This is a genomic window from Streptomyces sp. NPDC031274 (genome assembly GCF_055570235.1).
The window spans coordinates 533,097-589,687 of the sequence record NZ_JBVIHP010000003.1 but is presented as its reverse complement, the minus strand read 5'-3'; the positions used below and the strand labels follow the sequence as shown (position 1 = coordinate 589,687).

General features: G+C 70.5%; 53 protein-coding genes and 1 pseudogene (2 of these 54 cut by a window edge). 32 read left to right on the top strand and 22 right to left on the bottom strand.

Annotated elements, in window-relative coordinates; genetic code table 11:
- On the top strand, positions 1-680 hold the 3' portion of the coding sequence (locus ACZ5CR_RS08155; RefSeq protein WP_468854849.1) for an LLM class F420-dependent oxidoreductase. The gene continues 331 nt to the left of window position 1, outside the view; 680 of the gene's 1,011 nt are visible here — the last part of the coding sequence; its start codon lies beyond the left edge, outside the window; it ends in the stop codon at positions 678-680.
- 187 nt (positions 681-867) lie between these two features.
- On the opposite strand, the gene ACZ5CR_RS08150 is transcribed toward ACZ5CR_RS08155, so the two are convergent.
- Positions 868-1,431, bottom strand: a complete 564-nt coding sequence (locus ACZ5CR_RS08150; RefSeq protein ID WP_468854756.1) for a hypothetical protein — start codon at positions 1,429-1,431, stop codon at positions 868-870.
- A 114-nt stretch (positions 1,432-1,545) separates the two neighbouring features.
- Between ACZ5CR_RS08150 and ACZ5CR_RS08145 the strand changes: the two genes are divergently transcribed.
- Positions 1,546-1,836: a hypothetical protein gene (locus ACZ5CR_RS08145; RefSeq protein ID WP_451203177.1), complete on the top strand. Its 291-nt coding sequence runs from the start codon at positions 1,546-1,548 to the stop codon at positions 1,834-1,836.
- A 369-nt stretch (positions 1,837-2,205) separates the two neighbouring features.
- Here the strand turns inward: ACZ5CR_RS08145 and ACZ5CR_RS08140 are convergent, their stop codons facing one another.
- The 3 genes from ACZ5CR_RS08140 to ACZ5CR_RS08130 are packed head-to-tail and all read right to left on the bottom strand — an operon-like array spanning position 2,206 to position 5,509.
- Positions 2,206-3,297, bottom strand: a complete 1,092-nt coding sequence (locus ACZ5CR_RS08140; protein WP_468854753.1) for a prenyltransferase — start codon at positions 3,295-3,297, stop codon at positions 2,206-2,208.
- On the bottom strand, positions 3,294-4,142 hold the full coding sequence (locus ACZ5CR_RS08135) for a class I SAM-dependent methyltransferase (RefSeq protein ID WP_468854750.1): 849 nt from the start codon (positions 4,140-4,142) through the stop codon (positions 3,294-3,296). Before ACZ5CR_RS08135 ends, ACZ5CR_RS08140 begins: the two co-directional genes overlap by 4 nt.
- On the bottom strand, positions 4,142-5,509 hold the full coding sequence (locus ACZ5CR_RS08130; protein ID WP_468854748.1) for a glycosyltransferase family 4 protein: 1,368 nt from the start codon (positions 5,507-5,509) through the stop codon (positions 4,142-4,144). Before ACZ5CR_RS08130 ends, ACZ5CR_RS08135 begins: the two co-directional genes overlap by 1 nt.
- Before the next feature lie 221 nt (positions 5,510-5,730).
- Here ACZ5CR_RS08130 and ACZ5CR_RS08125 point away from each other — a divergent pair, with 221 nt between their 5' ends.
- A complete protein-coding gene (locus tag ACZ5CR_RS08125) occupies positions 5,731-6,375 on the top strand; it encodes a TetR family transcriptional regulator (protein WP_468854745.1) in 645 nt (214 codons plus the stop codon).
- A gap of 243 nt (positions 6,376-6,618) precedes the next feature.
- The gene (locus ACZ5CR_RS08120) at positions 6,619-7,227 is read left to right on the top strand and encodes a response regulator transcription factor (RefSeq protein ID WP_468854743.1); all 609 of its coding nucleotides are present in this window, start codon (positions 6,619-6,621) and stop codon (positions 7,225-7,227) included.
- Positions 7,228-7,551: 324 nt separating this feature from the next.
- Here the strand turns inward: ACZ5CR_RS08120 and ACZ5CR_RS08115 are convergent.
- The 6 genes and pseudogenes from ACZ5CR_RS08115 to ACZ5CR_RS08090 form a co-directional block, all read right to left on the bottom strand.
- A pseudogene (locus ACZ5CR_RS08115) lies at positions 7,552-8,352 on the bottom strand (ATP-binding cassette domain-containing protein); the annotation flags it as partial.
- Positions 8,353-9,041: 689 nt separating this feature from the next.
- The gene (locus ACZ5CR_RS08110) at positions 9,042-10,760 is read right to left on the bottom strand and encodes an ABC transporter ATP-binding protein (protein ID WP_468854847.1); all 1,719 of its coding nucleotides are present in this window, start codon (positions 10,758-10,760) and stop codon (positions 9,042-9,044) included.
- Between the two features lie 166 nt (positions 10,761-10,926).
- Positions 10,927-11,052: a SapB/AmfS family lanthipeptide gene (locus ACZ5CR_RS08105; protein WP_383271570.1), complete on the bottom strand. Its 126-nt coding sequence runs from the start codon at positions 11,050-11,052 to the stop codon at positions 10,927-10,929.
- Between the two features lie 47 nt (positions 11,053-11,099).
- Positions 11,100-13,745 carry a class III lanthionine synthetase LanKC gene (gene lanKC, locus ACZ5CR_RS08100; RefSeq protein WP_468854742.1) on the bottom strand — a complete coding sequence of 882 codons (2,646 nt, stop codon included), beginning with the start codon at positions 13,743-13,745 and terminating at the stop codon, positions 11,100-11,102.
- Positions 13,746-14,019: 274 nt separating this feature from the next.
- Positions 14,020-14,253: a ferredoxin gene (locus ACZ5CR_RS08095; RefSeq protein WP_468854740.1), complete on the bottom strand. Its 234-nt coding sequence runs from the start codon at positions 14,251-14,253 to the stop codon at positions 14,020-14,022.
- Positions 14,253-15,719 carry an aldehyde dehydrogenase gene (locus ACZ5CR_RS08090; RefSeq protein ID WP_468854738.1) on the bottom strand — a complete coding sequence of 489 codons (1,467 nt, stop codon included), beginning with the start codon at positions 15,717-15,719 and terminating at the stop codon, positions 14,253-14,255. The genes ACZ5CR_RS08095 and ACZ5CR_RS08090 overlap by 1 nt, the downstream gene beginning before the upstream one ends.
- A 184-nt stretch (positions 15,720-15,903) precedes the next feature.
- Here ACZ5CR_RS08090 and ACZ5CR_RS08085 point away from each other — a divergent pair, with 184 nt between their 5' ends.
- The 7 genes from ACZ5CR_RS08085 (at position 15,904) to ACZ5CR_RS08055 (ending at position 23,844) form a co-directional block, all read left to right on the top strand.
- Positions 15,904-16,953 (top strand): MBL fold metallo-hydrolase, encoded by a 1,050-nt coding sequence (locus ACZ5CR_RS08085; protein WP_468854736.1) that lies wholly within the window; start codon positions 15,904-15,906, stop codon positions 16,951-16,953.
- A gap of 383 nt (positions 16,954-17,336) precedes the next feature.
- Complete coding sequence (locus ACZ5CR_RS08080; protein ID WP_468854734.1) at positions 17,337-18,557, top strand: prenyltransferase/squalene oxidase repeat-containing protein; 1,221 nt, start codon at positions 17,337-17,339, stop codon at positions 18,555-18,557.
- Positions 18,554-19,255 (top strand): SCO2322 family protein, encoded by a 702-nt coding sequence (locus ACZ5CR_RS08075; RefSeq protein WP_468854731.1) that lies wholly within the window; start codon positions 18,554-18,556, stop codon positions 19,253-19,255. The genes ACZ5CR_RS08080 and ACZ5CR_RS08075 overlap by 4 nt, the downstream gene beginning before the upstream one ends.
- A gap of 8 nt (positions 19,256-19,263) precedes the next feature.
- The gene (locus ACZ5CR_RS08070; protein ID WP_468854728.1) at positions 19,264-20,433 is read left to right on the top strand and encodes an energy-coupling factor transporter transmembrane component T; all 1,170 of its coding nucleotides are present in this window, start codon (positions 19,264-19,266) and stop codon (positions 20,431-20,433) included.
- Positions 20,430-22,199 (top strand): ABC transporter ATP-binding protein, encoded by a 1,770-nt coding sequence (locus ACZ5CR_RS08065; RefSeq protein WP_468854725.1) that lies wholly within the window; start codon positions 20,430-20,432, stop codon positions 22,197-22,199. Before ACZ5CR_RS08070 ends, ACZ5CR_RS08065 begins: the two co-directional genes overlap by 4 nt.
- Complete coding sequence (locus ACZ5CR_RS08060; protein WP_468854722.1) at positions 22,196-23,044, top strand: ECF transporter S component; 849 nt, start codon at positions 22,196-22,198, stop codon at positions 23,042-23,044. Before ACZ5CR_RS08065 ends, ACZ5CR_RS08060 begins: the two co-directional genes overlap by 4 nt.
- A gap of 344 nt (positions 23,045-23,388) precedes the next feature.
- On the top strand, positions 23,389-23,844 hold the full coding sequence (locus ACZ5CR_RS08055) for a lytic transglycosylase domain-containing protein (RefSeq protein WP_468854720.1): 456 nt from the start codon (positions 23,389-23,391) through the stop codon (positions 23,842-23,844).
- 154 nt (positions 23,845-23,998) lie between these two features.
- Here the strand turns inward: ACZ5CR_RS08055 and ACZ5CR_RS08050 are convergent, their stop codons facing one another.
- Positions 23,999-25,168: a steroid 3-ketoacyl-CoA thiolase gene (locus tag ACZ5CR_RS08050; RefSeq protein ID WP_468854717.1), complete on the bottom strand. Its 1,170-nt coding sequence runs from the start codon at positions 25,166-25,168 to the stop codon at positions 23,999-24,001.
- A 250-nt stretch (positions 25,169-25,418) separates the two neighbouring features.
- On the opposite strand from ACZ5CR_RS08050, the gene ACZ5CR_RS08045 reads away from it, so the two are divergent.
- Both ACZ5CR_RS08045 and ACZ5CR_RS08040 read left to right on the top strand, forming a co-directional pair.
- Complete coding sequence (locus ACZ5CR_RS08045) at positions 25,419-26,663, top strand: cytochrome P450 (protein WP_468854716.1); 1,245 nt, start codon at positions 25,419-25,421, stop codon at positions 26,661-26,663.
- A 215-nt stretch (positions 26,664-26,878) separates the two neighbouring features.
- A complete protein-coding gene (locus ACZ5CR_RS08040; RefSeq protein ID WP_468854714.1) occupies positions 26,879-28,501 on the top strand; it encodes a glycosyltransferase family 87 protein in 1,623 nt (540 codons plus the stop codon).
- Here the strand turns inward: ACZ5CR_RS08040 and ACZ5CR_RS08035 are convergent.
- Positions 28,455-30,533 (bottom strand): bifunctional glycosyltransferase 87/phosphatase PAP2 family protein, encoded by a 2,079-nt coding sequence (locus ACZ5CR_RS08035; protein ID WP_468854712.1) that lies wholly within the window; start codon positions 30,531-30,533, stop codon positions 28,455-28,457. The genes ACZ5CR_RS08040 and ACZ5CR_RS08035 overlap by 47 nt on opposite strands.
- A 516-nt stretch (positions 30,534-31,049) precedes the next feature.
- Here ACZ5CR_RS08035 and proP point away from each other — a divergent pair.
- Positions 31,050-32,486 carry a glycine betaine/L-proline transporter ProP gene (proP, locus tag ACZ5CR_RS08030; protein WP_468854710.1) on the top strand — a complete coding sequence of 479 codons (1,437 nt, stop codon included), beginning with the start codon at positions 31,050-31,052 and terminating at the stop codon, positions 32,484-32,486.
- Positions 32,487-32,654: 168 nt separating this feature from the next.
- On the opposite strand, the gene ACZ5CR_RS08025 is transcribed toward proP, so the two are convergent.
- Positions 32,655-33,773: a serpin family protein gene (locus ACZ5CR_RS08025; RefSeq protein ID WP_468854707.1), complete on the bottom strand. Its 1,119-nt coding sequence runs from the start codon at positions 33,771-33,773 to the stop codon at positions 32,655-32,657.
- 147 nt (positions 33,774-33,920) lie between these two features.
- Between ACZ5CR_RS08025 and ACZ5CR_RS08020 the strand changes: the two genes are divergently transcribed.
- Entirely contained in the window at positions 33,921-34,589 is a 669-nt protein-coding gene (locus ACZ5CR_RS08020; protein WP_468854705.1) for an O-methyltransferase, read from the top strand.
- A gap of 22 nt (positions 34,590-34,611) precedes the next feature.
- Here ACZ5CR_RS08020 and ACZ5CR_RS08015 read toward each other — a convergent pair whose 3' ends face one another.
- The gene (locus tag ACZ5CR_RS08015; protein ID WP_468854703.1) at positions 34,612-35,004 is read right to left on the bottom strand and encodes a hypothetical protein; all 393 of its coding nucleotides are present in this window, start codon (positions 35,002-35,004) and stop codon (positions 34,612-34,614) included.
- A gap of 187 nt (positions 35,005-35,191) precedes the next feature.
- Here ACZ5CR_RS08015 and ACZ5CR_RS08010 point away from each other — a divergent pair, with 187 nt between their 5' ends.
- On the top strand, positions 35,192-35,521 hold the full coding sequence (locus ACZ5CR_RS08010; protein WP_468854700.1) for an antibiotic biosynthesis monooxygenase family protein: 330 nt from the start codon (positions 35,192-35,194) through the stop codon (positions 35,519-35,521).
- A 134-nt stretch (positions 35,522-35,655) separates the two neighbouring features.
- Here ACZ5CR_RS08010 and ACZ5CR_RS08005 read toward each other — a convergent pair whose 3' ends face one another.
- Complete coding sequence (locus tag ACZ5CR_RS08005) at positions 35,656-35,907, bottom strand: hypothetical protein (RefSeq protein ID WP_468854698.1); 252 nt, start codon at positions 35,905-35,907, stop codon at positions 35,656-35,658.
- Positions 35,908-36,127: 220 nt separating this feature from the next.
- On the opposite strand from ACZ5CR_RS08005, the gene ACZ5CR_RS08000 reads away from it, so the two are divergent.
- Positions 36,128-36,661 carry a GNAT family N-acetyltransferase gene (locus ACZ5CR_RS08000; protein WP_468854696.1) on the top strand — a complete coding sequence of 178 codons (534 nt, stop codon included), beginning with the start codon at positions 36,128-36,130 and terminating at the stop codon, positions 36,659-36,661.
- A 201-nt stretch (positions 36,662-36,862) separates the two neighbouring features.
- On the top strand, positions 36,863-37,930 hold the full coding sequence (locus ACZ5CR_RS07995) for a peptidoglycan-binding domain-containing protein (RefSeq protein WP_468854695.1): 1,068 nt from the start codon (positions 36,863-36,865) through the stop codon (positions 37,928-37,930).
- A gap of 241 nt (positions 37,931-38,171) precedes the next feature.
- Here ACZ5CR_RS07995 and ACZ5CR_RS07990 read toward each other — a convergent pair whose 3' ends face one another.
- Together ACZ5CR_RS07990 and ACZ5CR_RS07985 are read right to left on the bottom strand one after the other, a co-directional pair.
- A complete protein-coding gene (locus tag ACZ5CR_RS07990) occupies positions 38,172-38,837 on the bottom strand; it encodes an HAD-IA family hydrolase (protein WP_468854693.1) in 666 nt (221 codons plus the stop codon).
- A 305-nt stretch (positions 38,838-39,142) separates the two neighbouring features.
- Complete coding sequence (locus ACZ5CR_RS07985; protein ID WP_468854691.1) at positions 39,143-39,721, bottom strand: TMEM165/GDT1 family protein; 579 nt, start codon at positions 39,719-39,721, stop codon at positions 39,143-39,145.
- 490 nt (positions 39,722-40,211) lie between these two features.
- Between ACZ5CR_RS07985 and ACZ5CR_RS07980 the strand changes: the two genes are divergently transcribed.
- The 4 genes from ACZ5CR_RS07980 to ACZ5CR_RS07965 all read left to right on the top strand — a co-directional run bounded on the left by ACZ5CR_RS07980 (position 40,212) and on the right by ACZ5CR_RS07965 (position 45,598).
- Entirely contained in the window at positions 40,212-40,859 is a 648-nt protein-coding gene (locus tag ACZ5CR_RS07980; protein ID WP_468854689.1) for an HNH endonuclease family protein, read from the top strand.
- 222 nt (positions 40,860-41,081) lie between these two features.
- Entirely contained in the window at positions 41,082-42,770 is a 1,689-nt protein-coding gene (locus ACZ5CR_RS07975) for an alkaline phosphatase D family protein (protein WP_468854686.1), read from the top strand.
- Positions 42,771-43,120: 350 nt separating this feature from the next.
- A complete protein-coding gene (locus tag ACZ5CR_RS07970; protein ID WP_468854684.1) occupies positions 43,121-45,088 on the top strand; it encodes an FAD/NAD(P)-binding protein in 1,968 nt (655 codons plus the stop codon).
- A 60-nt stretch (positions 45,089-45,148) separates the two neighbouring features.
- The gene (locus ACZ5CR_RS07965) at positions 45,149-45,598 is read left to right on the top strand and encodes a DoxX family protein (RefSeq protein ID WP_468854681.1); all 450 of its coding nucleotides are present in this window, start codon (positions 45,149-45,151) and stop codon (positions 45,596-45,598) included.
- A gap of 134 nt (positions 45,599-45,732) precedes the next feature.
- Here ACZ5CR_RS07965 and ACZ5CR_RS07960 read toward each other — a convergent pair whose 3' ends face one another.
- Positions 45,733-46,290: a superoxide dismutase family protein gene (locus ACZ5CR_RS07960; RefSeq protein ID WP_468854679.1), complete on the bottom strand. Its 558-nt coding sequence runs from the start codon at positions 46,288-46,290 to the stop codon at positions 45,733-45,735.
- Positions 46,291-46,526: 236 nt separating this feature from the next.
- Here ACZ5CR_RS07960 and ACZ5CR_RS07955 point away from each other — a divergent pair, with 236 nt between their 5' ends.
- Complete coding sequence (locus ACZ5CR_RS07955; RefSeq protein WP_468854677.1) at positions 46,527-47,156, top strand: DedA family protein; 630 nt, start codon at positions 46,527-46,529, stop codon at positions 47,154-47,156.
- Between the two features lie 167 nt (positions 47,157-47,323).
- Here the strand turns inward: ACZ5CR_RS07955 and ACZ5CR_RS07950 are convergent, their stop codons facing one another.
- Positions 47,324-47,581 carry a DUF2277 domain-containing protein gene (locus ACZ5CR_RS07950; RefSeq protein WP_468854675.1) on the bottom strand — a complete coding sequence of 86 codons (258 nt, stop codon included), beginning with the start codon at positions 47,579-47,581 and terminating at the stop codon, positions 47,324-47,326.
- 203 nt (positions 47,582-47,784) lie between these two features.
- Between ACZ5CR_RS07950 and ACZ5CR_RS07945 the strand changes: the two genes are divergently transcribed.
- The 5 genes from ACZ5CR_RS07945 to ACZ5CR_RS07925 all read left to right on the top strand — a co-directional run bounded on the left by ACZ5CR_RS07945 (position 47,785) and on the right by ACZ5CR_RS07925 (position 50,075).
- Positions 47,785-48,132 (top strand): hypothetical protein, encoded by a 348-nt coding sequence (locus ACZ5CR_RS07945; protein WP_468854673.1) that lies wholly within the window; start codon positions 47,785-47,787, stop codon positions 48,130-48,132.
- A 39-nt stretch (positions 48,133-48,171) separates the two neighbouring features.
- Positions 48,172-48,468: a hypothetical protein gene (locus ACZ5CR_RS07940; RefSeq protein WP_468854672.1), complete on the top strand. Its 297-nt coding sequence runs from the start codon at positions 48,172-48,174 to the stop codon at positions 48,466-48,468.
- A 228-nt stretch (positions 48,469-48,696) separates the two neighbouring features.
- The gene (locus ACZ5CR_RS07935) at positions 48,697-49,083 is read left to right on the top strand and encodes a hypothetical protein (protein WP_389914275.1); all 387 of its coding nucleotides are present in this window, start codon (positions 48,697-48,699) and stop codon (positions 49,081-49,083) included.
- A gap of 9 nt (positions 49,084-49,092) precedes the next feature.
- Entirely contained in the window at positions 49,093-49,695 is a 603-nt protein-coding gene (locus ACZ5CR_RS07930; protein WP_468854671.1) for a hypothetical protein, read from the top strand.
- Positions 49,692-50,075, top strand: coding sequence for a peptidase inhibitor family I36 protein (locus ACZ5CR_RS07925; RefSeq protein ID WP_468854668.1), 384 nt, complete (start codon positions 49,692-49,694; stop codon positions 50,073-50,075). The genes ACZ5CR_RS07930 and ACZ5CR_RS07925 overlap by 4 nt, the downstream gene beginning before the upstream one ends.
- Positions 50,076-50,202: 127 nt before the next feature.
- Here ACZ5CR_RS07925 and ACZ5CR_RS07920 read toward each other — a convergent pair whose 3' ends face one another.
- Positions 50,203-50,508: a hypothetical protein gene (locus ACZ5CR_RS07920; RefSeq protein WP_468854666.1), complete on the bottom strand. Its 306-nt coding sequence runs from the start codon at positions 50,506-50,508 to the stop codon at positions 50,203-50,205.
- Between the two features lie 267 nt (positions 50,509-50,775).
- Entirely contained in the window at positions 50,776-52,008 is a 1,233-nt protein-coding gene (locus ACZ5CR_RS07915; RefSeq protein ID WP_468854663.1) for a hypothetical protein, read from the bottom strand.
- Positions 52,009-52,349: 341 nt separating this feature from the next.
- Here ACZ5CR_RS07915 and ACZ5CR_RS07910 point away from each other — a divergent pair, with 341 nt between their 5' ends.
- The 3 genes from ACZ5CR_RS07910 (at position 52,350) to ACZ5CR_RS07900 (ending at position 55,781) form a co-directional block, all read left to right on the top strand.
- Positions 52,350-52,856 (top strand): response regulator, encoded by a 507-nt coding sequence (locus ACZ5CR_RS07910; protein ID WP_468854661.1) that lies wholly within the window; start codon positions 52,350-52,352, stop codon positions 52,854-52,856.
- A 2,004-nt stretch (positions 52,857-54,860) separates the two neighbouring features.
- On the top strand, positions 54,861-55,319 hold the full coding sequence (locus ACZ5CR_RS07905; protein ID WP_468854659.1) for a hypothetical protein: 459 nt from the start codon (positions 54,861-54,863) through the stop codon (positions 55,317-55,319).
- A 57-nt stretch (positions 55,320-55,376) separates the two neighbouring features.
- Positions 55,377-55,781, top strand: coding sequence for a hypothetical protein (locus ACZ5CR_RS07900; RefSeq protein ID WP_468854657.1), 405 nt, complete (start codon positions 55,377-55,379; stop codon positions 55,779-55,781).
- A gap of 10 nt (positions 55,782-55,791) precedes the next feature.
- Here ACZ5CR_RS07900 and ACZ5CR_RS07895 read toward each other — a convergent pair whose 3' ends face one another.
- Complete coding sequence (locus ACZ5CR_RS07895) at positions 55,792-56,058, bottom strand: hypothetical protein (RefSeq protein ID WP_468854654.1); 267 nt, start codon at positions 56,056-56,058, stop codon at positions 55,792-55,794.
- Between the two features lie 271 nt (positions 56,059-56,329).
- Between ACZ5CR_RS07895 and ACZ5CR_RS07890 the strand changes: the two genes are divergently transcribed.
- Positions 56,330-56,591 carry the start of a helix-turn-helix domain-containing protein gene (locus ACZ5CR_RS07890; RefSeq protein ID WP_468854653.1) on the top strand. Its footprint extends 950 nt past the window's final position, so only the first 262 of its 1,212 coding nucleotides appear in the window; it begins with the start codon at positions 56,330-56,332; its stop codon lies beyond the right edge, outside the window.

The following is a 56,591-nucleotide window of genomic DNA, read 5'->3' as shown; positions in this document are numbered from 1 at the left end:
AGTCGCCGCTGACGGCCACGCGGGAGTACGTGGATGTCATCCGGCAGGTGCTGCGACGGGAGGGGCCTGTCGCCCTCGACGGACGCTTCCACTCGCACCCCTACCAGGGGGAGGACGGAAGCGGTCTCGGCAAGCCCCTGAAGCCGATCACGCATCCGCTGCGGGCCGATCTGCCGGTGCTGCTCGGCGCGGAGGGCCCGAAGAACATCGCGCAGACGGCGCGGATCGCGGACGGGTGGCTGCCCCTCTACTGGTCGCCGATGCGGTCCGATGTGTACGAGGCGTCGCTCGTGGGCGTGCGGGAGGGTTTCCTGGTCGCGCCCATGGCGCGGGCGAAGGTCTGCGACGACGTTGCGGAGGGCTTGCTTCCGGTCAAGGCGATGCTGGGGTTCTATATCGGCGGAATGGGGCACTCCGCGCGAAACTTTCATGCGGATCTGATGGCGCGGATGGGGTTCGAGGAAGAGGCGCGGAGGATTCAGGAGCTGTTTCTGGCGGGGCGGCGGGAGGAGGCGGTCCTTGCCGTTCCTGATGCTTTCGCCGATGAGATCTCGCTGGTGGGGCCGCGGGAGCGTATCGCGGAGCGGTTGGAGTTGTGGCGCAAGGGGCCGGTGACGGATCTGCTGGTACTGGCGCCGGACCGCCATACGTTGCGGGTGCTCGCGGAGTTGAACAGCTAGGCAGGGGCGGACCCTGCGGGGCTTTCCCCAACCCCGCCCCTTCCCGAAACCACGGGGCTGCGCCCCCAGGACTCCCAGGGCCCCCGACAAGATGGCCCCAAACGCCGACCGGGCCGAAATGAGTTCCGGCCCCGCACAGCAGCCCTCGGCCCTCAGCCCTTCGCCCTTCGCCCTTCGCCCTTCGCCCTCAGCCCTTCGCCAAGTCCCCGGCCGACGGCACCTTGTCCTTGACCTCCGCCCCCGCGCCCTTGCCCGCGTCCTTCACCTTGTTGATGACGTCATCGAAGGAGTTCACGACCGAGTCCGTCGAATCGCCCTTGCGCAGCTTCGACGGAAGGTCCTTCAGCGCGTCGATGCCCGCCGTCAGCGGCGCCACCGCCTTGGCCAGCGTCGGGTCGCCCTTGGCGTTCTTCGACGCGGCCTTGAGGCGGTTGTAGGCAAGCGTCCCCGCGAGCCCGGCCTTGATCAGGGCGAACTTCCGCCCGTCGGCACCCTTCTTGAACTTCCCCGCGCGAAACGGCTTCACGATCCACTGGTACGTCGCCCCCGCGGCGATCCCCGCGTTCGCCACGAACCTCGTCTTCGCGAACTTCTGCTTCTGCGCGGAGCTGGTCGCGGACGGTGTGGACGACGCGTCCGCGGTGTCAGCGGCGTCGGCGTCGTCGTTGCACGCGGTCAGCCCAGCGAGCAGGGCTCCGCACAGCACAGGGGCGACGAGCGACCGGCGTACGGTCGCGGCGGACAGCAACACGGGGACCTCCGGGAGTGGACAGCTCTCCCGGCAGCCTCACCCCGGACGGGCGGACCCGCCACCCGGGCGAGCCCGTATGGGTTTCAACAAGCCCGAACCCGGTACTCGGCCCTCATGTCCACCAGACAAGCACGTGGCAGCACAGCAGCGAGGGTCATCGTCATCGTCGCGGACGTCATGGCCATCATCCTCGGCCTGTGGATCCTCATGTACCTGTTGGACGCGAACCGCGCCAACGACCTCGTCCAATTCATCCACGACGTGGCCCGCTGGCTGGCCGGCTGGTCGCATGACCTGTTCACGTTCGACGAGGCCTGGGCCCGAGTTGTCTGCGGCTACGGCCTGGCAGCCCTCGTGTACGTCTTCATCGGCCACGCCATCGCAGGACGGCTGCGCCGCTACTGAGCACCGCAGCCAACACACCCCGACCCCCGGCACACCAGTCGCATGACCCGGGGGTCCGGGGGCACCCCCCGGAAGAACACAGCACGTTCGACGAGGCCTGGGCCCAAGTCGTCTGCGGCTACGGCCTGGCAGCCCTCGTATACGTCTTCATCGGCCACGCCATCGCAGGACGACTGCGCCGCTACTGAGCACCGCAGCCAACACACCCCGACCCCCGGCACACCAGTCGCATGCCCCGGGGGTCCGGGGGCACCCCCCGGAAGAACACAGCACGTTCGACGAGGCCTGGGCCCGAGTCGTCTGCGGCTACGGCCTGGCAGCCCTCGTATACGTCTTCATCGGCCACGCCATCGCAGGACGACTGCGCCGCTACTGACCCCCCGCAGCCGCCCCACAGCACTCCGGCGCGAGGCCCACCGGCAGGCGTTCTCCCGAGAACACCGCGCAGGTGGCCTCGTCGCCGCCCAGTGCCGCCACCGCGAGCAGCAGGGAGCCCGCCGTCCACGTGGTCAGTTCCTCGGGCCAGATCGCCTTGTCGTCGTAGACGTAGCCCGTCCAGTAGAGGCCGGACTCCGCGTCTCGCAGGTGCTGGATCGACTGGAGGATCTCCAGGGCGCGGTCGGACTCACCCAACACCCATAGGGCGAGGGCGAGTTCGGCGCTCTCGCCGCCCGTCACCCAGTTGTTGGGGATGACGCAGCGCACGCCCAGGTCCGGCACCACGAAGCGGTCCCAGCCCTCCTCCATACGGGACTTGGCCCCCGCGCCCGTCAACGCTCCCCCGAGGACCGGGTAGTACCAGTCCATCGAGTAGCGGTCCTTGTCCAGGAAGCGCTCGGGGTGGCTGCGGATGGCGTGGGCCAGCGAGCCCGTCGCCAGTTCCCAGTCCGGCTGCGCCTCCTCGCGCTGCTCGGCGATCGCCAGGGCGCAGCGCAGCGCCTGGTGGATCGATGAACTGCCGGTCAGGAGCGCGTCGCTGACCGGCGTCCCGTCCGGCTCGCGCTTCCAGCCGATCTGGCCGCCCGGCTGCTGCAGCGCGAGCACGAACTCCACCGCCGCCACCACCGTGGGCCACAGGCGGTCCAGGAACGTGTCGTCGCCCGTCGAGAGGTAGTGGTGCCAGACGCCCACGGCGATGTACGCGCTGAAGTTCGTCTCGCGGCCCCGGTCCGTCACGTCGTGCGGGTCGCCGTCGGCGTACGCCGCGTACCAGGACCCGTCCGGGTTCTGGTGCCGCGCGAGCCAGTCGTAGGCGCGGCCCGCCGCCGCGTGCTCGCCCGCCGCGTCCAGGGCCATGGCGGCCTCGGTGTGGTCCCAGGGGTCCAGGTGGTGGCCGCGGAACCATGGGATCGCGCCGTCCTCGCGCTGGACGGCCAGGATCCCGCGGACCGTACGGGTGGCCTGATCAGCCGTCAGGACACCGGGCAGGACCAGGTGTTCCGTCCGCTCCGGGCTCGTCACGCGTCGGTCTTGACGTTGGTCTTGGCGTTGGCCTTGGCCTTGGCCCCCGTGGTTCTGACGTCGGCCTTCGCGTCGGTCTTGACGTCGAACTCCGCGTCAGTCTCGACGTCGGACTCCGCCTCGGCCTTCGGCAGGTGCGGTTTCGTCGCGTACGCCACGAAACTCTTGCCCACGACCGGGTTGAGCAACTGCTCCGCCACCTTCGTCGCCAGTGGCTTCTTCATGATGTCCCAGACCAGGAGCTTGTGGTACGCCCGCACCGGCAGCGCCTTGTCGTTGTCCACGCCGAACGCGCACTTCAGCCACCAGTACGGCGCGTGCAGGGCGTGCGCGTGGTGCGTGCCGTACGGCTTCAGGCCCGCCTCGCGCATCCTGCCGAGCAGTTCGTCCGCCTTGTAGATGCGGATGTGGCCGCCCTCGACCTCGTGGTACGCGTCGCTGAGCGCCCAGCAGATCTTCTCGGGGCCGTAGCGCGGGACCGTGACCGCGATACGGCCGCCCGGCTTCAGAACGCGGACCATCTCCGCGAGTACGCCCTTGTCGTCGGGGATGTGCTCCATCACCTCGGAGATGATCACGACGTCGAACGAGGCGTCGGGGAAGGGCAGGTTGAGCGCGTCGCCCTCCATCGCCGTGGCGGTGGCGCCCGCCGGTGCCTCGCCCGCCTCCTTCATCGCGGCGAACCACTTGGCGACCTCGCGGATCTCCTCGCCGTTCTGGTCGAGGGCCACCACCTGGGCCCCCCGCCGATAACACTCGAAGGCGTGCCGGCCCGCGCCGCAGCCCAGGTCAAGTACGCGATCGCCCGCGGCGAGCGGGAAGCGGGTGAAGTCGACGGTCAGCATCAGCGATGGCTCCCGGAGTACGTCGGGGTGGTGGCCGGGGGGCGGCCGGATTGCGGGGCCGCGTTTTTTCCGGCGATCGCCGCGCGGTACAGCTCTGCGGTGCCCTGGGCGGCGCGGGCCCAGGTGAATTTGGCGAGAACCCGCTCGCGTCCGGCCGCGCCGAGGCGGATCCGCAGCTCACGGTCGCCGAGCAGCCTGCTCAGGCCCGCCGCGAGCGCGCCGGGGTCGGCGGGCGGCACGGCCAGGCAGGTCTCGCCGTCGGGGCCCGCGACCTCCGGGATCGCGCCGCCGGTCGTCGCGAGCAGCGGCGTCCCCGTCGCCATCGCCTCGGCCGCGGGGAGCGAGAAGCCCTCGTAGAGCGAAGGGACACAGGCGACCTCGGCCGAGCGGACCAGGTCCACAAGATCCTCGTCGGTGATGCCCTTGACGAACTCGATGGCGTCCTTGAGGCCGTACTTCTCGATCGCCTGCGCCACCGGGCCGTCCTCGGCGCGCTTGCCCACGACGACGAGATGGGCGGCCGGATTCTCGGCGCGAACCTTGGCAAGCGCCTCGACGAGATGGATGAGGCCCTTGAGCGGGACGTCCGCGCTGGATGTCGTGACGATCCGGCCCGGCACCTCGGGGATCGAGGGGTCCGGCGAGAAGAGATCGGTGTCGGCGCCGATGTGCACGACGTCGATACGGTCGTCGCGCACGCCGAGGTGGTCGATGATCTCCTGGCGCGATGTGCCGGAGACGGTGAGCACGGAGGGCAGGCGGCGGGCCACCCGCTTCTGCATGCGCGTGAACGCGTACCAGCGGCGCACGGACATGCGGCGCCGCCAGTCGGGCGCCGCGTCCAGGTCGAGCCCGCGGTCCACGGTGATGGGGTGGTGGATCGTCGAGACGAGCGGGGCGCCGAGGTCGCCGAGCAGGCCGTAGCCGAGCGTCTGGTTGTCGTGCACGACGTCGAACTCACCCCGCCTGGCGCGCAGATGGCGGCGGGCCCGCAGGCTGAACGTCGCGGGCTCGGGGAAGCCGCCGGTCCACATCGTCGCCACTTCGAGCGCGTCGACCCAGTCGCGGTACTCGCCGCGCTTCGGCGTGCGGAAGGGGTCGGGCGAGCGGTAGAGGTCGAGGCTGGGCAGCTCGGTGAGCTTGAGGCCCGCCAGGCCCTCGTCCAGGACGGGGTAGGGCTGTGCGCCGATCACTTCGACGCTGTGGCCGAGGCGGGCCAGCTCGCGCGAGAGGTGACGTACGTAGACGCCTTGGCCCCCGCAGAACGGGTTGCCTTTGTACGTGAGGAGAGCGATGCGCAGCGGTCGGTCGCCATCGGCGCCCTGCGGCCCCGTCCGGGGGCCCGCCTCCATGGCCTCAGCGGTCACTCTCGGCCCCCTTCTCCCTGCGGTTGTCCGCGAGGTTACGCCGGGACGGTAATCTAGAACAAGTTTCAGACTTGATCGCTGAATGATCGCTGAACGAGCTTTGAATCTACCGGCAGGTAGCCGCGCTGTAAGGCCCGGATCAGGTGATTCGCGCCACGGCGGGCACCCTGCCATGCTGGCCGACCACCTGACCGGAACGGGACGACGGAACAACGGGACATATGTCATCGGAAGCCAAGGCAGCGGAAGTCGCAGCAGCTGATCCGGCGTCGCCACCCCTGACCGAACGGCAGGAGGCGCGCCGTCGCCGCATCCTGCACGCCAGCGCCCAACTCGCGAGCAGGGGCGGATTCGACGCGGTGCAGATGCGCGAGGTCGCCGAGTCGTCGAGCGTCGCCCTCGGCACGCTGTACCGCTACTTCCCCTCCAAGGTGCATCTCCTGGTCGCCACCATGCAGGACCAGTTGCAGCACATGCACACGACGATCCGTAAGCGCCCGCCCGCCGGTGAGACGCCCGCCGAGCGGTGCGCCGAGACCCTGATGCGGGCCTTCCGTGCCCTGCAGCGCGAGCCCCATCTGGCGGACGCCATGGTCAGGGCGCTGACCTTCGCCGACCGCTCGGTGAGCCCCGAGGTGGACACGGTCTCGCGGCTGACCACGGCGATCATCCTGGACGCGATGGGCCTGGCGGACGCGCCGACCCCCGAGCAGCTCTCGGCCGTCCGGGTCATCGAGCACACCTGGCACTCCGCGCTGATCACCTGGCTCTCGGGGCGGGCGTCGATCGCCCAGGTCAAGATCGACATCGAGATGGTGTGCCGTCTGATCGATCTGACGTCCCCCGAGGCCGATCGCACACCCTGACATCGCAAACCCTGACTCCGCAAAGCTTGACGTCACAGATCTTGACGTCACAGACCTTGATGTCACAAACCCCGGATGGTTGCACTGGGGGCGCACGCGCATCGGGCAACTGCGCCCCTGAGCCTCGTCTGGTCCCGCTTGGCCAGTTCTTCGTGTCCGTCAAGTGGTTGACGCCCGCTATGAATGGTCTACGTGCTGACTGAAGCTATCGGAACCAGAAGCGGGGAACTGGGGGATCAGAGCGTGATCCGGGTTCTTCTCGTGCATGACGCCTGTCTGCTGCGATCGGCGCTCGCGGAGCGCCTCGCCCGTGAGCCGGACCTGGAGGTGTTCCATGCACCATGGCGCAACGCCCGCGACCGTACCGGCGCGGTGCGGCCCGACGTCTGCGTGGTCGATCCCGACGGCGAAACGGCGTACGCCTCAGCCGAGTTCGGGGAGCAGTCCCATCCGGTGAGCGGCGGCCTCGGCAGCCCGCTCCTCGTCCTGGTGTCCGGGAACCGCCCGGGGCTGCTCCGCCGCTGCATGGAGGCAGGCGCCGTCGGCTACGTGGACAAGGCGAGCCCGCTCGACCGGCTGCTCGCCGGGATAAGACAGGTGGCGACCGGCCGAAGATTCGTCGACGAGTCGCTGGGGTTCGGATTCCTGAAAGCGGCTCAGATGCCGCTCACGCACCGGGAGTTGCTGGTTCTCTCACTCGCCGCCGGAGGCGCGCCCGTCGCCGAGATCGCGCACCGCCTGCACCTGACCAACGGAACGGTGCGCAACTACATGGCCGCCATCACCCGCAAGACCGGGGCGCGCAACAGGATCGACGCCATACGGATCTCGCGCGGGGAGGGCTGGGTGTGACGCCCCGTTCAGTGGACCCGGACCTGGACCCGGACCTGGACCAGGACCCGTAGGGCCCCAGTTGCCGGACAGTTCGCGGTAGAGCGAGGAGCTCTCGATGAGCTCGTCGTGGCCGCCGCACAGAGTGTGCGTCCCGTCCATCACCAGGATCCGGTCGGCGCGGCGGGCCGAGCTGATGCGGTGGGCGATCACCACGAGGGTGCCGCCGGGGCGCTCCGCGAACGCCCGCTCGGCGCGGGCCTCCGCCATCGGGTCGAGGTGGCAGGTGGCTTCGTCGAGCAGGACGAGGGGCGCGTACGAGACATAGGCGCGGGTCAGCGCGACGAGCTGCCGCTCGCCCGCGGAGAGCGTGGCCGGGTCGACGGGGGCGGCGAGCCCGCCCAGCCGCTCGATCACTCCGCCGAGCCCGACGGCCCGCGCGGCGCTCAGCAGCTCCGCGTCGCCGACGGCGTCCGCCCGCAGATACTCCAGGTTCTCCCGGACCGTCCCGCTGAAGACGTACGCCTCCTGCGGGATCAACACCCGCCGCGCGACGGCCTCTTGCCCCCGCACGGGCCGCCCCGCCACGCGGACGACACCGCCCCCTGGCTCAAGCAGCCCGGCCACGAGCCCGGCCAGCGTCGACTTCCCGATCCCGCTGGGGCCGACGACCGCCAGATGGCCGCCGTGCGGGACGGTGAGCGACAGGTCGCGTACGACGGGCTCGGCGAGGGGGCCGTAGGCGAAGGTGACGGAGGAGAGCTGGAGGGCGGGGGCCTCTTCAGGGGCGGGGGCTGCCGCTTCTGCGTTCTCGTCGCTCGGCGCGGGTGCCGCCGCCCCCGTCTCCTCCCCCGGAGTCCACGTCAGGCGGCGCAGGACGATCGCCAGGCGGGAGCCGCTCGTACCCAGGCCGTGGATCAGGTTGTGCAGGGCCGGGAGCAGCGCCTGGGAGACGTAGGCGATCGCCCCGACCAGGGCGCCCGGGGTCACTCCGTGGTTCAGGAGCCAGGGGGCCGTGACGAGGAGCAGGACGAGTGGCAGCTGGCCGCCGGTCGTCAGGGCCGCCGTGCGCAGGACTCCCCAGTGGGCGAGGGCGCGGGCCGCCGCGTACTCCGTGGCGACACCCCGGTCCAGGTCATCGGCCATGTCCTGCTCGGCGCCCGCGGCCGCGACATCCCGCAATCCCGGGGTGACCGACCCCAGTTGGCCCGCTATGCCCTCGTCCGCGACGAGGAACCTCTCCTGGCGCCTGGCCAGTGGACGCAGGCTCGCCGCGAACAGGGCGACACCGGCCAGCAGCGGCGGCGCCACCACAAGAAGGAGGAGCGGGGCAAGCGAAAACAGGCCGATCAGCGCGCCCGCCGCCGTGAAGACGAAGGAACGGGACACGAGGACCAGTCCGGCGAACGTGTCCCTGGCGATCTCCACCTGCTGGGTGAGCCGGGAGACGGAGGCGCCGTCGGCGTCCCGCAGCCCCCGCCCGACGACCTGCCTGACCAGGGTGTCCCGCAGCGGCTCGACCAGGTCGGCGACCGAGCGGTACACCCGCCCCGTGCCGTACGCGGCCACGACCACGCCGAGCCCGGCCCCGCCGAGCCACCCGAGACCCACCGCCTCACGCCCCGCGAGGAACCCGTCGTCCAGGGCGCGTGCGAGGGCGTACCCGGTGAGGAAGGTCTGCCCGGTCTCCAGGACGGACCAGAGCGCGAGCCGCAGCAGCACCGGCCACCTGCGCCACAGGAAGCGGACACCTCGGCGGTAGGGACCTTGCGGGGCCGCCGAGGACGACTCCACACGCCCCGCCCCCTCCGTCTCCTCCACCCGCTCCACCCGCCTCACGCTCCGAACACCTCCCGGTACTCGGGCCGCTCCCACAGTTCCGCATGCGTGCCCACCGCCCGGATCTGGCCTTCATGCAGCCAGGCCACGGCGTCCGCGCGGGCCGCCGTCGCCGCGCGGTGGGCGATGATCAGGCGGCTGCGGTGCGGGGTGTGGTGGAGCACGGCCTCGGCTATGTGGTGTTCCGTCACCGTGTCCAGGCTCGACATGGCGTCGTCCAGGATCAGCAGCCGCCCGCCTCGCGCGAACGCCCTTGCCAGGCCGAGGCGTTGAGCTTCGCCTCCGGAAAGGGGTGCCTCCGCGCAAGGCGTCGCGTAGCCGTCGGGGAGGCGGGTGATGAAGGGGTCGGCGTGGGCGGCGCGGGCCGCTTCGCGGACGCGGGGCGGCGTCGGGCGCGGGGCGCCGAAGCCGATCGTGTCCTCCAGGGTCGTACCGAGCAGCGCGGGCCGCTCGAAGGCGTAACCGACTTCGCGGCGCAGCTCCTCGCGGCTGAGCGAGCGCAGGGGGACGCCGTCGAGGCGTACGTCCCCTTCGTCGGGGTCGGCGAGCCGGCCCGCGACGGACGCCAGAAGCGACTTGCCGGAGCCGGAGCGCCCGACCACGGCGAGCGTGCCGCCCGCGGGAACCGTCAGGTCCACCCCGTCGAGCACGGCGCGCCCACCGCGCGTCACTCTCACGCCACGCACCTCCAACAGTCCATCCCCCAGCGGTAGTTCAGCTCGCCCGTAGGAGGTCTCGGGCTCCGCCAGCACCTCCCCCAGGCGCCTCGCCGCCGCCCGCGCCCGCACCAGTGCCCCCAGCTGCCCGACGAGCATGCCGATCCCGGTCGCGAGCACCGCGTACCGGGAGGCGGCGAGCAACTCACCCACGGTGATGCGGTCTTGGACGACCAGATGACCCGCGACCGCGACGACCGCGATCTGTAGGAGGGGCGCGACCGCGACGGCCTGCGCCTGGGAGCGGCCCTGGACCCGCCACATCCGATGCCCCTGGCGGGAGAGTTCAGGCAGCGCATCGAGGATGCGCCCGGCCTCTTTGTCCTCGGTGTGCGCGGCCGTGACGGTCCTGGCCCCGCCGATCGCCTCGCTGAGACGGCCCGCGATGTCGCCCTGGACCTGCTGGTAGCGCGCCACGCAGTCGGACGAGACACGCACGAACGCCCGCAGGAGCAGGACGAGTACGGGTGCCCCGACGACGAACACCACGGCGAGCCAGCCGTCGATCAGGACGAGGGCCACGACGGCGCCGACCGGCGCGACCAGGGCGGCGAGAAGCGCGGCGAGCGTGGCGGGCGCGACGCCCGCGTGTGCCGCGTTGTCGATGAGTCGGGCCACCAGGTCGCCGGGGGCGAAACGCGCGGTGGCGCGCGGCCCTACGGCCAGCACGTGGCGGCCTACTCGGCCGCGCAGCCAGGCCGTGGTGCGGGCGTTGGTGGTTCCGGTGAGGACGCCGTCGCAGGCGTCGAGAAGCGCGCTCGCACCGACGAGCACCGTGCACACGAGGATCCAGCGGGTGGCGTCGGCACCGACGTGACCGGCCGCGTGACCCGCGAGGACGGTGTCGAGGGCGCGGCCGATGGCGAACGGCAGGAGGAGACTCGCTCCGGCCCCTGCGACGCTGCACAGCACCAGGGCCACGCAGCGGGCGGCACTGTGGCGGGTGGCGGCCTTCAGCAGGCCCGCGTCGTGGTCGGGTCGAGGAGGCCGGGTGGTCATGGTCGCCATGCGGTACGGGTCCTCGTGTCCGTGGCGGTGCGGCCGGGGCGGAGCGCCCGAGGACGCTGTCCGCGAAGGGCCATGGCATCGGTGGAGCCGGGCGGCCCTCCGAGAAGAGGCGCCGCCCGGTCCCCCAGGAACCGTGCCGGTCAGGCACGGACCGGTGTCACAGACAGAGCAGGACGCTCGCGTCGCTCCAGCACAGGAGCAGGCTCACGTTGCTGCCGCCGCCACCGTGGCCGCCACCGGTCATCTCGTCGGACTCCATGCTCTGCAGGTCGAGAAGTGCCATGGGAGTTGCCTCTCTTTTGGGGACGTTGCTGTCCTCATCGGGTGGTGTCACGACCCCGCTGCGTGGCGGGACCGGCTCTGGGGCCGCCTCAGAGGCGGCAGGAAGGGGACGTGTGCTCCGCCGTCCCCCAGGGCGGCGGCGAGGGCGAGAAGACAGCCCGCCGTTCCGGTGTGCAGGTCCATGGACAGGCGCAGCATCTGGTGTCCGGGGAAGGCGAGTTGGCCGGCGTACGGCATCGTGAACCAGCCGAGTCCCTCGATCTGCGCGGCGACGTCCTCGGGCGTGATGCCGGGTGCGGTGCTGCGGTTGATGTGCAGCAACAGTCCGGCCCGCCCCTGGAACAGGCCCGGCTGCACGCAGAAGCGTGAGCGCGCGGTGGTCAGGACGCCCGGCCGCACCGCCTCGAACCCGGCGTCGTCCCGGTGCGCGAGGTAGTCGTCGACGACCATCCCGATGCCGACGCTGCCGTCGCCGAGGTACGGCATCGTGCGCCACCCCTCGTCCACCCCGATGCTGCCGTCGGGCCGCGCCACGCACCGTTCGAGGTCCGCGCGCAGGGCCCGCGCCGCCAGGTCGAGGAGCGCCGGGTCGCCGTTCCTCTCGTAGAGCCGGAGGAAGAGCAGCGCGGGACCGGTCGCCCCGTGCAGCAGCCCGGCCCGGGGCCGCCCCTTCTTCGGCGGGTCCTCGGCAGCGGTGAGGCGCTCGGCGATCAACTCGGCTGCCCTGAAGGCGTGTTGGGCCAGGCCTTCCTCGCCTGTGCTGTGCGCGAGGGCGTCGAGGGCGAGGCCGAGTCCGGCCAGGCCGCCGTTCAGGTCCGAGGGCAGCCGCTGCCAGTTCTCCTGGAGGATGAGCTCCATCAGATCGAGCGCGCGGGTGCGGTGACCGAGCCGTTCGAGTACGTGGGCGATGCCCGCGAGGCCGTCGTTCAGCCCGAGGGGCGTACCGGGCGGCGCGGATTCGGTGTGCTTCAGGAGCCAGCGCTCGCCCTCCTCGTAGCGTTCGCCGCCGCCCTCGGCGAGGGCGAGCAGCACTCCGGCCGCACCGTGTGCGAGGCCGAGCCCGCCGCTGTCGGTGAACGTCGCTATGTCGCCGGGGAAGAGCCGGTCGTCGCGCTCCGGGGTGGCCGAGGCGAGGATGGCCTTGACCATCGAGTCCCGGCTGGCGGGCCAGTCGGCCACCTCGACGAGCGGCGCGGAGAGGGATACGGATGCGGATGCCGTGGCCCCCACTACCGCCCCGCCACCGGTCCCGTCCTGTCCTCCCCGCTCGATCTCCGCCACCGCTCCGGCGAGGAACTCCGCCGGTACGTCGGGGAATTCGGCCGCGATCACTGTCGCGAGGTGCGCCGCCTTGCCCCGGTCGACGGCGAGCAGTGTGGTGATCGGCAGGAAGAGGGCGAGCCGCAGACAGGCGAGGGCGTAGAGGTCGACGTCCACGCCCTCGCGGTCGGCGGGCGCGATGAATCCGGGGTGGGCCACGATCTGCCTGCCGCCCTCACCCACACGCCCCGCCGCCTCGAAGTCGAGGAGGGAGACGGACTGTTCGTCGGGGGCGACCATGATGTTGAACATGTGGAGGTCGTTGAAGACGACACCCCGCCCGTGCACGGCCGCGACGGCTTCCTCGACGGCGCGGTGGATCCGCAGCGCCCAGGCCGTGTACGCGGCGATCGCGTCGGCGTCCGGTTCGCTGACCAACAGCGGATGGCGGTCCGCGAAGAAGGAGTTGAGGGTGCGGCCCTCCACGAAGTCCATGACGAGGAAGCGGTGGCCGCCGAGTTCGAACCAGTCCCGCACCTCGGGCGCGACACCGAGGCCCGCCAGCTTCCCCAGCGCGTCCCGTTCGCGCTCCAGGCGGGCCACGGCGTCGGCCCCGTCGGATGCCAGGCCCGCGTGCGGCCGGCCTTCCTTCAGGACGACCTTGCGGCCGTCCCTGGTGTCGGTGCCCACATAGACCCCGCCGCCGTTGGAGAAGTGCAGTGCCTTCTCCATGCGGTACGGCAGGTCGCCGACCGTCGTGTTGTTGCGCGCCGTCAGCTGGGATTCGAGGAACGGCGGGAGCGTGACCCACTCGGGGACCCGGAAGGCCGGGTCGCGCGAGTCGGGGACGAGGCGCCCCTGGTCGTCCTCGATCGCGGGGACGAGACCGCCGCGCTCGTCGGCGCACATGCGGCGGGTGAAGGCGCCGTACCTGACGTAAAGCGGGCCTTCCTGCCAGCGCAGGTCGGTGAGGATGTAGGGGCCTTCCTGCCCTGCGAGCAGTCGCCCCAACTCATCGAGTAGCGCGTGCAGTTGCTGCTCGTCGGCGGGGTAGATCGTGGCGAACTTGCCGCTGCCGTCGCGCCCCGCGTACTTGCTGTTGCGCAGGTGGAGCAGGCGCCGTCCCGCGATGAACTTGAAGGGGACGGAGCGCGGCACGCAGTGGTCCGTGACCACAGCGGCGATCCGGTCGGCGTTCTCCAGCGTGGCGGAGACGTGGATCTTCCAGCCCTGCTGGGGCGCGGGCCTCGCGTGCCCGTCCTCGTCGACGGGGACGAAGGTCAGCCAGTCGCCCTGGCGCGCCGACCGCCATCCCGGCGGGACCGGGCGCCCCGCCGTCTCGAAATCGGGGGCGCTGCCGCCCACGGGCAAACGGTCCGGAGTCTCGTAGAAGTGCCTGTCGGCCAGACAGTAGACCTCGTACCGCTTGTCCACGGCGTCCCCTCCCCATGTGGTCTGGCAGAGACATTTCCAGGCCGCAAAGGGGACGGACAGTCACGGATGTCATCGATCGGGCATGCGGAACGCATGGGTAAAGTCCTGTTCGCACCCGTTCGATCGAACAAGATACGTACAGGACGTATGCAACCCGGTGCGGGCGGCGTCGCGGAAGTGAAGTCCCGGCCAACACGGACCCGATCAGTCATCCGAGACCAGCTCTCCGGGATCAGCCCTCCGAGATCAGTCCTCCGGGATCAGTCCTCCGGGATCAGTCCTCCGGCGGGAAGACGACCTCCCCGCTGCCGGGCAACGTGATCGTGATCGCCTCGACCGGACACCCCTCGGCCGCTTCGAGCACCTTCTCGTTGGCGTCGGTCTCGGGGTCCGCGGGGTGCGACTGGCGGGCCGAGTCGAGCGCGAACCCGCCCGGCGCCGTGATCACGCACATCCCGGAGCCGATGCAGACGGAGCGGTCCACCTCGACGTGCCAGCGGTCACCCATCAGGCACCCGCCCCTTCATAGCCGGACGGGAGGTGGATCATCTTGTGCTCGAAGTACTCGCCGTACCCCTCGGGCCCGAACTCCCGCCCCAGGCCGGAGTTCTTGTAGCCGCCGAACGGTCCGAGCATGTCGAGACTGAAGGTGTTCACCGAGTACGTTCCGGTGCGCACCCGGCGCGCGATGTCGATGCCGCGCTCCACGTCCGCCGTCCACACGCTGCCGCTGAGCCCGTAGTCCGAGTCGTTGGCGATCTTCACGGCCTCGCTCTCGTCGCCGTACGGAAGAAGGCAGATGACCGGGCCGAAGATCTCCTCGCGGGCGACGCGCATCGAGTTGTCCACACCGCCGAGGAGTGTCGGCTCGACGTACCAGCCCTCGTCGAGCCCCGCCGGACGCCCGCCGCCCGTCAGGACCTTGGCGCCCTCCTCCTGGCCGATGCGGATGTAGTCGAGCGAGCGCTGCTGCTGGCGCTTGGCCACCAGCGGGCCGAGTTCGGTCGCCGGGTCGAGCGGGTCGCCGACCTTGAGCGCACCGGCCGCGGCGGCGAAGGCGTCCGCGAACTCGTCGTAGCGCGCGTGCGGCACGAGGATGCGGGTCTGGGCCACGCACGCCTGGCCGTTGATCATCCAAGCGAAGGGGACGATGCCGGCGACCGCCGCCGACGCGTCCGCGTCCGGCAGGATCACCGCGGCCGACTTGCCGCCCAACTCCAGGGTCACGCGGGTGAGATTGCGGGCGGCGACCTCCATGACGCGCTTGCCCGCGCCGACGGAACCGGTGAAGGACACCTTGTCGATGCCGGGGTGCCCGACGAGGTACTCGCTCACCTCGCGGTCCGCCGAGATGATCGAGAGCACGCCCTGCGGCAGCCCCGCCTCGGTGGCGATCTCCGCGAGTATGTAGGCGTCGAGCGGCGCTTCGGGCGAGGTCTTGAGGATCACCGGGCACCCGGCGAGCAGCGCCGGTGCGAGCTTGGCCGCCGCCGTGAACTGCGGGACGTTCCACGGGACGACGGCCGCCACCACACCGACCGGCTCGCGCCTCACGAGGATCTTGCCGAGCGCTCCGTCGCGCTCCTCCTCGTAGGTGAAGTTCCGCGCGACCGTGAGCGCCGAGTCCCAGACCATCATCGCGGCGAGGGCCTGCACCATGACGCTCGACGTGTACGGGGTGCCGTTCTCGGAGCTGATGACGCGGGCGATCTCCTCGTGCCGTACCGCGAACGCGTCCTTGATCCTGGCGATGACCTCGATCCGCTGGTCGAGCGTCATCCGGGGCCAGGGCCCGTCGTCGAACGCCTTGCGCGCGATGGCGACGGCCCGGTCCACATCGGCGGGCGCGGCGTGCGGCACCCGCGCGAAGACCCGGCCGGTGTGCGGCGAGATCACCTCGATGACGTCCTTGCCGAGGGGGTCCACCAACTCCCCGCCGATGAAGAGCTGTCCGTGTTCCACGAGATCGGTCATGGCTGACTGCCTCCTGCGGGATTCCGCCTGCGCGGCACGCGTTCTGACACTGTTTCAGAACTGATACCAGTTCTAGTTCCAGTAGTCCACGGAGGGCAAGGCTCAAGTAGCCTGAGTGGACGGTCGACTTGGGCGATCATTGGAACTAGTTCTAGTTACGGACGAGAGAAGAAGAGGGCGCCCGATGACGCAGGTGGCCGAACCGCAGGTGATCGAGCACGGCGGGGGCGTATGGAGCATCAAGGTCCCGATCCCCGACAACCCCCTGGGCTTCACCCTCGTCCATCTCCTTGACACCGACGGCGGCCCGGTCCTCATCGACACGGGCTGGGACGACCCCACGTCCTGGGACTCCCTCGCCACCGGCCTCGCCGCCTGCGGCACGTCCGTCGAGGCGGTGCACGGCGTCGTCATCACCCACCACCACCCCGACCACCACGGCCTCTCGGCCAAGGTCCGCGAGGCGTCGGGCGCGTGGATCGCGATGCACGAGGCGGACGCGTCGGTCGTACGCCGCACGCGCACGGGGCCGCCCGCGCGCTGGTTCGACTACATGGTGGAGAAGCTGACGGCCGCGGGCGCCCCCGCGGAGCATCTGACCCCGCTGCTCGCCGCCCGCGACGCGGGCCGCGCGCCCCGCCTGCCGGGCATGGCCGCCGCGCTCCCCGACCGGGACATCACACCGGGCGAGCTGCTCGAACTGCCGGGGCGCAGGCTCCGCGCGATCTGGACCCCGGGGCACACCCCCGGCCACGTCTGCCTGCACCTGGAGGAGGAGCACCCGGCGCAACTGCCCGGGCACGGACGTCTGTTCTCCGGCGACCATCTGCTCCCCGGCATCACTCCCCACATCGGCCTCTACGAAGACCCCGACGACGACACCGTCACCGACCCCCTCGGCGACTACATCGACTCCCTGGAGCGCATCGGCCGCCTGGGCCCCGCCGAGGTGCTGCCCGCGCATCAGTACGCGTTCACGGACGCTCCGGCCCGCGTGCGGGAGATCCTGGCCCACCACGAGGAGCGCCTGACGGACCTGCTCGCCCTCCTCGCCGAGCCCCTCACCCCCTGGCAGCTCGCCGAGCAGATGGAGTGGAACCGCCCCTGGGCCGAGATCCGCTACGGCTCACGGAACATCGCGGTCTCCGAGGCCGAGGCCCATGTGCGGCGCCTGGTGAAGCTGGGGCGCGCGGAGGCGGTGGGCCACGATCCGGTGCGGTACCGGGCGGTGTGACGTCCGGCGCCGGGGCGGACGACGTACGGCGCCAGGGGCGGACGACGTACGGCCGGATGGAGCGGGCGCCCCGGTCCGCTCCCCCTACGGGCCGGTAGAGTGGGCCCGTCGTCATCATGCCCGTACAGGGGGAAGCCGGTGGAAATCCGGCGCTGCCCCTTCCCCAAGCTCTCGACTTCGCTCGAGCAGGGGAGACCCCATTCCGTTATCCCGCACCCGCGCGGTGAGCCGGAATGCCTGGTACGGAGCATGACCGGCTCGCGTCGTCGGAACCGCCGACGACCGGCACCGTCGAGGTATACGGAGCCGGAGCCGCCCGGTGCCCGTGCCCGCTACGTGCCCGTGCTGCCCCGCTCCCCGCAGGGAGAGGCACCCGCCGCATCATGAACGTTCGCCGCAGCGCAGCGGTCCTGGCCGCCGTCGCCGTGTTCGGTTCGGCCGCCGCCCCGGCCGCCTTCGCGGACACCGCGTCCCCGTCGCCCTCCGCCGCGCTTCCCTCCGGTCTGTACGGCGACGCGGATCCCAAGTCCGACGGGGTCTTCCGGCAGTCGTACGCCCTGCTCGCCCAGGACGTGGTCGGCGTGAAGCCCGCCGCGAAGGCCGTCGACTGGCTCGCGGGACAGCAGTGCGCGAGCGGCGGTTTCACCTCGTACCGCGCCGACGCGAGCGAGCCGTGCGACTCCAAGACCATGGTCGACAGCAACATGACGGCGTCCGCCGTGCAGGCTCTCGCCGCGCTCGGCGGTCAGGACAAGGCCGTCAAGAAGAGCGTCGGCTGGCTGAAGTCGGTACAGAACGCGGACGGCGGCTGGGGCTACAGCCCCGGCATGGACTCCGACGCCAACTCCACCGGCCTCGTGATCGGCGCGCTCGCCGCCGCGGGCGAGAAGCCGCGGTCGGTGAAGTCGCAGGACGGCAAGTCCGCGTACGACGCGCTGCCCGCCCTCTCGATGAGCTGCGAGAAGGACGGCGGCGCCTTCGGCCTCGCGGACCTCAAATCGGGCAAGCTCGCGCCGAACGCGGACGCCACCGCGGCAGGCGTACTCGGCGCCCACGGCAAGGGCCTGGTCGTGGACGAGGCGAAGAAGGAGGCCGCCGCCCCGAAGTGCGCGAAGGCCGACACCGCCGAGCAGGCGGCGTCGAACGGCACGGCCTACCTCCTCAAGACGCTCGCCAAGGGCGACGACCACCTGATGTCCTCGCTGGCCGGCGCCAAGAACATGCCCGACGTGGGCAACACCGCGGACTCCGTGCTCGCGCTCGCCGCGGCGGGTCAGCCGGAGCAGGCCGAGAAGTCGGCCGAGTGGCTGGCGAAGAACTCCGCGGACTGGGCAAAGAAGTCCGGCCCCGCCGCCTACGCCCAGCTGATCCTCGCCGCCCACGCCGCCGGTCTCGACGCGCGTGACTTCGGCGGCGCTGACCTGGTCAAGCAGCTGAACGCGACCGGTCCCGCCCCGCAGGCGACCAAGAAGGACGCCGACGAGAAGAAGGACAGCGATGACGGCGGCGGCGTGAGCATCTGGTGGATCATCGGCGTCGGCATGGTCGCCGGTATCGGCATCGGTTTCCTGTACAGCGGCAACAAGAAGAAGCAGCAGCTGTGACGCGGGGTCGCGTGCGGTGGGGACACCTGGTGGTGGGGGCGTTCGTCGCCGCCCTGCTCGGCGTCCTGGCCGCCGCCCCCGCCCAGGCCGCCGGTTACCGCTACTGGTCCTTCTGGGACCGCGACGGCTCCACGTGGGCCTACGCGAGCCAGGGACCCAGCACCGCACGGCCCGACGACGGCGCCGTCCAGGGCTTCCGGTTCTCCGTGTCCGAGGACTCGCAGGACTCCGCGAAGCCGCGCGGCGCCGCCGCGGACTTCGCCGCCATCTGCGCCAAGACCCCCGCCGAGGACGGCCGCAAGCGGATCGCCCTGGTCATCGACTTCGGTACGCCGGGTGACGCCCCCGAAGGCGAGACCCCGCCGAAGCCGCGTACCGCCTGCGCCCGGATCGCGGACGACGCGACGAGCGCGGACGCCCTCGCCGCGGTCGCCAAACCACTGCGCTACGACAGCAACGCGCTCCTGTGCGCCATCGCCGACTACCCGAAGTCGGGCTGCGGAGAGCAGGTCGCGGGCAACGGGGAGTCCGAGAAGAAGCCGGAGCGGACGCCCGCCACGAGCGAGGACGCGAGCAAGAGGGAGAGCGAGAAGGAGAGCGACTCCGGTGGTCCCTCCGTCGGCCTGATCGCGGGTGTCGCCGCCATCGCCCTGCTCGGCGGGGCCGCCGTCTGGCAGGCACGCCGCCGACGCGGCTGACCCGCACCATGAACGATCACCCGAGCACCGCACCCGGTGCGCTGCGGCGGCGGCTCGCCCCCGAAGCGCACCGGAGCAACGCGCTGCACCCGGGCGCCTGGTGGGTGTGGGCGCTCGGGCTCGGCGTCGCGGCGTCCCGCACCACCAATCCCCTGCTGCTCGGTCTCCTCATCGGGGTCGCGGGCTACGTCGTCGCGGCACGCAGGACGTCGGCACCGTGGGCACGGTCGTACGGCGCCTTCGTGAAGCTGGGTCTCGTCGTGATCGCGATCCGGCTCGTCTTCGCCGTCGTCCTCGGCTCCCCCATCCCCGGTACGCACGTCATCGTGACGCTCCCCGAAGTGCCGCTGCCCGACTGGGCGAAGGGCGTGCGGATCGGGGGCAGGGTGACGGCCGAGGGGCTGCTCTTCGCGCTCTACGACGGGGTGCGCCTGGCGGGACTCCTCATCTGTGTCGGCGCCGCCAACGCCCTCGCAAGCCCGGCCCGGCTGCTCAAGTCGCTGCCGGGCGCGCTGTACGAGGTGGGGGTCGCCATCGTCGTCGCGATGACGTTCGCGCCGAATCTGATCATGGACGTGCAGCGCCTGCGGGCCGCGCGGCGCCTTCGCGGGCGTGCGGACAAGGGCATCCGGGGGCTGCTCCAGGTCGGTCTTCCGGTCCTTGAGGGCGCCCTTGAGCGGTCGGTCGCCCTGGCCGCCGCGATGGACGCGCGCGGCTTCGGGCGCAGCGCTCCGGTGCCCGCAGGGGTGCGCAGGGCCACGGCGGTACTGACGCTCGGCGGCCTGATGGGCGTCTGCGCGGGAACGTACGGCCTGCTCACGGCGGGCGGCACGGGCTACGGTCTGCCGGTCCTGGCCGTCGGGCTGCTCGCGGCCCTGGCCGGCCTGCGCCTGGGCGGCCGACGCTCCGTGCGCACCCGCTACCGCCCCGACCCCTGGGGCGTCCGCGCCTGGCTCGTCGCGGGATCGGGGATTGCGGTGGCGGGCCTGATGATCTGGGCCGCCTCGTACGACGCTGCCGCCCTGCACCCCGGAGTCGTCCCCCTGACGGCGCCGACGCTGCCGCTGTGGCCTGCGGCGGCCGTCCTTGTCGGCCTGCTGCCCGCCCTCGTGGCGCCGGTGCCCGCCGATTCCGCCGCCCCTGTTTCCACCCGCGTTCGCTCCAAGGAGTCCTCATGATCCGCTTCGAGGATGTCTCCGTGACGTACGAAGGGGTCGCCGAGCCCACCGTGCGCGGGGTCGATCTCGCCGTGCCCGAGGGCGAGTTGGTGCTCCTCGTCGGGCCTTCGGGGGTCGGCAAGTCGACGCTGCTCGGCACGGTGAGCGGGCTCGTGCCGCACTTCACCGGGGGCACCCTGCGGGGCCGTGTGACGGTGGCGGGGCGCGACACCCGTACCCACAAGCCGCGTGAACTCGCCGACGTCGTCGGCACGGTGGGCCAGGACCCGCTCTCGCACTTCGTGACGGACACCGTCGAGGACGAGCTCGCGTACGGCATGGAGTCGCTCGGACTCGCCCCCGACGTGATGCGCCGCCGGGTCGAGGAGACCCTCGACCTGCTCGGCCTCGCCGATCTGCGCGACCGCCCCATCGCCACGCTCTCCGGCGGTCAGCAGCAGCGCGTCGCCATCGGCTCGGTGCTCACTCCGCACCCCCAGGTCCTCGTGCTCGACGAACCGACGTCGGCCCTCGACCCGGCCGCCGCCGAGGAAGTACTCGCCGTACTGCAGCGCCTCGTCCACGACCTGGGCACGACGATCCTGATGGCCGAGCACCGCCTGGAGCGGGTCGTCCAGTACGCGGACCAGGTCCTGCTGCTCGCGGCGCCGGGCGAGGCGCCCGTGCTCGGGGACCCCGCCGAGCTGATGGCCCTCTCTCCCGTCTACCCGCCGGTGGTGGGCCTCGGCCGCCTCGCGGGCTGGTCCCCGCTGCCACTGACGGTGCGGGACGCACGGCGCAGGGCGGGCGCGCTGCGGGAGCGGCTGGCACTCGCGGGATCCGGGCCCCGTGAATACGAGGAGGCCGCGGTCGCACCTCCCGCGTCGCGGCGCCCGGTCCTGCGCAGGCGCACGAAGCCGGACACCCCGGAGCCGACCGCCGCCAGCATCACTGCCCTCGCCGTCCGCCGGGGCCGCGTGGAGGCCCTGCGCCGCGTGGACCTCACCGTCCGCGCGGGCGAGACCGTGGCCCTGATGGGCCGCAACGGCGCCGGGAAGTCCACGCTCCTCTCGACGCTGGTGGGCCTGCTCGAACCGGCGGCGGGCTCGGTCCGCGTGGGCGGCGCGGTCCCGCACCGCACGGGCCCGCGCGAGCTGATCCGCCACGTGGGTCTGGTCCCCCAGGAGCCGAGGGACCTCCTCTACGCGGACACGGTGGCCGCCGAGTGCGCCGCGGCCGACCATGACGCGGCGGCGCAGGCGGGCACCTGCCGCGCCCTGGTCACCGAGCTGCTCCCCGGCATCGCGGACGACACCCACCCCCGCGACCTCTCGGAGGGCCAGCGCCTCACCCTCGCCCTGGCGATCGTCCTGACCGCCCGCCCTCCTCTGCTCCTCCTCGACGAGCCGACCCGGGGCCTCGACTACGCGGCCAAGGCCCGCCTGGTCACGCTCCTGCGCGGCCTGGCCGCCGAAGGCCATGCGATCGTCCTGGCCACGCACGACGTGGAACTGGCGGCGGAGCTCGCCCACCGGGTGGCGATCCTCGCCGACGGCGAGATCGTCGCGGACGGCCCGACCCCGGAGATCGTGGTCTCGTCCCCGTCCTTCGCCCCGCAGACCACCAAGATCCTGGCCCCGCAGAAGTGGCTGACGGTCACGGAGGTACGGAAGGCGCTGCGTACGGAGGCCGGGGTGGAGGCCGGGGCAAGGCCCGGGACGGAGGCCGGGACAGAGACCGGTACAGAAACCGGGACGGAAACCGGAACGGAGGGCCGCACCCCGTGAGCCCCGCTCCCGTCACCGGCCAAGCCGCTCCCCGCCAGGCCCGCCCCATCCGCCTCGGCCCGCGCTCCATCGGCGCCCTCGTGCTCGTCAGCGCGGTCGGCGTCGTGGCCTTCGGGTGGCCGCTCATCGCGAGCGGGGAATCGGGGCTCAGCGCGCACGCCCAGGACGCGCCCTGGCTGTTCGCGGCGCTGCTGCCGCTTCTCCTCGCCGTCGTCGTGGCGACCATCGCCGATGTCGGGCTCGACGCGAAGGCCATCGCGATGCTCGGGGTGCTCGCCGCGGCGGGGGCCGCGCTGCGGCCGCTGGGGGCGGGGACGGCCGGGATCGAGCCGATGTTCTTCCTCATGGTGCTCAGCGGGCGCGTGCTCGGGCCCGGTTTCGGGTTCGTGCTCGGCGCCGTGTCCATGTTCGCCTCGGCGCTCCTGACCGGGGGCGTCGGGCCGTGGATGCCGTTCCAGATGCTGTCCATGGGGTGGGTCTGCATGGGCGCGGGGCTGCTGCCGGGTGCCCAGGGCCTGCGCGGGCGGCGCGAGCTGTGGCTGCTCGCCGCGTACGGAGCCGTCTCGTCCGTCCTGTACGGCACCGTCATGAACCTCCAGGGCTGGCCCTACATCGGAGGCCTCGCGACCGGCGTCTCCTTCGTGCCCGGCGACCCCGTCGGCGACAACCTCGGCCGCTTCATCGCGTACTGCCTCGCGACCTCGCTCGGCTGGGACCTGCCCCGCGCCGTCGTCACCGTCCTGCTGAGCCTCGCTCTGGGGCCCGCCGTCCTGAAGGCGCTTCGCCGGGCCACGCGCAGGGCGGCCTTCGAGGCCCAGGTCACATTCGAGGAGCCCAAGGCGTAGGCGGCTGCCCGCTCTCCGTCACATGGAGCGCCTTCCGGGGTGAGGCGGCGCACAGGTCTTTGGTCCTCTACGAAGGGGCCTCGTAGATCATCTCTTTTGTCGCGGACGCGTCAACATACGCCCTGACCTGGGGATTGAGAGCCACGTCACACAAAGGACCTTCTTCCTGCATGCGACATCCACTAGTAAAAGGGGTCATTGCGGAGACGCGTCAGCCCTGTTTCTCTGGATCGAGTCGCACAGCGCCACCGGCTCAGGCCCCCGGCGCCGACGCATTCCCCCAGCCACACCCCCGTGGCCCACGGCATGCCCGCGACACCATGTTCCCCACGGAAGGTCACGCTTTGTCCGCCACGCTTTTCCGCCGTATCGCCACTCCGAAGAAGGCCCTCGCCGGTGCCGCCGTGGCCGTCGCCACGACCGGCATGGTGTTCAGCGCGGGCGCGGCCCAGGCCGCCGCCCCGACCGAGGCGAAGGCCGCGGCCCCCGCCGCCGCTCCCGCCGCGGCGCCTTCCTCGGCCAAGGCGATCGCGAAGAAGATGATCAAGGACCCCGCTCAGTACAAGGCGTTCAGCAACATCGTGGAGCACGAGAGCGGCTGGAACCACAAGGCCACGAACTCCTCCTCCGGCGCCTACGGCCTGGTCCAGGCCCTGCCCGCCTCGAAGATGGCGTCGGCGGGCTCGGACTGGAAGACCAACCCCGAGACCCAGATCAAGTGGGGCCTCGACTACATGAACGACCGCTACGGCAGCCCCGTCGGCGCCTGGAACCACTGGCAGGCCAACGGCTCTTACTGAGCCTTGGGGCGGCCGCCTGAACGGAAGTCCGGCGCACCGGAAATCACCGGCTCCGCCGAGTTCGTCCTCAAACGCCGGACAGGCTGGACATTCCAGCCCGTCCGGCGTTTCCGGCTTACCGCGGCGCTCTACAGCCGCGCTCTACAGCCGCGCTCTACAGCCGCTGAATGATCGTCCCCGTAGCCACAGCCCCACCCGCGCACATCGTGACCAGCGCGAACTCCTTGTCGCGGCGCTCCAGCTCATGCAGAGCCGTGGTGATCAGGCGCGCCCCGGTCGCCCCGACCGGGTGACCGAGGGCGATCGCGCCCCCGTTCACGTTCACCTTCTCCAGGTCCTGCTCGAAGACCTGCGCCCAGCTCAGGACCACCGAGGCGAACGCTTCGTTGATCTCCACGATGTCGATGTCCTTCAGGGACATCCCCGCCTTGCCCAGGACCGCCCGCGTCGCGTCGATCGGCCCGTCCAGATGGAAGTGCGGATCGGCCCCGACGAGCGCCTGCGCCACGATCCGCGCCCGCGGCTTCAGCTTCAGGGCCCGCGCCATCCGCTTCGACGCCCACATGATCGCCGCCGCGCCGTCCGAGATCTGCGAGGAGTTGCCCGCGGTGTGCACGGCGGTCGGCATCACCGGCTTGAGCCGCTCCAGGCCCTCCATCGACGTGTCCCGCAGCCCCTCGTCCCGGTCGACGAGCCGCCACATGCCCTGCCCGGCGGCCTGCTCCTCCTCCGTCGTGGGGACCTGGACGGCGAACGTCTCGCGTTTGAAGCGCTCCTCGGCCCAGGCGGTGCCCGCCCGCTCCTGCGAGATGAGGCCGAGCGAGTCGACGTTCTCCCGTGTGAGACCCCGGTTGCGGGCGATGCGCTCGGCCGCCTCGAACTGATTGGGCAGGTCTACGTTCCACTCCTCGGGGAACGGCTTGCCGGGACCGTGCTTGGAGCCGGATCCCAGCGGCACCCGCGACATCGCCTCGACGCCACAGCTGATCCCCACGTCGATGACACCGGCCGCGACCATGTTCGCGACCATGTGGCTCGCCTGCTGCGACGAGCCGCACTGACAGTCCACCGTCGTCGCGGCGGTCTCGTACGGAAGGCCCATCGTGAGCCAGGCCGTGCGCGCCGGATTCATGGACTGCTCCCCGGCGTGGGTCACGGTGCCGCCCACGATCTGCTCGACGCAGTCCGCCTGGATGCCCGTGCGTCCGAGGAGTTCCCGGTAGGTCTCGCCGAGCAGATAGGCGGGGTGGAGATTGGCGAGCGCGCCGCCGCGCTTACCTATGGGGGTGCGTACGGCTTCGACGATGACAGGTTCCGCGGCCATGGGCGTCCTCTCCATCCACATCCCGCGGGGGCGTCCCGGCACCCACACGGAGAACTAGTACGCGTTCTAGTTCTGCATGCAGTCTGCTGAGCCGGGGCCCGGCACCGCAAGGGGCTTGCACGCACCTTGCGCAGTACCTGCACGAAAGCCAGCCTGCCGTGGGCCTTGCCTCTTGTAGAACCCGTTACTACCTTGCGGGGCATCTCCTGATGGACCGTCAGAACTAAGAACTGAACTCCTGGAGTTGCCGATGCCCTGTCCAGCGCTGCCCGACGGGTTCGACTTCACCGACCCCGACCTGCTCCAAGAGCGCGTGCCTCACCCGGAGTTCGCCCAGCTGCGACAGACGGAACCGGTGCGCTGGATCACCCAGCCGCCGCGCATATCCGGCTTCGACGACGCGGGCTACTGGGCCGTCACGCGGCACGCGGACGTCAAGTACGTCTCCACGCACCCGGAGTTGTTCTCCTCGAACCTCAACACCGCGGTCATCCGTTTCAACGAGTCGATCAGCCGGGACCAGATCGAGGTCCAGAAGATGATCATGCTCAACATGGACCCGCCCGAGCACACCCGGGTCCGTCAGATCGTGCAGCGCGGCTTCACGCCCCGCGCCATACGTTCGCTCGAGGACGCCCTGCGCAATCGCGCGAGCTCCATCGTCGAAACGGCCATGGCGAACGCCGCGGCCGACGGCTCCTTCGACTTCGTCACGAACGTCGCCGTCGAACTCCCCCTCCAGGCCATCGCCGAACTCATCGGCGTGCCCCAGGACGACCGGACGAAGATCTTCGACTGGTCCAACAAGATGGCGGCCTACGACGATCCGGAGTACGCGATCACCGAGGAGGTCGGCGCCGAGGCGGCCATGGAGATCGTCTCGTACGCGATGAACCTCGCCGCCGCCCGCAAGGAGTGCCCGGCCAAGGACATCGTCAGCCAGCTGGTCGCGGCCGAGGACGAGGGCAACCTCTCCTCCGACGAGTTCGGCTTCTTCGTCATCCTGCTCGCCGTGGCCGGAAACGAGACGACCCGCAACGCCATCACCCACGGCATGCACGCCTTCCTCACGCACCCCGAGCAGTGGGAGCTCTTCAAGCGCGAGCGCCCCGATACCACCGCCGAGGAGATAGTGCGCTGGGCGACCCCCGTCGTCTCCTTCCAGCGCACCGCGACCCAGGACACCGAGCTCGGGGGCGCGACGATCAAGAAGGGCGACCGGGTCGGCATCTTCTACTCCTCGGCCAACAACGACCCCGAAGTGTTCGACGAGCCGGAGAAGTTCGACATCTCCCGCGACCCGAACCCGCATCTCGGATTCGGCGGCGGAGGCCCGCACTTCTGCCTCGGCAAGTCGCTCGCGGTCCTGGAGATCAACCTCATCTTCAACGCGATCGCGGACGCCCTGCCCGATCTGCGTCTGGTCTCCGACCCCCGCAGGCTCCGCTCGGCCTGGCTGAACGGAGTCAAGGAACTGCAGGTCAACACCGGCTGACCTGCCGCCAGGGAGGCAGGGGCGCTCTTCCCTACGCCCCGCCCCTGCCTTCCCTCGGCTGTCGGATGTCGGATGCCGGACGCAGCCAAGGTGCATATCCGGTCAGGTGCCGTCCCACAGCCAACGTTTCCGTTGCGTTACGCGTCTTGAGAAGCAAGCCTTGCCTCTTCTTGCCTCTTTTTGCCTCTCCAAGACTTCGAACGGAAAAGGTCGCTGTGGTCTCCGCCGATCTCTCCCTAGCGCCGTCGGGCAGCGCACCCAAGGAGCGGAAGACCTCCCTCCGCGAGTTCCGCCGACGCCACCGCATACCGCTCATCGCCACCCTGCCCACGCTTCCGCTGTACGCGGTGTGGGCGGCGTTCCTCGCCACCGGCGGCGGTGACCTCGCGGCGCAGGAGGCCTGGGCGCGCTTCGCCTCCGAGCACGGGGCATCCGCGTACGGCCTGTTCTGGTACGGCGGCATGCACACCGCCAACTACAGCCTGATCTCGCCCTACTTGATGGCCGCCCTCGGCGTGAAGACGGTGACGGTGGTGTCGGGCGTCGCCGGGGCCTGGCTGGTCGCCGCGCTGATCGAACGCACCGGGGTGCGGCGCCCCCTGTGGCCCGCGGTGGTGGCCTCGCTCGCGGTGTGGTGCAACGTCGCGTCGGGGCGCACCACGTTCGCGCTCGGCATCGCCTTCGGGTTCGCCGCGTGTCTGGTGCTCGTGCGGGAGCGGCGCGTGGGGGCCGCCGTGGTGTGCGCGGCCCTCGCCACCATGTCCAGCCCGGTGGCGGGCCTCTTCCTCGTGGTGGCGGGCGCCGCCTACTTCCTCGTACGTGACTGGGGGCGGGCCGCGGCGCTCATCGTGCCGCCGGTGGTGGTCGTGGGGGCGACGACCGTGCTCTTCCCCTTCAACGGCGAGCAGTTGATGCCGTTCGACCGGATCTTCCCGCCCGTGGCGTTCAGCCTCGCGCTCATCGTGGCGGCGCCGCGCGAGTGGCGGGTGCCGCGGTGGGGCGCCGGGGTGTACGCGGCCGGGACGGTCCTGACGTATCTCATCCCCTCCCCCATCGGCACGAACGTGGAGCGCCTCGCCGAACTGCTCGCGCCCGCCGCGCTCCTGGCCGCGCTCCTGGCGCCCTCGCTGTCCCGCGTACGCCGGACCGTGCTCGTCATCGCGCTCGTCCTGTCCACCGCCTGGGTGGGGCAGAAGACGGCGGACGATCTGACGGTGTCGACGACCGTGCCCAAGTGGGCCGCCGACACCAAGGGCGTGGTGGAGGAGCTGGAGCGGCTCGGCGCCGACCGGGGGCGCGTGGAGGTGGTCCCGGCCCGCAATCACCGCGAGGCCACGGCCCTCGCGCCGTACGTGAACATGGCGCGCGGCTGGAACCGGCAGCTCGACATCGAGCGTGGCCGCCTCTTCTACGACGGGTCCTTCTCGGCCGCCACCTACCGGGCGTGGCTGGACAAGTGGGCCGTCGGCTACGTGGTGCTGCCCTCGGGCAAACCGGACGGGTTCGCCGAGGACGAGGCGGCCCTCGTCGCCAGTGGCCCCAAGTGGCTGGAGCCGGTGTGGCGGGACGCGAACTGGCGGGTGCTCCGCGTGAAGGACCCGGTGCCGATGGTGTCGAAGCCCGCGTCCGTCGTGCAGTCGACCGGCTCGGCCATGGTGGTCCGCGTTCCCACGCGGAAGCCGGTGACGCTGCGCCTGGTGTACTCGCCGTGGCTGCGGGCGGAGGGAGCCTGCCTGAAGCGGCACGGCGACTTCACCCGTCTCACGGTGTCCACGCCGGGGACGTACAAGATCAGCTCGGGGTACGGTCCTTCGCCGAGTCCTTCGACATGTCGATGACCGGCTCCGCGCCCATGACCGGCTCCGCCCCCGTCGCCACCTTGAGGGTCCTGCCCACCCGGGGCCCCGCGAGGAGATAGCCGAGGCCGAATCCGGCGCCCACGACGGTCGCGCCGCCCACCGCGTCGAGGACCCAGTGGTTCCCGGTGGCGACGATCGCGGAGACCGTGAACAGCGGGTGCAGCAGGCCGAGGGCCTTCATCCACCACTTCGGCGCGAGGGCCACGATCACCACACCGCACCACAGCGACCAGCCGAAGTGCAGCGAGGGCATCGCCGCGTACTGGTTGGTGAGCGCGGTCAGTGTGCCGTACTCCGGCTTGCTGAAGTCCTGCACGCCGTGGACCGTGTCGATGAAGCCGAGGTCGGGCATCAGACGCGGCGGGGCCAGCGGGTAGAGCCAGAACCCGACGAGCGCGAGGACCGTCGCGAAGCCGAGCGCGGAGCGTGCCCAGCGGTAGTCGGCGGGGCGCCGGGCGTAGAGCACGCCGAGGACGGTCAGCGGCACCACGAAGTGGAACGACGTGTAGTAGAAGTTGAAGAACTCCTTGAGCCAGCCGATGTTCACCACCGCGTGGTTGACCCAGTGCTCGATGTCGATCCGCAGGAACTGCTCGATCGAGTGGATCTGTGCGCCGTGGTGCTCGGCGGTGGCACGCCCGCCCGAGTTGGTACCGCCCGTGGCGGCGAGCCGCGCCTGCTGGTAGGCGGAGTAGCCGACGCGGATCAGGAGCAGTTCGAGCAGCAGGTTCGGCCGCGTGGTGACCCGGCGCCAGAACGGGAGCAGCGGCACCCGGCTCCAGCGCGCGGGCACGGGCTTGGCGTAGTCGGTGGGGATGGGCGCCTGGTACTGCGGAGCCGTACGGGACAGGAACGGCACGACGGTGGCCGCGGCGAGCGCGGCGATCAGCACGATGTTGTCCCGGATGGGCTCCACGACCGGCATGTTCGGCAGCATCATCTTCGCGGGCAGCGTCGAGACCAGGACGACGGCCACGGGCCACATGTACCGGTCGGACTGCTTCTTGCCGACCCTGCCGACCACCGCGAGCAGCACCCACAGGAGCTGGTGCTGCCAGGTCGTCGGCGAGACGGCGACCGCGACGCAGCCGGTGATCGCGACGGCGAGCAGGAGCTGTCCGTCCTTGGCGTAGCGGACGGCGCGGCGCAGGCCGAGCCCGACGACGGCCACCCCCAGGGCGACGAAGAGGCCGATCTCCAGGGGCCCTTCGAGACCGAACCTGAGCAGCGCGCCGTGCAGCGACTGGTTGGCGAGACCGCCCGGGTTCGCACCCAGGCCCGCTCCCGCCAGGTGGTGCACCCAGTACGTCCAGGAGTCGTGCGGCATCGCGGCCCAGGCGAGCGCGGTGCAGGCGAGGAAGGTGGCGCCGGTGGAGAGGGAGGCGCGCCTGCGGCCGGTGAACCAGAAGAGGGCGGCGAAGAGCAGCACGGTGGGCTGGAGCGCGGCCCCTATGCCGATGAGGATGCCGCCGGCCCGTTCGCCCCGGACCGCGAAGCACCCGAGCAGGACGAGGAGTACGGGAATGATGCTGGTCTGGCCCAGGTAAAGCGTGTTGCGCACCGGGAGCGACAGCATCAGGAGGCAGATCGCGACGGGCGCGGCGAGCAGCGAGGTGCGCCGGGCCACGGGCTGCGGAAGGGCACGGGCCGCGACCAGGCCGAGGATGACGACCAGGGTCAGCGTGCCGAACGTCCAGCCCCAGCCGAGCGCCTGCTCGGCCGCGCGGGAGAAGGGCTTGAGCACGAGCCCGGCGAAGGGGGTGCCGGTGAACTTGTCCGTGTCGTAGAAGGAGCCGTTCACATGGAGGACGCCTTCCGGGCCGATCCAGGTCTCCAGATCGGTGAGCCGGTCGCCTTCCGGCGTACGCAGGACGACGATCAGCTGCCGCAGCGCCAGTACGGCGGCGATCAGCCAGAGGGCGACACGGACCGCCCCGATCCGTGCCGTTGGTGCACCCGGCCCTCCGGCCCCGAAGGCATTTCCCGGTCCTCCGTGCTCAACATTCGCCACGCGTCGTCGGCCCTCCCGCCCCGCTCGTCATCCTCTGTTCGGTTCCAACGCCCGGTCGGCTCCGGGAGTTCTCCGTCGGCTCCGAGATGTGCCGGTCGACTGCGGGGTCCGCAGTCGGCTCCGAAAGGCTCGCGCCCTCGGGAGAGACGCGCGCAACCCCCATTTCACCTGTCGGCCACACCGCTTTCTACCGGCTTTTGTGCGGACTTCCTAACTGGCTGGATTCGCCCGACTGTCGCCGGATCTCCACAAGCAGTCCACTCCCTGCACATGAGATGACTATCGGGACCAGGTCATGCGGTTCCCCGCCCAAGGCGCGACATAGATCACAAGGACGCCTTCTCGCCACCGTCACAAGCGGAACCATTTGCCCTGGATAGCGGCACATTCCCGGCGGTGTGCGGTTGACCGGGTACCCACCGTAATGATGCTGCCTACACCTATGGTCTTTTTCGAGCCGCCCCTCACCGGGCGGCTCTGTCCTTGTCGTCAACCGAGAGGCAGGCGAGCGAACCCTTGCCGGCAGCCGCATCCGCCGCACCCGTAGCTCGGCAGACCCAAGCCCCGCCGTCCACGCCGCCCACGTCGTCCACGTCACCCACGCCCTCGTCGGCGGAGGTCACCGTCGTCGACCCGGCGCTGGTCAAGCGGGCGGTGAAGGCGGCGGCTCTCGGCAACGCGATGGAGTGGTTCGACTTCGGCGTCTACAGCTACATCGCCGTGACGCTGGGCAAGGTCTTCTTCCCCTCGGGCAACCCCACGGCCCAGCTGCTCTCCACCTTCGGCGCGTTCGCGGCGGCGTTCCTGATCCGCCCGCTCGGCGGCATGGTCTTCGGGCCGCTCGGCGACCGCATCGGCCGCCAGAAGATTCTCGCCCTCACCATGATCATGATGGCGGCGGGCACTTTCGCGATCGGCCTGATCCCCTCCTACGCCTCCATTGGCGTGGGCGCCCCGATCCTCCTGCTGATCGCCCGCCTGGTGCAGGGCTTCTCGACGGGCGGCGAGTACGCGGGCGCGTCCACCTTCATCGCCGAGTACGCCCCCGACAAGAAGCGGGGCTTCTTCGGCAGCTGGCTGGAGTTCGGCACCCTCGCCGGCTACATCGGCGGCGCGGGCCTCGTGACCCTGATGACGGCACTCCTGTCCTCGGAGGACCTCCTCACCTGGGGCTGGCGCATCCCGTTCCTGATCGCGGGCCCGATGGGCCTGATCGGCCTGTACCTGCGGATGAGGCTGGAGGAGACCCCCGCGTTCGCGGCGGAGCTCGCCAAGGCCCACAAGGACGAGCAGTCCCGCCCGAAGGTGCGCCTGCGCGACATGGTCACGGGTCAGTGGAAGGCGCTGCTCCTGTGCATGGGCCTCGTCCTGGTCTTCAACGTCACCGACTACATGCTGCTCTCGTACATGCCGAGCTATCTGACGAGCGAGCTCAAGTACGACGAGACGCACGGGCTCATGGTCGTGCTCGCCGTGATGGCGCTGATGATGTGCGTCCAGCCGTTCGCGGGCGCGCTGACGGACCGGGTGGGCCGCCGTCCGGTCATCGCCGCGGGCTGCGCGGGCTTCCTGCTCCTCTCGGTCCCCGCACTGCTCCTGATCCGCGAGGGCTCGCTCTGGGCCATCGGCCTGGGCATGGCGGCGCTCGGCCTGCTCCTGGTCTGCTTCACGGCCTCGATGCCGTCGACCCTCCCCGCCCTCTTCCCGACCAAGGTCCGCTACGGCTCGCTCTCCATCGGCTTCAACATCTCCGTGTCGATCTTCGGAGGCACGACACCGCTGGTCGTGACGGCGCTGATCGGGGCGACGGGGAACATGATGATGCCCGCGTACTACATGATGGCCGCGGCCGTGGTGGGCGGCGTCGCGGTGTGGTTCATGAGCGAGAGCGCGGGCAGGCCACTGCCGGGGTCGCCGCCGGCGGTGGAGCCATCAAGCCCGGCCGGCGTTTGAGGCCGTCTTTTCGGGGGGCCAGGGGGCGAAGCCCCATGGTTTCGGGAAGGGGCGGGGTCGGGGAACGCCCCGCAGGGCCCGCCCCTACCCCGCAAGGGGCCCGCCGCAGGGCACGTCCCCCGGAATGTCCCCACCGCGGCCCGCCCCTGCCCCGCGAGGGGCCCGCCCCTACCCCGTCGGCACCCCAGCCTGCCAAGCCGTGAACAAAGGCACCTCCCCACCCCCGTCAAGCACCACAACCCCAAAGGGCCGATTAAAGGCGATCCACTCGATCCGCCGAGGCACATACGCACCGCCCGGCGCCATCGGCACAGCCGTAACCGCCGCCGCCTCGACCCCCTCCTCCGCGACCTTCACCACCGCCTCCTGCACCACCTGCGATATCGCGAGCCGCTCCGGCGACATCCCGGAGAAGTCTGCCCCCGCGCTCATGGCCCACCGCACACCGAGCGCGGCCAACTGCTCCGTCGCATCGACCCGCGTCCGCAAGGACAAGCGGGGCAGCGCCATGTTGATCTGCTCGGCGTCGATCCCGGTCCACCGCCCCTCAGGCGCCCACGCGAGCGGCAGCACTTCAGCAGCTCCCGCCCCCGGCTCGCCGAGCACGAACCGCACCCGGGCAGGCACCCGCCCGCCCTCCGCCCGGCACTTCAGCTCGACGACGCTCGCGCCGCCCACCGTCCAGGCGCAGTTCAGCGGAACGGGCCGATGCATGGTGGGCACCCGGTGCCGCACGCCGAACGCGTCCGTGAAGTCCTGGTCGCGCGTGCCCGCCCCTTCGAAAGGGATCTCCCAACGCGCTTTGAGAGCAAGGGCGTTGACGAGAACGAGCAGCACATCCGGAGTGATCACCACCGGCAGCCGCTGGATCAGACCGCCCGTCGCCTCCCGCACCCACGCGTCGATGCCGTCCGGGTCCATCGGCCCGAATCCCACGTCCGGCAGCGCTTCCCGATAGGCGCGGTACACCGGAACCCGGCTCCACACCCGGGTGGCGACGGCCATCGCGTCCGTACCGGCCAGAGCCCGCGCGGCTCTCTCGACCACACCGGCGGCCTCCTCACCCGCGACGCCGAGCAACTCCCGCAGCTCCCCGGCGGTCTCCTCCCGCGCGCCCACCGCGACGGCGGCCAGCGCCAGCCACAACCCGGCGGGCGAGCACACGAAGTCCCCCGCGCTCGCGTCGCTCCCCTGCTCCTTGCCCGGCGAAGCCATCAGCGGCAGCCATCGATCGGCGAGCCCCCGGATCGCCGGTGCGGGCAACGCCTGCTCAGTCCCGTACGTCATCCCAACCCCCCGCAGCCCACAGCTCATGTGCGCCGAACCGGTCCGACAACCCGGCCCGACAACCCCAGTATGCGAGTCCCCACTGACAATCGACCCCCACCCCACTAACATCGTTAGCGAACCTAACGAACCCTCGGAAAGGCCCCCATGACCCAGCAGCAATGGACCGCGGTGGACACCTACTTCACCGACCTGCTCGCCCCCGCCGACGAGGCACTGGCCGCGGCCCTGCACGACAGCGACGCCGCCGGTCTTCCGCAGATCAGCGTCGCGCCGAACCAGGGCAAGCTGCTCCAGCTCCTCGCCCAGATCCAGGGCGCGCACCGCATCCTCGAGATCGGCACGCTCGGCGGCTACAGCACGATCTGGCTGGCCCGCGCCCTGCCCGCGGACGGCCGGCTGATCACCCTGGAGTACTCCCCGGTCCACGCCGACGTGGCCCGCGGCAATCTCGCCCGCGCCGGCCTCGACAAGCTCACCGAGGTCCGGGTGGGCCCGGCCCTCGACTCGCTCGCCGAGCTGGTGGCCGAGGACGCGGCCCCCTTCGACCTGGTCTTCATCGACGCGGACAAGGCGAACAACCCGCACTACGTGGAGTGGTCGCTCAAGCTCACCCGCCCCGGCAGCCTGATCATCGTCGACAACGTCGTACGAAGCGGTGGGGTGGCCGACGCGGACAGCACCGATCCCAGCATTCAGGGCACGCGCAAGGCGCTCGAACTCATCGCCCGACACCCGAAGCTGACCGGCACGGCACTACAGACGGTGGGCACGAAGGGCTACGACGGCCTGGCCCTGGCCCGCGTACTGGACTGACCCCGGCCCCTCCCCACCACCCTCAACCCTCGTGAAAGAAACCGACGTTCACGCTGCGCGGCCCGGCACGATCGCGGATGACGACATCGCCGGAGCCGCCCCGGGGCAGCGGTGCCGTCCCTCCGTACTCAAGAGGCGACGCCACCCCACCCACAGTGAGCCGTACCTCCGCCGCGGGCTCGGGATGCGATCCGCGCAGCCAGGTGACGGCCCAGGCCCCGTCGGGCCCGCAGCGGAACTCCAGATGCGTACGCGAAACGAACAGCCAGTCATCGGGCGGCACCAGACGGCACACGCCACCATCACGCCCCACCCGCAACACAGCACCCGGCGCGCTCGGCGCGTCCGCCATGAGCATGCCCGCGGTCGCCCCCTCATCCGCCCCGGCCAAAGTAGCCATGGTCAACTCCAGCACGTACGCTCCCCCACTCTCGCCGAACCGGACGCGAACCCCCGGAGCGCACCCCGACCCGCTCCGCACCGCGCCGCCGCATCCTAAATCGCCCTTGGCGCGAAAGCACGGGTCATCGGAACAATGAACCTATGACCGAACGGAAGGCACCTGGACCGAGTGCGTCGGGGCCATGCGCGAGGATGGGCGCATGAGCATCGTAAAGATCAACGTCCTGGCCGTACCCGCCGAGCAGCGGGAGATCCTGGAGAAGCGCTTCGCGTCCCGCGCCAGCGCCGTGGAGAACTCCGACGGATTCGAGTGGTTCGAGCTGCTGCGCCCCATCGAGGGCACCGACGACTACCTGGTCTACACGCGGTGGCGCGACGAGGAGTCCTTCAAGGCGTGGATGGAAGGCCCCATGAAGTCGGCGCACCAGGGCGGCGGCGCGGGCGGCGGGGAGCGGCCCAAGCCCGCGTCGACCAGTTCCGCGGTGTGGTCCTTCGAGGTCGTGCAGCAGGCCGCGCCCAAGAGCGAATAGCTCTCTCAGCGGTAGCTCATCGCCAGGCGATGCCGCCGGACCGTGCGCGCCGCCACGAACGTGGCCGGTCACGTTGCGACACCGTTGTTTGTGGCGGCGCGGGAGAACACCTTCGACCGCTCGCGGGTGCGGGGCTATCGCGAGCTGTCTGCGAACGCCCGCTGGAGCAGCAGACGCAGCGCGGCGAACAACCCGCCGAGACCCACAAGGAACAGGGCTCCAGGAACCGAGGACGGATCGGCGATCCACACCATCAGAATGGCGGTCAGCGAGAGACCCAGGTGCGCAGCTGTGAGCCCGGTTCCGAGCCGACTCCTGGGCAGAGTGATCGGCAACAGCGTCCACACGAAGAACAGCGCGATGACGACGATCGGAACAACGATCACGCACCCGCCCCCAGGCCGAGAGCAACAGCCGAGAGCGACAAGCGTAGACAGTCGGCAGAGCCCACAGATGAGCTGGGCCTCGGAGGGGAGTGGGGCGCCGGGCTCACCATGATCGGGCTCGGCGTGAGCGTCGCCGTGACGGGGCGCACGGACTGAGCGGCGGGCAGGGCGCCGTAATTCGTTTGCGGGGCAGGGCAGTCGCCTCCCGAGAATGGCCCCCATGAGCAGCCATACCGATACCTCCTGGACCGTCGCCCCCGAAGCCGTCGACTCCCCTGTCGCCGCGGCGCTCTGGCGCTCGTACTACACGGAAGTCAGCGACCGGTACTACCTCCTCCACGAGAAGCGAAGGACCGCACCCGAAGAGCTGGAGCGCGAGGTCGCCGCGGAGAAGGGCGACGACCTCCGCCCGCCCACCGGCGTACTCCTTGTCGCCCGTCACGGGGGCGAGCCCGCGGGGACCGCCGGAGTGCGGCTCATGGGCGACATGAAGGGTGTCAGTACCGCCGAACTCAAGCGCGTCTTCGTCCGCGAGGACAAACGCGGCATGGGCGGCGCCCCGCTCCTCCTCGCCGCCGCCGAGGACGCGGCCCGCGCGCTCGGTGCGGAGCGGATCGTCCTCGACACGCGCCTCGATCTGGTCGAGGCCAGGGCGCTCTACGCTCGGCACGGTTACGAGGAGAGCGAACCGCTTACCGAAAGGGCGTACGCCGAGTGCTGGTACGCCAAGAAGCTGGCCCCGAAGGCCGGTTGAGAGCGGCGGCTGGCTGAAGCCGGGATGGACACACACCCGAGGACTGCGTGTCCTGAGAGCTCCTGCGTGTCCGCGAGAGCTCCCGCCTGTCCGCGGGAGCCTTCCTTCTCCCGCTCCGCCCTCGTCCGTTGGACCCCTTATGGCCTGTTGAGGCCGGGATCTGCATAATCGCTGGAGTTCTCTAGGGGTGGGGTGCGAAAGGTGAGCAGCGCGGAAAGACGTCCGAACGGCGCCGATGGCGAACGAGACGGTCGACTGTGTCCCGAATGCGGTACGTCGCGGGAGCCGGGCAGCGCGCCTACCTGCGGCTGTACGGAGCGGGCCGTCGACGCGGCGCGAGAGGCGAGGTCCGCGGACGCCGCCGCGGCGGAGGACTTCGATCCGCTGCGGATACGTCCTTATGTGACGCTGCCGGAGCCCGGGTCGGCGGACGAGGCCGTGCCTGAACCCGAACCGGCCCCCTCGCTCCCCCTCCCGCCGGAGACGGTGGCTCTACCTCGGTCGGCGGACGTGGGGATGTTCGCGGCGGGCGGTGCGTCGGAGGACGGTGCGTCGACGGGCGGCGCGTCGGAGGGCGGTGCGTCGGAGGGTGACCCGCGCCTCTCCCTGCACCTCTCCCCGCCCGCGCCCCCTCTGCCGTACGACGAAGAACCGGAGCCGCGGCGCATTCGTATCGGCCTGTACGCGGGCGCGGGCGCGGTGGCCGTGGTGACCGTCGCCGTGCTCGCGGCGGTGCTGCTCCCGCCCGACAAGCCGCAGCGGGACGACCGAGCGCTGCCGGACGTGCCGACACGGGTGGTGAACGCTCCGTCCGGTTCAGCCGCCAAGGAGTCGACGCCGACGACGGTTCCCCCGCCGCCCTCCGCGCCTGCGTCCTCGCCCACGGCCCCGCCCACGTCACCCGAGGCGAGCCCGTCCAAGTCCCCGTCACGCACGGCATCGGACGAGGCGAGGCCCACCCGGCCGCCGAGCCGCTCGACGGCGCGGGCAACGGATTCGGCGGAGTCGGACACACCGTCGGCCGACACAGTCCTGAAGCAGGGCGACAGGGGCCCGGAGGTCGAGGAGCTGCAGCAGCGCCTGCAACAGCTGTACCTGTACATGGGCGAGACCGACGGCACCTACGACGCCCCGGTCACGGACGCCGTGGCCCGCTTCCAGGCCGCCCGGGGAACACAGAAGGACGCGAAGGGGGTCTACGGGGAGGAGACGCGGGCGGCACTTGAGGCGGAGACGTCGGAACCGCGGCAGCATCGTCGGCCACGGTAGCCGCCCCATCACGAACCACGATCACGACTCGCCTCCTCTGCCGGGTGCCGGGTGCCGGGCGTCGGGCGTCGGGTGCCGGGGCCCCTGACGGCAAGGCGCCCGGCACCGAGATGGTGCCGGGCGTCAAGAAGCCTGAGCCGGAGCCGGAACCGGACAGCAAGCGTGCCCGAGCCGAGCCCGAGCCGCGCCTCAGCCGGACGTCAGCCGAGTAGCCAAACGTCAGTCGAGCCTCATCCGAGCCTCAGCCGAACGTCAGCTGAAGCGCCCCGCCCTCAGCAGGGGTGACCCGGACCTGCGTCAAGTCAGCGACATGCACGGTGGGCCCGAACTCCCCGGCCCTGGGGCCGATCCCCACGACCCGCATGCCCGCCGCGAGCCCGGCGGCGATCCCCGCCCCGGAGTCTTCGAAGACAACGCAGTCAGCAGGGTCGAACCCGAGCTCGGCGGCCCCCTTGAGGAACCCCTCGGGGTCGGGCTTGCTCGCCCCCACGCTCTCAGCGGTGACGCGCACGGCGGGAAGCGAGAGACCGGCGGCGGCCATCCGCCCGGTGGACAGCGGCACATCGGCGGACGTCACGAGCGCGTGCGGCAGCCCATCGAGGGACGCCAGGAAGGCGGCGGCGCCCGGTATGGGAACGACGCCCTCCATGTCAGCGGTCTCGGCGGCCAGCATCTCGCGGTTCTCCGCGTAGTTCTCCTCCATGGGCCGCTCCGGCAGCAGCACCGCCATCGACGCGTATCCCTGCCGCCCGTGGACGACCTTGATGACCTCGTCGAAGTCGAGCCCGTACCGCTCGGCCCAGCGCCGCCAGCAGCGCTCGACCACCGCGTCGGAGTTGACGAGGGTTCCGTCCATGTCCAGGAGGAGGGCCCGGGTGGTCAGAACAGAGGCGGTCTCGGCCGTCATCGGCGCACTCCAGAGCACAGAGAGAGATTCCGCGGAGGAAGGGTCGCGGAAGGATCGCGAAGAAATCAAGGCAGCCCCGCCCGCCGGTCAGGGAACACGGGCGGAGCCACTTTGTTCCGCAAGGATACAAAAAGGGGCCTCCGGACGCCAGCACCGCAGGTCACACCCCCCACAGAGCCCACGACCGGACGCCCTAAAACCACCCCAAGACCCCACCCCAAGACCCCACAACCAGTCGCCTCAGGCAGTCACATCAGGCAGTCGCGCCAGACAGCCACCTCACGCAGCGGCCTCACGCAGCGACCTCAGGCAATCGCCTCATACAGGCTCCACAGCCCGAGCCCGAGCATCAGGAGCGCGGCGATCTTGGTGATGAGCGAGAGCGGCACGCGCTTCATCAGCGCCTTTCCGCCGACGATCCCGAGCCCGGCGACCGCCCACAGCGCGAGCACCGCACCCAGGCCCACGGAGAGCGGGTCGTCGTACCGGGCGGCCAGGTTCGCGGTCATGATCTGCGTCAGGTCACCGAACTCCGCGACCAGGATCAGCATGAATCCCGCACCGGAGACCTTCCAGAAGCTCTGGTCCTTGGGCTCGCGGACCTCTTCCTCCTCGTCGCCGCCCTTCAGGAGCAGCATCGCCGCGCCGCCGAGGAAGAGGACGCCGGTGAGCGCGTGCAGCAGCTGCTGCGGCAGGAGCGTAAGGACACTGCCCGCCGCCACGGCGAGCACGACATGGACGACGAAGGCGGCCGCGACCCCGACGAAGACGTACGAGGCGCGGTAGCGCGTCCCGAGGACGAGCCCGGCCAGCGCTGTCTTGTCCGGGAGTTCGGCAAGGAAGACGACGCCGAAGACGAGCGCCATCACGCTGATGCTGATCAAGGTTCCTCAATCGGTCGGGGCTGCCCCACCGAGAGCAATCTGTACATCACGTACGACACCTCGGCACGGCAGCACACACGGACGCACACGGTCATGTACGTCGGGTACTACTTGCCGAAGGTCTCGCTGGCCGACCACGTCGATGACGAGGTCTGCCTCCGGGCGCCGGCTCAGACGAGCTGAGCAGTATGTCGACGGTCCGGCGAAGAGCTACTCCCCTTCTGCGCCATCCATCGTACGGGACGTCCGCACACCCCGGACCAGGGCCTTTCGACCCCCCGAGGGTGTGACCCGGGCCACACCTCCCGAGCTATCGGACATTCGTTCGTCAACTCCCGTACAGATGAATGAACATGACACGGCGCCAGAACTCTTGAACTGACCACCCGATTGACGCGACCCTGTCACTTGACGCACATCCACCGGAAACCCCACCGCGTCAGCATGGCCACCCAAACGGCCAACATCCCCCCACACCCAGGGAGTTCGTATGTCCGCTGTCTACGCGCGTCGACGCCTCGCCACTCTCACCGCCCTGACCGCGCTCGCCTCCGGCGCGGCCCTGCTCACCGGCGCCCCCGCCCAGGCCGCTCCCCCGGCGCCGGTCTCCGCCGCAACCGCCCGCACCTACCTGGGCCAGCTCACGGAGAAGGCCGAGGGCTCGTCCGACGGCTACAGCCGGGAGAAGTTCCCGCACTGGAGCACCCAGTCCGGCGCCTGCAACACCCGCGAGGTCGTCCTCAAGCGCGACGGCACGAACGTCGAGCAGGACGCCAGCTGCGCGGCCACATCGGGCACCTGGAAGTCCCCCTACGACGGCGGCACCTGGACCGCGTCGGGCGATGTCGACATCGACCACGTCGTCCCGCTCTCCGAGGCCTGGAAGTCGGGCGCGAGCAGCTGGACCAACGCCCAGAGGGAAGGTTTCGCCAACGACCTCACCCGCCCGCAGCTGATCGCCGTCACCGACAACGTCAACCAGGCCAAGGGCGACAAGGACCCGGCGAAGTGGCTGCCGCCCACCACCTCGTACCACTGCTACTACGCGCGGATGTGGGTGGACGTGAAGCACCACTACAGCCTCACGGTGAACGCGGAGGAGAAGAGCAAGCTGTCCTCGATCCTCAACGGCTGCTGAGGTCACCGGCTCTCGACGGCCACTGAGGCCACCGACTCTCGACGGCTGCCGAGGCCACCGGCTCTCAACGGCTACTGAGGCCACCGACTCTCGACGGCTACCGAGGTCCCCGATCCTGACGGCCGCCGAGTCACAGGCCTGTAACCAGCGGGAATCCCCGGAACCTCCCCACTGGCCTCCGTCGTTCCGTACCGTACGGGGCGACGGAGGAGAGTGATCATCGTGGCACGGCTGCGCCTGGGTCCGCTGCTGAGGTATGTCGACGGTTCGACGGCGACGGTGTGGGTCGAGACCGACCGTCCCTGCACCGCCGAAGTGCGGTGCGAGGACGGCGCCAAGGGCACGGCGAACACGTTCCAGATCGCGGGCCACCACTACGCGCTCATCCCGGTCACGGGGCTGCGTCCGGGCGCCGAGACCGCGTACGAGGTGCGGCTCGGCGACAGCGACGCCCCCGTGTGGCCGCTGCAGGACTCGCCCTTTCCGCCGAGCACCATCCGCACGCCGGGCGAGGTCCACGACGAAGCCCTGCGTGTCACCTTCGGCTCCTGCCGCTGGGCCGCCCCGCCGAGCGGGGAGCACGACCCCGTCGGGCCGGACGCCCTGGACACCCTCGCCGCCCGCATCGCGGGCGGCACGGACGCCGACCGGCCGGACGTCCTGCTTCTCCTGGGCGACCAGGTGTACGCGGACAACACGTCGGAGGCGACGAGGCGCTGGCTCGCGGCACGGCGGAACCTGAACGACCCGCCGGGCGACCAGGTCGCGGACTATGAGGAGTACACCCACCTCTACTACGAATCGTGGCTCGACCCCGAGGTCCGGTGGCTGCTCTCCACCGTGCCGAGCTGCATGATCTTCGACGACCACGACGTCATCGATGATTGGAACACCAGTGCGGCCTGGCTCGCGGAGATGCGCGCGACGCCCTGGTGGCGCGAGCGCGTGCTGAGCGGACTGATGTCGTACTGGGTCTATCAGCACCTCGGCAATCTGCCGCCCGCCGAGCTTGAGCGGGACGAGTTGTACGCCGAGTTGCGCGCGACGCCGGACGGCACGGACGCGCTGCGCGCCTTCGCCTCCGCCTCTGACGCCGACCCAGCGGCGACCCGGTGGAGCTACCGCCGGGACTTCGGCCGCGTACGCCTGCTCATGGTCGACACACGGGCGGCGCGCGTCCTGGACGAGCAGAACCGCGCGATGATCGACCCGGACGAGGCACGCTGGCTGCGCGAGCAGGCCCTCGACGGCACGGGTGGCACGAGCAGCAGCTCAGGTGGCGGTGGAACCGGTGGCTACGACCATCTCCTGATCGGTACGTCCCTGCCCTGGCTCCTTCCCCACCTCATCCATGACGCCGAGGGCTGGAACGCCGCGCTCTGCCGTGGCGAGCGGGGCGCGCGCTGGGCCCGCTTCGGCGAGAACCTGCGCAGGCGTTCGGACCTGGAGCACTGGGCGGCGTTCCCCTCCTCCTTCGACGCGCTGACGGACCTGATCGCCGAGGCGGGCACGGGGGCGGGCGCCCCGGCGACGGTGTGCGTGCTCTCCGGCGACGTCCACCACGCGTACATCGCGGAACCGACCTGGCCGGACGGCGGCGGCCCCGACGCCCGCGTCCTGCAGCTGACGTGCTCCCCCATCCACAACTCCATTCCCGCGTCGATAAAGCTGGGCTTCCACTTCGGCTGGAGCAAGGTGGGCCGCGCCCTGGGCCGCCGCTTCGTCCGGCACGGACGAATAACCCGGGCCGCCATCAAGTGGCGCAAGACGGGCGGGCCTTGGTTCGGCAACCAGCTCATGACGCTGACGCTGCGGGGCCGTTCGGCCCAGGTGCGGCTCGATCAGGCCCAGGTGGTGAAGGGCGCGGGCGGCGTACGGCTCGTGACGACGCAGGAATCCCGACTTTCGTGAGCCTGCACCGGCTCGTGACGACACAGGAATCCCGACTTTCGTGAGCCTGTACTCCATTTAGTCCCCAGGGCCCCACCAGCTCCCATAGCCCCGATAGTTCGTATAGCCCCACAGAGGAGACCGGGCCGCACGGGAGTCACGTGACACAGGCCACACCCGTCTGACGATCCTCCGCTTCGGGGTTCGACTTCGGGACTTCCGGCGGCATGATGAGGCGGACCGTCCGCTTCCCTCACTCCGCCCCCAGCACCCCCGCACTCCTCACAACCCCCGTTTCCCCTCCTTACCCCCACGCCCCACATCACCCTCACATTCCCCACCACCCCCTCGTACGCCCGGGAGTCACGCCTTTGTCCGCACCATCCGCAGCGGCCGCCCCGGCACATGACATCGCTGTCGCCGTCGTCGGCGCGGGGCCCCGCGGCACGAGTGTCCTGGAACGCCTCTGCGCCTCGGCGGCCGAACTCCTGCCACCGGGGACACGGCTGACGGTCCACGTCATCGACCCCTCGCCCCCGGGGCCGGGACGCGTCTGGCGGACCGCCCAGCCGGCCGAGCTGCTCATGAACACGGTCGCCTCCCAGGTCACCCTCTTCACCGACGAGAGCGTCGACTGCGCCGGACCGATCCGCCCGGGCCCGAGCCTGTACGCGTGGGCCGCCGCCGGGCACGCGCCGCGGCTCGGCCCGGACGACTACCCCACGCGCGCCTGTTACGGCCGCTACCTGGAGTGGGTCTTCGCCGAGACACTGCGCGGCGCCCCCGGAACGGTCCGGGTCGAGGTGCACGCGGCACGCGCCGTGCGGCTCGACTCCGCGGACGGCTCGGGCGACGGCGCCCAGACCCTGGTACTCGACGACGGCCGCGAACTCTCCGGGCTCGGCGCCGTCGTCCTCGCGCAGGGGCACCTCCCCACGGTCGGCGACGAGCGGCAGGAGCATCTCGCCGCGCACGCCGCACGGCACGGCCTGCGCCACATACCTCCGGCCAATCCCGCCGACGTCGACCTGTCGGCCGTCGCCCCCGGCGAGCGCGTCCTCCTCCGCGGCCTCGGTCTGAACTTCTTCGACCACATGGCGCTCCTGACGCAGGGCCTTGGCGGACGCTTCACCCCGGCGCCGGGGGGCGGCCTGCGCTATCAGCCCTCGGGGCGCGAGCCGAAGCTGTACGCGGGGTCGCGGCGCGGCATCCCCTACCAGGCGCGCGGCGACAACGCGAAGGGCGCGTACGGACGGCACCAGCCGCTCGTCCTCACCTCCGACGTCATAGCCCGCTTCCGCAAGCGCGCGGACAGCTCGGACGCCCCGGACTTCCTGGACGAGATATGGCCACTCGTCGCGAAGGAGGTGGAGACGGTCTACTACACCGCCCTCGCCCAACCCGGCGAGCGGGCGAAGGACTTGCGGGACGCCTTCCTCGCGACGCCGCACCACAGCCCTCAAGAGGACCTGGTTCTTGATGAGTTCGGGATACCCGAGGCGGCACGGTGGTCCTGGGACCGGCTTGCACAGCCCTACTTCGGCCATATTTTCCGCTCCCCGGACGACTTCCGCACCTGGCTCCTCGCCTATCTGCGCGAGGACACCGCGCAGGCAGCCCTCGGAAACGTGGCGAGTCCGCTGAAGTCGGCCCTGGACGTGCTGCGCGATCTGCGCAACGAACTCCGCCTGATCCTCGACCACGGCGGCCTGGCCGGGGCGTCACGCCGCGAGCACCTGGACCGCTGGTACACGCCCCTCAACGCCTTCCTCTCGATCGGCCCACCCCGGCGCCGCATCGAGGAGATGACGGCGCTGATCGAGGCGGGTGTCGTCGAGGTGCTCGGCCCGCGTCTCGACGTGCGGCCCGTGGACGGGGCGTATCTCGCGCACTCCCCCGACGTACCGGGGTCGAATGTGTCCGTCACCACAGTCATCGAGGCCCGGCTCCCCGAACCGGACGTGCGGCGCACCGCCGACGAGCTGCTCGGGCGGCTCCTCGATACCGGCCAGTGTCGCGCCCATGTCGTCGACGGCTACGAGACCGGAGGCGTCGACGTCACACCTCGCCCCTATCACCTGATTGACCGTCAAGGTCGTTCCCACGCAAGGAGGTTCGCGTTCGGAGTGCCCACGGAGGGTGTGCACTGGGTGACAGCCGCGGGGGCCAGGCCCGGCGTCGACTCGGTGACCTTGTCGGACGCGGACGCGGTGGCGCGGGCCGCGTTGCGGACGGCGGCGGGAGCGGCGGAGACCCCCTCCCCGGGTGGAGTGATCCCGTCCGCGAGGGAAGCGGAATCCCCCGAATGGCCAGATGTTGAACTTGCAAGCATTGATTAGGTACCCCTAACCTTGGGCCTCCGCTCGGTTACCGTCCCCGAAAACCGAAGGAGACCCCCCATGACTGGACGTCTCAACAGCGCCCAGCCCTACGCCCTCGGGCTTTTCCGCATCGTCATAGGCCTGCTCTTCGCCTGCCACGGCGCCGCGTCGCTCTTCGGAGTGCTCGGCGGCGCGATGGGCGGCGGCACAATCGACGCCGGCACCTGGCCGGGCTGGTACGCGGCCGTCATCCAGCTGGTCGGCGGCGCCCTGGTCGCCCTCGGCCTCGGCACCCGCGCCGCGGCGTTCATCTCGTCGGGCTCGATGGCGTACGCCTACTTCAAGGTGCACCAGCCGGAGGCCCTGTGGCCGCTGCAGAACGGCGGAGAGGCCTCCGCGATCTTCTGCTGGGCCATGCTCCTGTTCGTCTTCACCGGCTCGGGCGCCCTCGGCCTCGACCGCCTCTTCGCCTCACGCGGCGAGCGCGAGGACGAGACGGCGTCGGAGCGGACGCCAGTGGCCGCCTGACGCCTGACGCCAGGCTCCGGCTTGCGCTCGAACGTGACGGTGCCCCCTCCCACATACGTAATGTGCGACACGTACGTAATGTGCGACACGTACGTACGTATGTGCGGGAGGGGGCGCCATCACGTTCGGGAGCTTCAGGCCACGGGAGCGAACGGCACCGTGAAGCACGCCACCCGGTCCCCCGCGCCGCCCTGCTCCCGGTGCAGCACGACGGATCCGGCCCCGCCCGCACGGAACTCCCAGCCGTGGCGGGCGCTCGCCCCGCCCGAGCCGTCCGGGTTCGCGGTGAAGTCCAGCCAGACCTCGTTCTCCGGGTTGGCGTAGGCCGGGTCCTTCGAGGGCTGAACCGGGTCCTCGCGGTGCTGGTAGTGCCCGCCGGCCGCGGCCGGGTCGGCGCCGCACGGCTTCTGGTGCACGTGGGCGCCGTACGCGTGACCCGGTTTCAGGCCCTTCACGCGCACCGTGACCGCCATGTCGCCAGGACCGCCGCGCTGCTCGACCTCGATCGAGGATCCGGCGGGCACGAGCTTCTGGTCGTACGTGATCGCCGACGAGGGGATGAAGGCCGTGGGCGGCGCGAACCGCGCCCCGACCCGTTGCCGGTAACAAGGCGCCTCGTCCCCGCCGACCACGCCGCCGCCCGCCGCGAACACCGCCGCCGCCAGAGCCCCGGCGAGCATTCCTGCCACCATCGTCCCGCTCCTTCCGTACCGTCCGTTGACTCACTCTGTTGGTACGGGACTTCGGCGCCGTACGCCGCGCCGAGAGCGGCAGCCGGGTGAACGTGATGTAGCGAACACATGAGCCCCCAGCGGATGTCCTGCGGCGAGCGCGGCGTACGCTGTACAGCTGTCACCAAGCCGCCCCTGCCGCTCCCCGCGACGTCGCGGCAGCCAAGACGTCGACCGGGGAGTTACGGGGAATTTCGGTGCTTGAGAGTCTGGGCTCACTGACCAGCAGCCCATGGATCTACGCGGTAGTGGCACTTTCTGTGCTCTTCGACATCGTCCTGCCCGTGCTGCCGAGCGGCGTCCTCGTCATCACGGCGGCCACCGCGGCGACCGCGGCCGGCACGGCGAGCACGGGGGCGGGGAGCGTCGCGCGCGAGGTCCCCGACATCCTGCTCCTCCTGCTCTGCGCGGCCACCGCCTCGGTACTCGGCGACCTGGCCGTCTACCGCCTGGCCTGGCGCGGCAACAAGCGCCTGGACCGCGCCATCGCCCGTTCGCGCCGCCTCACCACCGCACAGGAACGACTCGGCACGGCGCTCGCCCGGGGCGGCGGCGTCCTGGTCGTCGTCGCGCGCTTCGCCCCGGCGGGCCGCTCGATCGTCTCGCTCGCGGCGGGCGCGGCACACCGCAAGGTGCGTGAGTTCCTGCCCTGGTCGGCGCTCGCGGGCGTGGCCTGGGCGGGCTACAGCGTCGCGCTCGGCTACTTCGGCGGGCAGTGGCTCGGCGCGACGTGGCTGGCCACGGGCGTCTCACTGATCGCGCTGTTCGCGGCGGGGGCGGGGGCGGCGTTCCTGGTGCGGCGGCCGCGCGCGGTGGCGGCGAACTAGGCTCCGCGCACGGCGGCGGCGGGCTAGGGCTCCGCGCGCGGCGTGACGGCGGACTGCACTCCGTGCACGGTGTGACGGCGGACTGCGCTACGCGCGCGGTATGACGGCGGACTGCGCTACGCGCGCGGCGTGACGGCGGACCAGGATCCGCGCACGGTGACGTCAGGCTAAGCCGCCGGGGCCTCCTCGGCGGCCTGCTCGGCCGCCCGTGGCTTGCCCCCTCGCACCTCGATCCCGGCGAGCAGCTCGGCGGTGGCTTCGGCGACCGCGTCCACGGCGCGGTCGAAGACCTCGCGGTTGTGCGCCGCAGGGGCACGGAACCCCGAGACCTTGCGCACGTACTGGAGCGCGGCGGCCCGGATCTCCTCCTCGGTGGCGTCCTCGGGGATGGCGGGCGGACGGAGCGTCTTGATGCTTCGGCACATGACTACAGCTTGCCGCGAGTGCGGCGCGGGCGGGAAGTCGTGACGCCCACGAGATCCACATGACCGCGCCGGACACCGCCGGGCCCCGTCGGACCCCGCCAGAACTCGCCAGAAGCCGCCAGAACCCGCGAGACCTCGCCAGACCCCACGAGACTCCACGAGACCCCTCGCACTCGAAATTCGAACAGGAGTAGCATTACCGGGTGCCTGCAACCCCTGCATACGACTTCCCTGACGACCTCCTCGCGGGTCAGGAGGAACTGCACCAGGTCCGGGCCGAACTCCTGGCCCTGCTGAAGCGGCTCCCCTGGTCGGTCACGCCGCTCGACGGCTTCAGCGACGACCACGGCTGGCGCAAGGTGGAGCGCCCGGCCTCCCCCGGCTGGACCCCGGACGAACAAGCGGAAGTAGAGAAACTCCGCTCGCGGGAACGGGAGTTGGCGGTGTTCGTCACCTGTCACCGCTTCTGGGACGAGGTGACGGGCCCGGATGCCGTGGCGGCCCGCGCACGACTCAAACACGCCCACGAGAAAGCCATTGACACCGAGTGACAGCGGGCGTTGACTCAGCTAGGCCGAGGAGGTGCTGGCATGAATATTCTGCTGGTGGTCCTGCTTCTTACGCTGATCGGCCTGGGCTTCAGCCAGCCAATTCTGTGGCTGGCCGCCGCGGCGCTCATCTTCTTCATGATCCAGCAGTACGACCGCGGGGGCTCGGGAAAGAGCAGCAGCAGCGGGCCCGGCGCGGGCGGAAGCGGTGGTGCCGGAGGTGGCGGTGGTGGCGGTGGTGGTCTCCCCAAGACCTACCGCGACTACCGCATCCGGAAGGAACGCCTGGAGCGCTGGGACCGCAGGTACCGCCGGACGCATCCTGATTCGAGTCGCTGATTCGAGTCGCTGATCAGGGCGCTGGCCGGGATGCCGACGGGGTGCCGATCCGGCGCCGATCCGGCGTTGAGCGAATGCTGAGCCAATGTCGAGCGGTGCGGTCGTCATCGGGCGGCCGCACCGCCGGTACTACTAGTAATCATTCCGGGTGACAGCGCGCTTACCTGCGCAAACGCTGGGGATTGAGGTCATGCACAACGCATCGACCAGCCCCGGGAGTTCACTCGTATGCGCTTCGGAACCGCCGTAGTCACCGCCGCCTTCGCGGCCCTTCTGACCGCGGTCGCCCCTTCGGCCACCGCCGAACCCCACGCCACCCGACCGAGCGTCGCGACGCCCCCCGGGCAGGTCTGCTTCTGGACCGAGCCCGGCATGATGGGCCAGGCCTGGTGCTACGGCCCGCCCGGCTACGCGGAGGCCGAGAACGGCACACAGCGCCACGCCTACTCCTTCGAGTCGCGGGTCAACGGCACTGTCTACGCCATCAGTTTCGGCCCTGGATCCGGCTGCCTCTACCGCGAGATCCGCCCGGGCGACTACGACGAGAACTGGACGGCGTGGGCCACCAAGCTGGACGGCGTGAGCGATACAACCATGGGCTGCGAGCAGGGCTGACGTACGTAGATGCCCCACCGCCCATGGCCACTCCTGGCCGCGCTGTTCCTCTCACCCTCCCTACTCCTCCTGAGCGCGTGCGCGCAGTCGCCCACAGCCCCCGCGCTCCCACCCGACGACGTCATCAGGTCGGCCCAACAACAGCTGACGGACGACTGCTTGAAGAGGCAGGGCCTCACGCCACCACGCCCGCACCACGGCAACGACAACGACAGCGCCGGCGCCCCCCGCAACCCAGGCGAACAATCAGCCCAGGCCCAGGCCCAGGCCCACGCCCGTGCCCAGGAGCGCACGGCAGCAGCCCTGTTCGGCACGGGCCGCACGGAACTCTCCCTCAAACTCGCCACCGGCTACACCGTGCGCGCCCACACGGACGGCTGCCTCGCCGCGGCACAACGCACGCTCTACGGCGACCAACGGCGCTGGTTCGAGGTCTCCACGATCGCCAACAACCTCAGGCCGGAGGCGGCGTACCGCCACCGCACCCTCACGTCGGTCCGCGCCGAGCACCGGCAGGAACTGGCCGACTGGCGAACCCTGCACACGCACGCCCTGCACCAGGCCACGACCCGACTCACCGCTCAGCAGCAGAGAGAGAAGCACGCATCATGATCAGTAGTCACAAGCCCATGGCCCTGCTCGCCGCCACGCTCCTGACACTCGGCACCGCCGTGGCCTCGTCGGCCACGGCCCAGGCCGCCTCGTGCCCGAGCGGCCAGTTCTGCGCCTGGACGGACGCGAACTTCGGCGGCCAGCGCACGAACTGGTCGGGCGACGACCACGACTGGGAGGACCCCATCCAGGACCAGGACTCCTCCTGGGCCAACCACGGCATCTCCGGCCCCGGCATCAAGGACCACGTCCAGGTCTACGAGAACCCGGGCCTTGTCGGCTTCGGCACGGTCTGCCTGGGCCCCAGCCAGGAGATCGCCACTCCCAGCGGCTGGGCCAACGACAGCGGCGACTCCCACACCTGGAAGATGGAGTGCTAGCTGTCGCCCCACCACGGTGCACCCCTGCCACGGCCACCACGGCCACCACGGCCACGGGGTGCACCACCCTCTGAACACCGCCCCCGTCGGGTCAGCCTGAACACCGCCCCCGACGGGTCAGCTTCGGTCAGCTGGTCGGCGCACCCGCGGGAAGCCCCCCGAGCATCGAGACCGCTCCCAGGGCCGCGTCGTCGACCACGGACGTGGCAGCCGCGGGGTTGTCCGCCGTCAGCTCGCCGGTCTTCTCGTCGACGTCGGCCCCGCCGAGAGTCCCCTGCGGGTCTCGCGTCGATTCCTCCGTCGTCCTCATGACGGAGTCGAGCAGCTGCGCCCCACCGTCGGCAGGCGGCTGCGGCGCGGCGAACGCGGGAGAAACGGCCCCCAGGGCGAGCCCGACACCGACGACACCAGCGGCAGCCTTGGCGATCTTCACGAGGTGGATCCCTTCCGGCAGGGCCCGGCGGCAGCACGACGGTCGTACGCCCGGAGCATCCACAGGTCGGACACTCACACAGCCCTTGCCGAATTCCCCAACTCTCCCGTGATCGCCAAGGTTCTGGCCGACCACCCGATCGATGTCCTGAGGCCCTGCTCCTTCCGGCGGTCATCGCCGAAGCCGGGTGGCCCGGCAGGAGCAGTGTCCTGCCGGGCCACCCGGTCTCTTCCCACAGCTTGTCCCGCGCTTGTCCCGCGGCCTGTCCTACAGCTTGGCGCTCCGGTTGGCCGCGGCCCTGAGACCGGCCACCGTGAGCGCCACGACCAGCAGTGAGGCCAGCGCGGCGGCCACCGCCGACAGGGCCGGAATCGGTGCCGTCACCCCGTCGGGCCGCAGCACGTAGGAGAGCGTCGTGGAGTCGATCCGATCACCCACGAGGTGGCTGACGGTCAGCGCACCGGCCACCAAGGTGCTCGCCACGGCGACGATCGGCGATCCGCTCAGGCACAGTGCCAGGCCCGTCACGGCACAGACGGCGACGACGCCGAGCGCGGCGGATACGCCGATGGTGGACGCGTCCGACCAGTTCAGCGGGAAGTGAGCCGCCGCGCAGAGCAGAAGAAGGACGCCTGCCGTGCGGCGCAGCCACGCCAGGACCGTCTTGCCCTGTGCGTGCGTGGCCGCGGCGGCCGGGACGGATGAGGGGTGGCCGGCCTCGGCGGGCGAAGCGATCGGCGCGGCCGGAGTCCCGGCCCCGACGCCGTCGGCGTCCACGGCTCCGCCGTCTCCCCTACGCCCCTCGTGTTCCCCGTGTCCCTCGTGCTGCTCGTGCTGCTCGTGTTCCTTCTGCTCCCTCAGGCTGCCGATCAGCTGCATCAGATCCTCGACAGACCTGGTCGTACCCGCGGCGTGTACCGCCTCGGCGCCGCTGTGCGGGTCGTGAGGGGGGCGGGACAGCAGGTGAACGAGACGGCTGACCTCCGGAATAGGCCGTTCTTCGGCGGCGTGCCGAATGGCCTCATCCATGTGCTCGGCGGGGTGTTGCGGCGGGCCGAGCAGTTCCACCAGCTGGGTGACGTCGTCGACAGAGCGGGCGACGGCGGCCAGGCGGAGCACCGAGGCGGCGGTCGGCATGCCGTCAGGTGACTGCTCCAGGAGGGTGACGAGGTCGACGACGTCATCCAGGGGCCTGGACACCACGGCGACGCGTATGAGCTCTTCCACGGCGTCGTCGTCGGCGCCGGGCGCGACCTGTTCCGGGGGCACGTCATCGGCGCCTCGGCCGGTGCCGTGGGCGACCTGGTCGGCGCCGTGGGCCACCTGGCCGGTGTCGTGGCCGACCTGGTCGGGGGCGAGGTCCTCCGCGTGCGGCCGCAGAGCAGGCTGATCGAGGGGCGGGGCGCCGAGCTGCACGGTCCCCCAGTGAACCGACGTCGAGACCAGCGGCTCGTCGGTTCCGGATATGTCCCCCGCGGCAGAGAATGACTCAGCGGCCATTTTCGTTCTCCATTTCAGCGGGGCGTCCTCACCCCGCAGGTGTACGTGTCTCCCGTTCTATGCACGCTTCCTCCGCCCCGCCACTGGAGGAACTCCCCCGGAGGCGGGTCGGCGAGAACAGCCCGCCGCCGAGCCGAAGAGCACGAGCTGACCTGCGCGACGCCCTGCCGCGGTCCGCCGCCGCCCGTGGACGGCCGCTTCCGCCCACGGCTGGAATGGGCGCTTCCTCTGTTGCCGTTGATACTGCCGTCATGCACTTAGGTACCGCCCGTGTGGTGACGAATGGATACTGCAACTCGGCATCGGCATAGCGTGGTTACGGACAGAGGGGGCTCGAGTCCATGCCTACCAACTCCGTGATCCTCGTAGTCGACGACCACAAGGACACCCTGTTCGCGTTGGAGAGCGCGTTGGCCCCTCTCGGCTACCCGATGGTGAGCGCGACCAACGGCGACGACGCCCTCAGGATGGTCCTGCGCGGGAACGTCGGGCTCATCCTGCTCGACGTGCGCATGCCGGGCGTGAGCGGTCTCGACGTCGTGCGCTATGTACGCCGACTGGACCAGACGCGGTCCATCCCCATCATCTTGCTGACCGGCTTCGACGTCAGCCGCGACATAGCGTCGACGGCCTTCCTGCTCGGCGTGGCCGACGTCGCCCTCAAGCCCATCGATCCGCTGACCCTGCGCACCAAGGTCCGCTACCTCTTCGACACCCACCAGCAGATGAAATCCATGCAGCTGGAGATCGATGAACTCCGGGCCCAGCTGAAGGACGGCAGCATCGGGACAACGGACAACAGTCACTCTGCGTCACAGTGCGCTCCCGGCCCTCAGATAGAGACGTGAACGCCCCTTCGTGAGTGCCGCCGATCCCTGTTCAGACTCGGCACACGACGCCTCACCTCACCCTTCGACCACAACCACAACCACGAAGAAACCCCCCAGCCGATCACGGCTGGGGGGTCAAAAGCAGGCAGTCACCTGCTACTTGTCCTCGGTGGGCGCGGACGGTTTCGAACCGCCGACATCTGCCTTGTAAGGGCTTAGGCCCCAAGATCCAGCTTCGCCGAGACCCGCCGAACCCGATCAGGTGGCGTGGTGACCCCGGATCATGGACCGCATCTGGATTCGCCGAGTCTCGCCTGACGTGATCGAGGGGGCTTTGTGGACTCTCCGTGGACTCCATCGGCAGTGGATCACTGAACGGCGCGGAGTCCACTTCCCTCGCATCAGAGCCGTACGCACAGCCTCCTGAGCACCCTCACTCTGGTGCGTGTAGATCCACGTGCCCCTGCCCCAGCGCTTCTGCCCGAGGAACCGCTGCGCGTAGACCTCCTCCACCCCCGCGTGATGCAGGCGCGTGGTGACGCCATGGCGGTACTCGTACGGCCGCGGCTACCACTCCGGCCGCCTCGTCTCGGGGATCACTACCTGGCGACGCCGGCCTGCGTGCGGGGTCCTGGCAGGTCCGTGCTCGCACCTCGGTGCGTGTGCGGTCGGGGAACTCCTCAGCGGCCTTCTTACCTCCTTTGTCGATGGGGTAGTTCTTGGCCTTCTGCTTCCCGGTGGGGTCCCGGTAGCGGCCCTGCCACGACCCGATGCAATCGCATCGGCTGCGGCGCTCGCCGTACTTCGCGGGTGGGTACTCCTCGATGCACAACACGCATCCGCAGATCTTGCTGTGGACCTGCCTTGGATTGTCTGCTGCCCTACGCCCCATGCTTGATCACCTGCTCGCTCCTTCGCTGCAGCGGTACGCGAGGAGGCAGGTCGACCGGCTCCTCGCACCAGCAGGCTCCACCCAAGTCGGTTCGATCTACTGCGAGTTCGTACTGCACAGGGTGCGGACGGGGCTGGACGGAGGGCGGGCTCGTCGCCGCGTGACCGGCTGTCACAGACGCATCAACCGGGCCTTCCACCTGCCCGATCCAAGCCAGGCTGGACCCATGCCAACCCAGGAGCCCGGCAAGTCAGCAACATGGGCAAAAGTTCTCGCCGCGTTTGTCCTCTTCGCACTGATACCTCTCGCGATCTGGTTCCTCGTCTCCTTCCCCAGGTCGAGCGCCCTTCCGTAGAGACCGAACCCGCTACGGTGATAGCTGTTCAGGTGTGCAGGCTGCGGCTACTTCTTTGGGTGAAATTACGCCGCCGCCACTCTGATCTCTGAACGCCCACGCATAGGCGCCCACTGCGGGGAACCAGGCGAGCGCCTTCGCCGCGCTGGATTCAAGCCGAGAACATCAGGGCTTCTGCGCACCTACTGCAGCGGCCTTCTCCGCCTGTCTCACCACATTCGGCGCGACCATCTCCTGAGCAGGCTGGGCATGTCTCGGAATTGGTCAGCAAGGAGCCGACCCCACACAGCCTCGACCGTGGACTTCTGGTGATGAACAGGCCCTAGTCCAGCACGCCAAGCTCGGCGTCCGGGCGGCAGTGAGGGCAGGCGTCGACCGCCTCGTACAGAACTCGACACGCCTGGTCCTTGGGGGACGCCGCGGGATCGCTTGCCTGCAATGTGGCAGCCGCCGACGTGGACGTACACCGCGGCCCCGCCGTCAAGGCCCTGTTCGGTGAGCCAGTCCGAGGCCGGGGGCCGCGCCTGCTCGCCGCGGATCCGCTCGGCCTGGCTCCGCTCCTCGCCCGTGATCGGGTACGCGCGAGGTCCCACCCCTAGACGCGTTCAAGGAAGCGCAGCGGGTCGAGGCGGGCAAGTGGAGCCGAGCCGGTCATGTGTTCGAGTCTATGTCTCTGGCCTGCATAGATCCCATTAGCCCCCTCGACCTCCCACCTCGCCCTTGATGGACATAAGGGATAAATAAGGCGCACGATAGGAGAGGCAGGGAGGCCGCCATGAGCAACAAATTCCGCCGGATCTCATCAGCACTCGTCGCTGCGGTCAGCATCGCAAGCCTCACCCTTACTGCCGGGTGCAGCAGCGACGACAGCAGCACGCCTGCGCCGAAGGAGAAGACCGCCTCGAAAACGGCGCCACCGAAGAAGGAGCAGGAATCGCAGAGCAAGAGCGAACGGGCCGACCTCGTCCGCTTCCAGTTCGACGACCGTTCACAGGCCGGGTTCACCGACATCTGGGTCGTATGGACGGTCAAGAACAACAGTGGCGAAAAGTCCAACTACACATGGGACTGGGAGGCGGTGAACGCCGACGGAACCCGCGTGGAGAACAGCTCTCAACTGGAGACCGACGTACAGCCAGGTCAGACCGCGACCGGCGAATTCCCCACAACGCTCAAGAGCACGCAGAGCATCAAGCTCAACATCACGAGCTTCGATCGCACCGCCAGTTACTGAAGGGGTGCCACTACGCGGCCTCGGCAGCACCCTCCGAGCAGGCGAGAGGGGGACGCCATGGTGACGTTCGACCCGGACAAGAAGCCCACGAAGCGCACATGGATGCACCGGATCTTCGGACTCAACCCAGCCGCCGATATCCGCCGCGTACGACTCGATCACCGAGATGCGAAGGCGACGATCGACGCCAACAAGACGAAGACCAAGAAGGCGCGCAGCGACCGCGCGTACATCAAGCAACTCAAGAAGGACCGCACCGGTGACAGCTCGATCCATGCGGAGCTGTCGACGAGCGGCAATATCAAGCAGGTTGAGGTACCGCTCGACTGGGACGCGCACCGGTCGTCACTGCCACACTGGAAGCTCGCGCCGGGTCGCCCCCGGCATGAGGCCCCGCCGGAGTACCCAGTGGGGCCTTCGTTCATTCGGTTGGCAAGGAGACCACTCCCCCACCAGAGCTAACGCGCGACGCTCAGAAGGCGCGCTCTCCATCGACGACCGCGAGGGTCCAACGAGCGCCGTCAGCTGCCTGGATGGCCAGCTTCTGCTTCACCGGGTCACCGTAGACCCGCCCGATGGTCACGGGGCTGCTGCACTTGATGGTGGTGGGGTCGTCCTTTGGATTCTCCCTTTCAACTACCGTCACTGTCCTGGCGCCGGAGCACTTGACGTGCACGGTGTACACGCCCTTACCCGGTGTGAAGTCAGGGACATCCTCTGGTCCCTCTCCACTGCGCACCTTCACTAGGTACTTGGCGTGAGCAGGCAGCCGCAGCCTCAAGTCCCGCCCGACGACCCTGATGCTCTTGTCTGCCGCCGCGGCAGTGCCCCTGATGACGGTGGCGGTGACGACTCACCGCAAGCTGCTTTGGACCCGTTCCGCCGACAGTGCCCGTGAACATGCGTGAGCCCCAACGCCTCCGGGCTGTGGGGGCCTTTCGTCACGCCTGGAGAGTCCTGCCGCCAGACGTGCACTCTCCCCCGCCACCCCTGGCGCGTACCGTGACAGCGTGGCAAACGACGACCTGGGGCGAACTCTCCGCCGCCTGCGCCGCCTGGCCTCCCTGACGCAGGAGGAACTGGCCGAGCGCTCCGACGTGTCTGTAGACGTGATCCGGCAGCTTGAGCAGCGACGGAAGCACTCGGCGCGCTTGCCTACACTTCACGCCCTGGCGAACGGTCTGGGCGTGGAGCTCACGACCCTTCTGGGAGACCCTCCTGCCGTCTCGACAGGAGAGAACGACGGGCCGCAGTTCGTGGCGGTACGGCGGG

Coding starts and splice junctions, on each gene's coding strand:
- ACZ5CR_RS07905 (WP_468854659.1), top strand. CDS start 54,861: ATGAGCAACAAATTCCGCCGGATCTCATCAGCACTCGTCGCTGCGGTC.
- ACZ5CR_RS08095 (WP_468854740.1), bottom strand. CDS start 14,253: ATGGGTGACCGCTGGCACGTCGAGGTGGACCGCTCCGTCTGCATCGGC.
- ACZ5CR_RS07980 (WP_468854689.1), top strand. CDS start 40,212: ATGTCCGCTGTCTACGCGCGTCGACGCCTCGCCACTCTCACCGCCCTG.
- ACZ5CR_RS08020 (WP_468854705.1), top strand. CDS start 33,921: ATGACCCAGCAGCAATGGACCGCGGTGGACACCTACTTCACCGACCTG.
- ACZ5CR_RS07930 (WP_468854671.1), top strand. CDS start 49,093: ATGCCCCACCGCCCATGGCCACTCCTGGCCGCGCTGTTCCTCTCACCC.
- ACZ5CR_RS08070 (WP_468854728.1), top strand. CDS start 19,264: ATGAACGATCACCCGAGCACCGCACCCGGTGCGCTGCGGCGGCGGCTC.
- ACZ5CR_RS08045 (WP_468854716.1), top strand. CDS start 25,419: ATGCCCTGTCCAGCGCTGCCCGACGGGTTCGACTTCACCGACCCCGAC.
- ACZ5CR_RS07950 (WP_468854675.1), bottom strand. CDS start 47,581: ATGTGCCGAAGCATCAAGACGCTCCGTCCGCCCGCCATCCCCGAGGAC.
- ACZ5CR_RS08105 (WP_383271570.1), bottom strand. CDS start 11,052: ATGGCACTTCTCGACCTGCAGAGCATGGAGTCCGACGAGATGACCGGT.
- ACZ5CR_RS08135 (WP_468854750.1), bottom strand. CDS start 4,142: ATGCTGACCGTCGACTTCACCCGCTTCCCGCTCGCCGCGGGCGATCGC.
- ACZ5CR_RS07990 (WP_468854693.1), bottom strand. CDS start 38,837: ATGACGGCCGAGACCGCCTCTGTTCTGACCACCCGGGCCCTCCTCCTG.
- ACZ5CR_RS08110 (WP_468854847.1), bottom strand. CDS start 10,760: ATGACCACCCGGCCTCCTCGACCCGACCACGACGCGGGCCTGCTGAAG.
- ACZ5CR_RS08090 (WP_468854738.1), bottom strand. CDS start 15,719: ATGACCGATCTCGTGGAACACGGACAGCTCTTCATCGGCGGGGAGTTG.
- ACZ5CR_RS07940 (WP_468854672.1), top strand. CDS start 48,172: ATGAATATTCTGCTGGTGGTCCTGCTTCTTACGCTGATCGGCCTGGGC.
- ACZ5CR_RS08145 (WP_451203177.1), top strand. CDS start 1,546: ATGTCCACCAGACAAGCACGTGGCAGCACAGCAGCGAGGGTCATCGTC.
- ACZ5CR_RS07935 (WP_389914275.1), top strand. CDS start 48,697: ATGCGCTTCGGAACCGCCGTAGTCACCGCCGCCTTCGCGGCCCTTCTG.
- ACZ5CR_RS07900 (WP_468854657.1), top strand. CDS start 55,377: ATGGTGACGTTCGACCCGGACAAGAAGCCCACGAAGCGCACATGGATG.
- ACZ5CR_RS07925 (WP_468854668.1), top strand. CDS start 49,692: ATGATCAGTAGTCACAAGCCCATGGCCCTGCTCGCCGCCACGCTCCTG.
- ACZ5CR_RS08050 (WP_468854717.1), bottom strand. CDS start 25,168: ATGGCCGCGGAACCTGTCATCGTCGAAGCCGTACGCACCCCCATAGGT.
- ACZ5CR_RS08065 (WP_468854725.1), top strand. CDS start 20,430: ATGATCCGCTTCGAGGATGTCTCCGTGACGTACGAAGGGGTCGCCGAG.
- ACZ5CR_RS08010 (WP_468854700.1), top strand. CDS start 35,192: ATGAGCATCGTAAAGATCAACGTCCTGGCCGTACCCGCCGAGCAGCGG.
- ACZ5CR_RS07960 (WP_468854679.1), bottom strand. CDS start 46,290: ATGGTGGCAGGAATGCTCGCCGGGGCTCTGGCGGCGGCGGTGTTCGCG.
- ACZ5CR_RS08000 (WP_468854696.1), top strand. CDS start 36,128: ATGAGCAGCCATACCGATACCTCCTGGACCGTCGCCCCCGAAGCCGTC.
- ACZ5CR_RS08085 (WP_468854736.1), top strand. CDS start 15,904: ATGACGCAGGTGGCCGAACCGCAGGTGATCGAGCACGGCGGGGGCGTA.
- ACZ5CR_RS08025 (WP_468854707.1), bottom strand. CDS start 33,773: ATGACGTACGGGACTGAGCAGGCGTTGCCCGCACCGGCGATCCGGGGG.
- ACZ5CR_RS08125 (WP_468854745.1), top strand. CDS start 5,731: ATGTCATCGGAAGCCAAGGCAGCGGAAGTCGCAGCAGCTGATCCGGCG.
- ACZ5CR_RS08080 (WP_468854734.1), top strand. CDS start 17,337: ATGAACGTTCGCCGCAGCGCAGCGGTCCTGGCCGCCGTCGCCGTGTTC.
- ACZ5CR_RS07965 (WP_468854681.1), top strand. CDS start 45,149: ATGACTGGACGTCTCAACAGCGCCCAGCCCTACGCCCTCGGGCTTTTC.
- ACZ5CR_RS07915 (WP_468854663.1), bottom strand. CDS start 52,008: ATGGCCGCTGAGTCATTCTCTGCCGCGGGGGACATATCCGGAACCGAC.
- ACZ5CR_RS07910 (WP_468854661.1), top strand. CDS start 52,350: ATGCCTACCAACTCCGTGATCCTCGTAGTCGACGACCACAAGGACACC.